This window comes from Aeromonas dhakensis (genome assembly GCF_000820305.1).
Taxonomy (GTDB): Bacteria; Pseudomonadota; Gammaproteobacteria; order Enterobacterales; family Aeromonadaceae; genus Aeromonas; species Aeromonas dhakensis.
On the sequence record NZ_CDBH01000049.1, the window covers coordinates 56,489 to 112,772 of the forward strand.

At 62.1% G+C, this 56,284-nt stretch carries 52 protein-coding genes and 1 tRNA gene (2 of these 53 cut by a window edge); 31 read left to right on the forward strand and 22 right to left on the reverse strand.

What is annotated here, in order from left to right:
- The 5 genes in view from agaE to kbaZ are tightly spaced (at most 15 nt apart) and all read right to left on the reverse strand, a layout consistent with a single transcriptional unit that may run on beyond the window.
- Positions 1–814: the 5' portion of a PTS N-acetylgalactosamine transporter subunit IID gene (gene agaE, locus BN1143_RS14700; RefSeq protein WP_082038568.1), read on the reverse strand. 65 nt of this gene lie to the left of the window's left edge; only the first 814 of its 879 coding nucleotides appear in the window; its start codon is at positions 812–814; its stop codon lies off the left edge, out of view.
- Positions 804–1,580: a PTS N-acetylgalactosamine transporter subunit IIC gene (agaW, locus tag BN1143_RS14705; RefSeq protein WP_042051145.1), complete on the reverse strand. Its 777-nt coding sequence runs from the start codon at positions 1,578–1,580 to the stop codon at positions 804–806. Before agaW ends, agaE begins: the two co-directional genes overlap by 11 nt.
- 15 nt (positions 1,581–1,595) lie before the next feature.
- Positions 1,596–2,069 carry a PTS N-acetylgalactosamine transporter subunit IIB gene (agaV, locus tag BN1143_RS14710; RefSeq protein ID WP_005309404.1) on the reverse strand — a complete coding sequence of 158 codons (474 nt, stop codon included), beginning with the start codon at positions 2,067–2,069 and terminating at the stop codon, positions 1,596–1,598.
- Positions 2,069–3,238, reverse strand: coding sequence for an SIS domain-containing protein (locus BN1143_RS14715; protein WP_039214650.1), 1,170 nt, complete (start codon positions 3,236–3,238; stop codon positions 2,069–2,071). The genes agaV and BN1143_RS14715 overlap by 1 nt, the downstream gene beginning before the upstream one ends.
- A gap of 12 nt (positions 3,239–3,250) precedes the next feature.
- Positions 3,251–4,564, reverse strand: a complete 1,314-nt coding sequence (gene kbaZ / locus BN1143_RS14720; RefSeq protein ID WP_042051146.1) for a tagatose-bisphosphate aldolase subunit KbaZ — start codon at positions 4,562–4,564, stop codon at positions 3,251–3,253.
- A 272-nt stretch (positions 4,565–4,836) separates the two neighbouring features.
- Between kbaZ and BN1143_RS14725 the strand changes: the two genes are divergently transcribed.
- Complete coding sequence (locus BN1143_RS14725) at positions 4,837–5,634, forward strand: DeoR family transcriptional regulator (RefSeq protein ID WP_005309410.1); 798 nt, start codon at positions 4,837–4,839, stop codon at positions 5,632–5,634.
- A gap of 68 nt (positions 5,635–5,702) precedes the next feature.
- On the opposite strand, the gene BN1143_RS14730 is transcribed toward BN1143_RS14725, so the two are convergent.
- From BN1143_RS14730 to barA, 3 genes are all read right to left on the reverse strand, one after another.
- Positions 5,703–6,602, reverse strand: a complete 900-nt coding sequence (locus BN1143_RS14730) for an N-acetylmuramoyl-L-alanine amidase (RefSeq protein WP_042051148.1) — start codon at positions 6,600–6,602, stop codon at positions 5,703–5,705.
- Positions 6,603–6,605: 3 nt separating this feature from the next.
- The gene (locus BN1143_RS14735) at positions 6,606–7,085 is read right to left on the reverse strand and encodes a YehS family protein (RefSeq protein WP_005309414.1); all 480 of its coding nucleotides are present in this window, start codon (positions 7,083–7,085) and stop codon (positions 6,606–6,608) included.
- 71 nt (positions 7,086–7,156) lie between these two features.
- Complete coding sequence (barA, locus tag BN1143_RS14740; protein ID WP_042051150.1) at positions 7,157–9,868, reverse strand: two-component sensor histidine kinase BarA; 2,712 nt, start codon at positions 9,866–9,868, stop codon at positions 7,157–7,159.
- 153 nt (positions 9,869–10,021) lie between these two features.
- Here barA and rlmD point away from each other — a divergent pair, with 153 nt between their 5' ends.
- The 14 genes from rlmD (at position 10,022) to rpoS (ending at position 24,646) form a co-directional block, all read left to right on the forward strand.
- Positions 10,022–11,344 (forward strand): 23S rRNA (uracil(1939)-C(5))-methyltransferase RlmD, encoded by a 1,323-nt coding sequence (gene rlmD / locus BN1143_RS14745; RefSeq protein ID WP_042051152.1) that lies wholly within the window; start codon positions 10,022–10,024, stop codon positions 11,342–11,344.
- A 264-nt stretch (positions 11,345–11,608) separates the two neighbouring features.
- On the forward strand, positions 11,609–13,822 hold the full coding sequence (relA, locus tag BN1143_RS14750; protein WP_005309420.1) for a GTP diphosphokinase: 2,214 nt from the start codon (positions 11,609–11,611) through the stop codon (positions 13,820–13,822).
- Between the two features lie 82 nt (positions 13,823–13,904).
- The gene (gene mazG / locus BN1143_RS14755; protein WP_042051154.1) at positions 13,905–14,702 is read left to right on the forward strand and encodes a nucleoside triphosphate pyrophosphohydrolase; all 798 of its coding nucleotides are present in this window, start codon (positions 13,905–13,907) and stop codon (positions 14,700–14,702) included.
- 141 nt (positions 14,703–14,843) lie between these two features.
- Entirely contained in the window at positions 14,844–16,481 is a 1,638-nt protein-coding gene (gene pyrG / locus BN1143_RS14760) for a glutamine hydrolyzing CTP synthase (protein WP_005309423.1), read from the forward strand.
- Between the two features lie 89 nt (positions 16,482–16,570).
- Positions 16,571–17,872 (forward strand): phosphopyruvate hydratase, encoded by a 1,302-nt coding sequence (gene eno, locus BN1143_RS14765; protein ID WP_005309426.1) that lies wholly within the window; start codon positions 16,571–16,573, stop codon positions 17,870–17,872.
- 178 nt (positions 17,873–18,050) lie between these two features.
- The gene (gene ftsB / locus BN1143_RS14770; protein ID WP_005309428.1) at positions 18,051–18,368 is read left to right on the forward strand and encodes a cell division protein FtsB; all 318 of its coding nucleotides are present in this window, start codon (positions 18,051–18,053) and stop codon (positions 18,366–18,368) included.
- The gene (gene ispD, locus BN1143_RS14775) at positions 18,361–19,092 is read left to right on the forward strand and encodes a 2-C-methyl-D-erythritol 4-phosphate cytidylyltransferase (protein WP_042051155.1); all 732 of its coding nucleotides are present in this window, start codon (positions 18,361–18,363) and stop codon (positions 19,090–19,092) included. Before ftsB ends, ispD begins: the two co-directional genes overlap by 8 nt.
- On the forward strand, positions 19,089–19,565 hold the full coding sequence (gene ispF, locus BN1143_RS14780) for a 2-C-methyl-D-erythritol 2,4-cyclodiphosphate synthase (protein WP_017783454.1): 477 nt from the start codon (positions 19,089–19,091) through the stop codon (positions 19,563–19,565). The genes ispD and ispF overlap by 4 nt, the downstream gene beginning before the upstream one ends.
- Positions 19,565–20,623: a tRNA pseudouridine(13) synthase TruD gene (gene truD / locus BN1143_RS14785; RefSeq protein ID WP_005309433.1), complete on the forward strand. Its 1,059-nt coding sequence runs from the start codon at positions 19,565–19,567 to the stop codon at positions 20,621–20,623. The genes ispF and truD overlap by 1 nt, the downstream gene beginning before the upstream one ends.
- Positions 20,604–21,350, forward strand: coding sequence for a 5'/3'-nucleotidase SurE (gene surE / locus BN1143_RS14790; RefSeq protein ID WP_005309435.1), 747 nt, complete (start codon positions 20,604–20,606; stop codon positions 21,348–21,350). Before truD ends, surE begins: the two co-directional genes overlap by 20 nt.
- A gap of 4 nt (positions 21,351–21,354) precedes the next feature.
- Positions 21,355–21,972 carry a protein-L-isoaspartate(D-aspartate) O-methyltransferase gene (locus tag BN1143_RS14795; RefSeq protein WP_005309437.1) on the forward strand — a complete coding sequence of 206 codons (618 nt, stop codon included), beginning with the start codon at positions 21,355–21,357 and terminating at the stop codon, positions 21,970–21,972.
- Positions 21,969–22,550, forward strand: coding sequence for a YqaA family protein (locus BN1143_RS14800; RefSeq protein WP_042051159.1), 582 nt, complete (start codon positions 21,969–21,971; stop codon positions 22,548–22,550). Before BN1143_RS14795 ends, BN1143_RS14800 begins: the two co-directional genes overlap by 4 nt.
- Positions 22,551–22,559: 9 nt before the next feature.
- Complete coding sequence (locus BN1143_RS14805; protein ID WP_025202185.1) at positions 22,560–23,615, forward strand: peptidoglycan DD-metalloendopeptidase family protein; 1,056 nt, start codon at positions 22,560–22,562, stop codon at positions 23,613–23,615.
- 47 nt (positions 23,616–23,662) lie between these two features.
- Positions 23,663–24,646, forward strand: coding sequence for an RNA polymerase sigma factor RpoS (gene rpoS, locus BN1143_RS14810; protein ID WP_005309444.1), 984 nt, complete (start codon positions 23,663–23,665; stop codon positions 24,644–24,646).
- Between the two features lie 84 nt (positions 24,647–24,730).
- Here rpoS and tsaD read toward each other — a convergent pair whose 3' ends face one another.
- Positions 24,731–25,744: a tRNA (adenosine(37)-N6)-threonylcarbamoyltransferase complex transferase subunit TsaD gene (gene tsaD, locus BN1143_RS14815; protein WP_042051161.1), complete on the reverse strand. Its 1,014-nt coding sequence runs from the start codon at positions 25,742–25,744 to the stop codon at positions 24,731–24,733.
- A gap of 179 nt (positions 25,745–25,923) precedes the next feature.
- Here tsaD and rpsU point away from each other — a divergent pair, with 179 nt between their 5' ends.
- The 5 genes from rpsU to BN1143_RS14835 all read left to right on the forward strand — a co-directional run bounded on the left by rpsU (position 25,924) and on the right by BN1143_RS14835 (position 30,823).
- Entirely contained in the window at positions 25,924–26,139 is a 216-nt protein-coding gene (gene rpsU, locus BN1143_RS22045; RefSeq protein ID WP_005309452.1) for a 30S ribosomal protein S21, read from the forward strand.
- A 15-nt stretch (positions 26,140–26,154) separates the two neighbouring features.
- Positions 26,155–26,598, forward strand: coding sequence for a GatB/YqeY domain-containing protein (locus BN1143_RS14820; RefSeq protein WP_017764737.1), 444 nt, complete (start codon positions 26,155–26,157; stop codon positions 26,596–26,598).
- An 88-nt stretch (positions 26,599–26,686) separates the two neighbouring features.
- The gene (gene dnaG / locus BN1143_RS14825; protein ID WP_042051163.1) at positions 26,687–28,474 is read left to right on the forward strand and encodes a DNA primase; all 1,788 of its coding nucleotides are present in this window, start codon (positions 26,687–26,689) and stop codon (positions 28,472–28,474) included.
- A 183-nt stretch (positions 28,475–28,657) separates the two neighbouring features.
- Positions 28,658–30,553, forward strand: a complete 1,896-nt coding sequence (gene rpoD, locus BN1143_RS14830; RefSeq protein WP_264082799.1) for an RNA polymerase sigma factor RpoD — start codon at positions 28,658–28,660, stop codon at positions 30,551–30,553.
- A gap of 193 nt (positions 30,554–30,746) precedes the next feature.
- A tRNA-Ile gene (locus tag BN1143_RS14835) sits at positions 30,747–30,823 on the forward strand.
- Positions 30,824–30,890: 67 nt separating this feature from the next.
- Here BN1143_RS14835 and BN1143_RS14840 read toward each other — a convergent pair.
- The 4 genes from BN1143_RS14840 to purH form a co-directional block, all read right to left on the reverse strand.
- Positions 30,891–31,454 (reverse strand): cytochrome b/b6 domain-containing protein, encoded by a 564-nt coding sequence (locus BN1143_RS14840; RefSeq protein ID WP_005309460.1) that lies wholly within the window; start codon positions 31,452–31,454, stop codon positions 30,891–30,893.
- Entirely contained in the window at positions 31,435–31,809 is a 375-nt protein-coding gene (locus BN1143_RS14845) for a cytochrome b562 (RefSeq protein WP_005309462.1), read from the reverse strand. The genes BN1143_RS14840 and BN1143_RS14845 overlap by 20 nt, the downstream gene beginning before the upstream one ends.
- Before the next feature lie 255 nt (positions 31,810–32,064).
- Entirely contained in the window at positions 32,065–33,354 is a 1,290-nt protein-coding gene (gene purD / locus BN1143_RS14850) for a phosphoribosylamine--glycine ligase (protein WP_024941404.1), read from the reverse strand.
- Positions 33,355–33,464: 110 nt separating this feature from the next.
- A complete protein-coding gene (gene purH / locus BN1143_RS14855) occupies positions 33,465–35,057 on the reverse strand; it encodes a bifunctional phosphoribosylaminoimidazolecarboxamide formyltransferase/IMP cyclohydrolase (protein ID WP_019839822.1) in 1,593 nt (530 codons plus the stop codon).
- A 408-nt stretch (positions 35,058–35,465) separates the two neighbouring features.
- On the opposite strand from purH, the gene zntR reads away from it, so the two are divergent.
- The 3 genes from zntR (at position 35,466) to BN1143_RS14870 (ending at position 36,775) form a co-directional block, all read left to right on the forward strand.
- A complete protein-coding gene (zntR, locus tag BN1143_RS14860) occupies positions 35,466–35,903 on the forward strand; it encodes a Zn(2+)-responsive transcriptional regulator (protein WP_005309469.1) in 438 nt (145 codons plus the stop codon).
- A complete protein-coding gene (locus BN1143_RS14865) occupies positions 35,893–36,429 on the forward strand; it encodes a dihydrofolate reductase family protein (protein ID WP_042051164.1) in 537 nt (178 codons plus the stop codon). The genes zntR and BN1143_RS14865 overlap by 11 nt, the downstream gene beginning before the upstream one ends.
- A gap of 127 nt (positions 36,430–36,556) precedes the next feature.
- A complete protein-coding gene (locus tag BN1143_RS14870) occupies positions 36,557–36,775 on the forward strand; it encodes an alternative ribosome-rescue factor A (protein WP_005309473.1) in 219 nt (72 codons plus the stop codon).
- A 237-nt stretch (positions 36,776–37,012) separates the two neighbouring features.
- Here the strand turns inward: BN1143_RS14870 and hemW are convergent, their stop codons facing one another.
- Together hemW and rdgB are read right to left on the reverse strand one after the other, a co-directional pair.
- Positions 37,013–38,158: a radical SAM family heme chaperone HemW gene (gene hemW, locus BN1143_RS14875; protein WP_042051165.1), complete on the reverse strand. Its 1,146-nt coding sequence runs from the start codon at positions 38,156–38,158 to the stop codon at positions 37,013–37,015.
- Positions 38,159–38,291: 133 nt separating this feature from the next.
- Complete coding sequence (gene rdgB / locus BN1143_RS14880; protein WP_005309479.1) at positions 38,292–38,888, reverse strand: RdgB/HAM1 family non-canonical purine NTP pyrophosphatase; 597 nt, start codon at positions 38,886–38,888, stop codon at positions 38,292–38,294.
- A gap of 222 nt (positions 38,889–39,110) precedes the next feature.
- Between rdgB and BN1143_RS14885 the strand changes: the two genes are divergently transcribed.
- The 3 genes from BN1143_RS14885 (at position 39,111) to BN1143_RS14895 (ending at position 41,987) form a co-directional block, all read left to right on the forward strand.
- Complete coding sequence (locus tag BN1143_RS14885) at positions 39,111–40,274, forward strand: multidrug effflux MFS transporter (protein ID WP_005309481.1); 1,164 nt, start codon at positions 39,111–39,113, stop codon at positions 40,272–40,274.
- 108 nt (positions 40,275–40,382) lie between these two features.
- Positions 40,383–41,432, forward strand: a complete 1,050-nt coding sequence (locus BN1143_RS14890) for an oxidoreductase (RefSeq protein ID WP_042051166.1) — start codon at positions 40,383–40,385, stop codon at positions 41,430–41,432.
- A gap of 309 nt (positions 41,433–41,741) precedes the next feature.
- Positions 41,742–41,987: a hypothetical protein gene (locus tag BN1143_RS14895; protein ID WP_005309486.1), complete on the forward strand. Its 246-nt coding sequence runs from the start codon at positions 41,742–41,744 to the stop codon at positions 41,985–41,987.
- A 99-nt stretch (positions 41,988–42,086) separates the two neighbouring features.
- Here the strand turns inward: BN1143_RS14895 and rimJ are convergent, their stop codons facing one another.
- The gene (rimJ, locus tag BN1143_RS14900; protein ID WP_042051167.1) at positions 42,087–42,638 is read right to left on the reverse strand and encodes a ribosomal protein S5-alanine N-acetyltransferase; all 552 of its coding nucleotides are present in this window, start codon (positions 42,636–42,638) and stop codon (positions 42,087–42,089) included.
- A complete protein-coding gene (locus tag BN1143_RS14905) occupies positions 42,638–43,192 on the reverse strand; it encodes a GNAT family N-acetyltransferase (protein ID WP_017764725.1) in 555 nt (184 codons plus the stop codon). Before BN1143_RS14905 ends, rimJ begins: the two co-directional genes overlap by 1 nt.
- Before the next feature lie 352 nt (positions 43,193–43,544).
- Between BN1143_RS14905 and BN1143_RS14910 the strand changes: the two genes are divergently transcribed.
- A complete protein-coding gene (locus tag BN1143_RS14910; protein ID WP_042051169.1) occupies positions 43,545–45,314 on the forward strand; it encodes a M4 family metallopeptidase in 1,770 nt (589 codons plus the stop codon).
- 46 nt (positions 45,315–45,360) lie between these two features.
- On the opposite strand, the gene BN1143_RS14915 is transcribed toward BN1143_RS14910, so the two are convergent.
- The gene (locus BN1143_RS14915) at positions 45,361–46,260 is read right to left on the reverse strand and encodes a LysR family transcriptional regulator (protein WP_042051170.1); all 900 of its coding nucleotides are present in this window, start codon (positions 46,258–46,260) and stop codon (positions 45,361–45,363) included.
- 209 nt (positions 46,261–46,469) lie between these two features.
- Here BN1143_RS14915 and mdtH point away from each other — a divergent pair, with 209 nt between their 5' ends.
- Positions 46,470–47,663 carry a multidrug efflux MFS transporter MdtH gene (gene mdtH, locus BN1143_RS14920; RefSeq protein ID WP_005309498.1) on the forward strand — a complete coding sequence of 398 codons (1,194 nt, stop codon included), beginning with the start codon at positions 46,470–46,472 and terminating at the stop codon, positions 47,661–47,663.
- 61 nt (positions 47,664–47,724) lie between these two features.
- Here the strand turns inward: mdtH and BN1143_RS14925 are convergent, their stop codons facing one another.
- From BN1143_RS14925 to aspA, 3 genes are all read right to left on the reverse strand, one after another.
- Entirely contained in the window at positions 47,725–48,816 is a 1,092-nt protein-coding gene (locus BN1143_RS14925; protein ID WP_042051172.1) for a porin, read from the reverse strand.
- A 200-nt stretch (positions 48,817–49,016) separates the two neighbouring features.
- The gene (locus tag BN1143_RS14930) at positions 49,017–50,336 is read right to left on the reverse strand and encodes an anaerobic C4-dicarboxylate transporter (protein WP_005309503.1); all 1,320 of its coding nucleotides are present in this window, start codon (positions 50,334–50,336) and stop codon (positions 49,017–49,019) included.
- 127 nt (positions 50,337–50,463) lie between these two features.
- Complete coding sequence (aspA, locus tag BN1143_RS14935) at positions 50,464–51,906, reverse strand: aspartate ammonia-lyase (protein ID WP_005309505.1); 1,443 nt, start codon at positions 51,904–51,906, stop codon at positions 50,464–50,466.
- A 449-nt stretch (positions 51,907–52,355) separates the two neighbouring features.
- Here aspA and BN1143_RS14940 point away from each other — a divergent pair, with 449 nt between their 5' ends.
- Positions 52,356–52,832 carry an FxsA family protein gene (locus BN1143_RS14940; protein WP_042051174.1) on the forward strand — a complete coding sequence of 159 codons (477 nt, stop codon included), beginning with the start codon at positions 52,356–52,358 and terminating at the stop codon, positions 52,830–52,832.
- Positions 52,833–52,855: 23 nt separating this feature from the next.
- On the opposite strand, the gene BN1143_RS14945 is transcribed toward BN1143_RS14940, so the two are convergent.
- Positions 52,856–54,256, reverse strand: a complete 1,401-nt coding sequence (locus tag BN1143_RS14945) for an MATE family efflux transporter (RefSeq protein ID WP_019839813.1) — start codon at positions 54,254–54,256, stop codon at positions 52,856–52,858.
- A 181-nt stretch (positions 54,257–54,437) separates the two neighbouring features.
- Between BN1143_RS14945 and BN1143_RS14950 the strand changes: the two genes are divergently transcribed.
- The gene (locus BN1143_RS14950; protein WP_005309514.1) at positions 54,438–54,731 is read left to right on the forward strand and encodes a co-chaperone GroES; all 294 of its coding nucleotides are present in this window, start codon (positions 54,438–54,440) and stop codon (positions 54,729–54,731) included.
- A 42-nt stretch (positions 54,732–54,773) separates the two neighbouring features.
- A protein-coding gene (gene groL / locus BN1143_RS14955) for a chaperonin GroEL (protein ID WP_042051175.1) crosses the window boundary here: on the forward strand, positions 54,774–56,284 show its 5' portion. It continues 124 nt past the right edge of the window; 1,511 of the gene's 1,635 nt are visible here — the first part of the coding sequence; it begins with the start codon at positions 54,774–54,776; its stop codon lies off the right edge, out of view.

Genomic DNA, 56,284 nt, shown 5'->3' on the forward strand with positions numbered 1-56,284 from the left:
GGCTCCAGCCGCGGCGGATCAGCCCATACATGGCCAGGGTGTAGAGCAGCGGCAGGAAGGCGGGCATCAGTTTGTCGAGCACGTCCGTCTGCAGCTTCACCACCGCATCGCCGGCGGTGATCTCCAGGGTGGTGCCGAGCCGCACATAGGTGGCGACCAGGGCGCCGATCACCGTCATGCCGACGATGGAGGCGGCATGGCCCACCTTGCGGGTGTTGGCCTTGATGAGCGGAATGGCGGCCACCCCCATGCGATAGGCGTAGTGCGCCAGCCCGAAGCGCAGGCCGAAGTGCACCAGGTTGAACAGCAGGAAGAAGACCACAGCCCCCATGATGGAACCCTGCAGGGCCAGGTCGGCGCCGATGCCGCCGCAGATGGGCAGCAGGGTGAGCCAGAACATGGCATCGCCGATCCCGCCGAGCGGGGCACCGACCGCGATCTTGGTGCTCTGGATGCTGTTGACGTTCTGCTTGGAGCGCTCCATCGCCAGCACTATCCCCATCACGAAGGTGACCAGGAAGGGGTGGGTGTTGAAGAAGCCCATGTGGCCCTTCATCGCCCGGGAGAGATCCTTGGGATTGGTGTGGATCTTTTGCAGGGCTGGCAGCAGTCCGTAGAGCCAGCCGGAGGCCTGCATCCGCTCGTAGTTGAAGGAGGCCTGCAGCAGCAGGGAGCGCCAGGCGAAGCGGTTGATGTCCTGGCGGGTCAGCTCGGCTCCCAGTTGCTGATCTTCGTAGACGTCGTCGGAGACGGTGCGGGTCGGTTGCGGCTCGGCCGCCTGGGTCAGCCGGGTGGCGGTGTTGTTAGATGCCATCTTCAGTTTCCTCCTGGATGGGGCGGGCTTGTGGCGCCGGGTCCTTGCGCATGAAATCGATCAGGGCCATGGCCAGGGCGGCCGCGGCGATGGCCAGCACCGGCAGCTTGAGCCAGGCGGCGGCAACGAAACCGAGGATGAAGTAGGGGATGTAGACGTTCTTCATCATGATCTTGAGCAGCACGGCGAAGCCGATGGCGGGCATGATGCCGCCGGCGACGCCGAGGCCGTCGATGAGACGGGCGGGCAGCACGTCGATGGCGCTCTTGGCGTGTTCGGCCCCGAAGTAGGTGGGCAGGAAGGCGCACAGGAAGTAGAAGGAGCCGAGCGCCAGCAGCGCCAGGTAGTTGACCCGCTCGATGCCGCGCACATCCCCCTGTTCCGCCATCCGGTCGCAGCGGGACATGACCCCTGACATCACCGAGAAGAGGAAGGTGATCCCCATCTGGACCGCCACCGCGAACGGTACCGCGACCCCGACCGCCACATCCGGCTTGACCCCGGTGGTGATGGCGAAGGTGGCACCGACTATGGTGCCGATGATGACGTTGGGCGGCTGCGCCCCCGCCAGCGGGGCCAGCCCCATCCAGACCAGCTCCAGGGTGCCGCCCACCAGAATGCCGGTGGGCAGGTCGCCGAGGATCAGGCCCACCAGCGGGCCCAGTACCACGGGCCGGTGGAAGTGGGTCAGGCCGTTGAACAGGTCAAGCCCGGCGAAGAACGCCAGCATGCCCAGCAAGAGCCCTTGCAACAAACTGATTTCCATCACAATTGTCCTTAATCAGATGAGGTTGAAAATGTCCTGTGCCGGTTCGGTCGGCACCCCCTGGACAAAGCAGGCGACGTGGGCGTCCTGCAGGGCGCGAAACGCCGCTATGTCCGACTCGTCCACCGATACCGTCTTGTGGATCTGACGCTTGCCGTCGGCGTAGTGCATGTTGCCGACGTTGATGCGGGGGATGGGCACCCCGCCCTCCACCAGGGTGCGAAAGTCCGCCGGACTCTTGCACACCAGCAGGATCTTCTGGCGATCGGCGGCCTTGCCGATGTTGTCGATCACCTTCTGCAGCGGCCAGAAGCGCACTGCGATGCCTTCCGCCAGCACCATCTCCATCAGGTTCTGCTGGATGGGGTCCTCTGCGACTTCGTCATTGGCCACCAGCACCAGATTGGCGCCGGCGAAGCCGACCCATTGCACGCCGACCTGACCGTGGATCAGGCGCTCGTCGATACGGCTCAGCACTATGTTCGGCATCAGACGCCTCCTTGCTGGTTGAACGGATAGATGTTGACCCCCTGCACGACCCGGTTGACCCGCCCGCTCGGGCAGGGGTTGTCCGGGGTGATGCCCAGCACCAGCGCGGTGTGGAAGGCGTAGTACTGGGCATAGAGCAGGTAGCAGAGCGCCAGCTCGGCGTCGTCACCGTTGAGGGGGGTGGGCAGATAGATGTGCTCGCCGGCGCTGATGAGCGGATCCGGCCGGTCGGCCAGGGCGACCACCCGGGCGGCATGGCCGTCCTGGCGCAGCTCGCCGAGCAGATCCAGATCGTACTGGCGGGTATAGGGATCGTTGGACACCATCAGCACGATCAGGGTCTGCCGATTGATGGCCGACTTGGGCCCGTGGCGAAAGCCGGTGGGGGAGTCGTGCATGGCCATCACCTGGCCGGCGGTGAGCTCCAGCAGCTTGAGGGCAGCCTCCTGGGCCACCCCCTGCAGGCTGCCGCTGCCAAGGTAGATGACCCGCTCCGGCAGCGGTTTATCCCACTCGGGCACCTTCAGCTCGGCCTGGGGCAGGATGGCGTCCCCCAGCGCGATGAGCGGCTGGCTGGCGATCGGGTTGAACTGGCGCGGCAGGAACACCGCCAGACAGCTCAGCATCATGCTGGTCAGGCTGCTGGTCATGGCAAAGCTGCGGTCGTGGGTCTGGGGCGGCATCAGCAGCGCCAGGGAACGGGCATCCTTCTGGCAGCGGCGATAGAGCTCCCCCTCGCCGTTGCAGGTCAGCACCAGGTGGTGGCACTCGCTCAGCAGCTGGCTGGCCAGTTCCACCGCTGCCACGCTCTCCGGGCTGTTGCCGGAGCGGGCGAAGGAGATGAGCAGGGTCGGGCAGTCCTGTGCCAGGTATTCGCCCGGATCGGTGACGATGTCGGTGGTGGCGATCGCCTCGAAACGGCCGTTGAGGCGGGCACTGAGATAGGGGGCGAGGGCGCGGCCGGCAAAGGCGGAGGTGCCGGCTCCGGTCAGGATCACCCGCAGGTTGCCCCGTGACAGCAGGGGCAGCAGGAAGCGCTCTATGGTGGCGCGGCACTCCTCCACCATGGTGAGGGTCTCCCGCCAGGTGGCGGGTTGTTGGCGAATTTCACGGGCGGTGGCCAGGCCGTTGGCCGACCGCAGCGTCTCTTCTGGATAACCAAGGATCATCTCTACAACTCCTTATACAACCGGGGTCAGCCGGGAGTGGCTGGCGGGGGCGGTGCTGCAGGCTGCCGCGTATTGGCGCAGCACCTCCTGCACCTGATCGAGAATGAGGTCGTGAACCCGGGGCGACAGCGTGCCCTGGCGCACCTTGCGGTATTGCAGCGGCAGGTGCTGGCTGAGCAGCGGCAGGGGAATGGGTTCGGCGGCCAGGTTGGCCAGCAACCGGGCGTAACAGTCGTCGACCCGGCTGTCGGGCCAGTAGTAGCGAATGCGATCGGAGTAGCTGTAGCCACGGGCCAGCCGGCACTCGTTGGGGCTGCCCTGATAGTGGCTGCGCCAGAAGTTAGGCCGATCCAGCATGGTCTCTTCCAGCACCTGGCGCAGGCCCGAGCAGGCCTTGGCCACCACCAGCTCTTCCTCGATGGCGGCGAGGGCAAACAGTGCCTCGCGCAGGGCAAAGGTGAGGGCCGGGCCGACCTTGAGGATGGCGAAGTGATCGCGCACCAGCTGGCGGTAGGCGTCCGGGGTCTGGTAATCGGTGGAGTGGGCCTCGAACACCAGATGGGGATAGGCCTCGATCATCCGGCTCAAGGGGGCGGCCCGCTCGGGACGGTAGTCGATGACGTGGGTGTGGTCGAACTCCACGCCGGGCTGCACCACCAGACCGATCACCCGCGGCCAGATCCGGGCCAGTCCGGCCTGCTCGAAGGCCTGCTGGTGGGCGGCCAGGGTGTGGCGCGCCGCCTCCGGCGTGGTGACCGCCAGCTCGGCCAGCTCTTCGTGGGCGCCGCCCGGTACCGGCACTTCGGTGCCAATCACATAGACCAGGTCGCTGTGGCCAAACTGCTCTGTGGCGGTCTGCTCGGCCACGTTTGCCAGCCGGGCGGCACGCGCCGCCACCAGCTCGTCGGTCAGCGGCACCGGATCCCCCTGGCAGGACATGCTGCAGTCGAGGTGGATCTTCTTGAAGCCGGCCGCGACATAGCTGGCGATGAGATCCTCGGCGTGGGCCATGGCCTGTGCGGCGGGCTCGCTCTGCCAGCGGTTGGGGCCGAGGTGATCCCCACCCAGTACCAGCCGCTGCACGGGAAAGCGGCACTCGGCGGCGAGCCGGTTCAGCAGGTCGCGAAAATCGGCCGGTGTCATGCCGGTGTAGCCGCCAAATTGATCCACCTGATTGGAGGTGGCCTCGACCAGCAGCAGTTGGTCTCCTTGCGCCGCCAGTCGCAGGGCCGCCTCCAGTACCAGCGGATGGGCGGAGCAGACGGCGTAGATCCCGACCTGCTCCCCCTGCTTGTGTTGTGCGACCAGATCCAGCATTGATTTCATTTCCCTCTTCCTCTTGGCCTGAACAAGATGCGTTTCTTTCGATTTCTTTCTTCACCCTAGGCGTATGGCGTTCGAAACGAAACAAAAGCGTGTTCGCATCTTGAGCAAGATCACAAAAAGAAATGAATCGAAAGCTTTCTGGCTGTTTTAGGGAGTCTGACGGCACTTCTCAATTCAATGAAAGCTTGATTTGCCATCGAGGCTGAGTGTTAATAGGGAAACGTAACGAAGTGAAAGCTCTACTTTCACCACAGGACTCCGGCAGAGAGACTATGCAAATCACCGAAAAGAGCGTGCTCGGCACCAGCGAGCGACGGGAGCGCATCATTCAGCAGCTGCGCAGCAATGGCAGCGTTCAGGTCAACGAGCTGGCTGGCCACTATCAGGTCTCCACCGTCACCATCCGCAACGATCTGGCATTTCTGGAGAAACAGGGGGTGGCGGTGCGCGCCTATGGCGGTGCCCTGTTGTGTGAATCCGGCCAGCCGGTGGCCGAGCGCACCATCGCCGACAAGAGCGTGCTCAACACCCCGGTCAAACAGCGCATCGGCGCCATGGCGGCGAGCCTGGTGCAGCCGGGTTGTCGCCTCATTCTGGACTCGGGCACCACCACCCTGGAGGTGGCGCGCCACCTGCGCGATCACCAGGAAATAGTGGTGATGACCAACGGCATGAACGTGGCGAACGCCCTGCTGGAGGCGGAAGGGGTAGAGCTGCTGATGACGGGGGGCCACTTGCGCCGCAAGTCGCTCTCCTTTTACGGCGCCCAAGCGGATCTCTCCTTGCAGAACTATCACTTCGATCTGCTGTTTCTCGGGGTGGATGGCATCGATCTGGAACGCGGCGTCAGCACCCATCACGAAGACGAGGCTAGGCTCAATCGCTGCATGTGCCACGTGGCCGAGCGGATCATCGTCGTGACCGACTCCAGCAAGTTTGGCCGGCTGAGCCTGCACAAGATCATCGATACCCGGCGCATCCACACCCTGATCACCGACGACGCCATTGCGGCGGAGACCTTGGCCGGTCTGCGTCAGGCCGGGATCGAGGTGCTGCTGGTGGAGGCCTGAGCCGGCACTCGACTGAGAATGCGAAAGAGGGACGCCGCGGCGTCCCTCTTTCGTGGTCGGGGCGAAGCTCAGCGTTGCGCGGGGAAATAGCGCTCGAGCAGGGCAGTGAGAATGGCCTGGCTCTCGGCATCCGGTTCACCGCTGATCAGGGCGGGCCGAAAGTGGAGCTGGAAGGCGCGCAGGGCGGCGCGGCTCTGCTCGTCCCAGTGGCCGCTCGGGGCGACGCCATAGCCGTAGCGAGCCAGTCGTTGCTGCCAGCCGAGGGCATCCCAGGCCGGTGCCGGCTGCTGGCGCAATTCGGCCAGCCGGCTTTCGTCGGGCCAGGCGCCCACCCCGTAGTGCAGGGCCAGCTCGCGCCAGGGGAAGTGGGGACCGGGATCCTGCTTGCGCTCGGGGGCGACGTCGCTGTGGGCCAGCACCTGGGTGGGGGGGATCTGGTAGCGCTCGACCAGCTCGCGGGTGAGGGCGCCGAGAGCGGCTATCTGTGCCCGGGTGTAGGGCTGCCAGCGTCGCTGGTGGGCGGGCAGCAGCTCATCCTGTGGCGGGTAGCCGAGGTTGACGATCTCGATGCCAAGAGAGCTGGCATTGAGCCCCGTATACTGGTGCCAGCGGCTGCGGCCGGCATGCCAGGCGCGCCGGTTGTCGGGCACCAGCTGGTAGACCGGCAGCGGCCGCTCATGGGTATCGCGCGGGATAAGGTAGTGGGCGCTCACCTGATGGGCCGGCTCGGTCAGCAGGCGCAGGGAACGCTCATCGTCTTCATCCGTGTAGTGCAGGATCAGAAAGGCGATGCGCTCGTTCTGGCTGGCGCTCTGATGGTCGTTGTTGAGCCGGTAGGGGGCGGGCTGGCAGGCGCTCAGCAGCAGGGTGAGGCAGAGGGCATACCAGTGCCGGCAGTCGCCCCATGGCCGACGGCGCCCACCCACCGCCAGCAGGCGGTATGATGGTGAGCGCAGACGCCGGCCCATGGTTCAGCCGCGATACTTGGCGGTGAGGCCGATGAGGAAGTTGCGCAGGATCTGATCCCCGCAATCCTGATAGTGCTTGTGGTCCCGTGAGCGGAACAGGGCGCTCAGCTCGGACTTGGAGAGGTTGAAGTTCGCCAGCTTGAGGGTGGCGAGCATCTCCTCTTCCTTGAAGTTGAGGCCGATGCGCAGTTTGCGCAGGATCATGTTGTTGTTGATCCGGTTCGGGATCACCTGGGGCGGTGCATCTTCCCGTGCGCCGCGGCGCACCAGGATCAGGCCGTCGAGGAACTGGCTCAGGGCCGAATCCGGGCAGGCGGCAAAGCCAGCCTCCTGCACCTCACCCTCTTCTGCCTCTTTCATCAGCCAGCCGTGCAGCTGGGCGTGGGTGACGGTCAGGTTGCCCTTGGCGAACATGTCGACCATCTGGTCGTTGCTGATGCTGAGGGCGTAGCGCAGGCGGCGCAAAATATCGTTGTTGGTCATGTCGACTCCTGTGGAAACGGCGCAACTTTACCATCTGGCGGGGCCCGCGTCAGAAAAAGCGGGCCGCCGGGTCAGGCGAGGTAGCGGGGAGCCTCCTGGCGCACCTGCTCCATCGCATCCTGCAGCTCCAGCAACTCGGGCTCGAGTTCGGCCACCGCCACCCCGTCCCGCAGCTGCTGCTCCAGCTGGGAGAGCAGCCGCTGCAGACGAGGCACCCCCGAGTAGGCGCAGCCGCCGTTGAGGCGGTGGAGCTGGGCCAGCACCTCGCTGTCCTCCACCTGGCCGGCGAGCGCCGCCTCCAGCACAGGATCCACCTCGTCGAAACTGGTCATCAGCATGGTCAGCATCTCCTTGGCGAGATCCAGCTTGCCCGCCGCCTGGCGCACCGCCAGCGACCAGTCGATCTGCTGGCTGGCGTGATTCTGGTGGCGACGATGGGCGAAGTCGGTGATGAGCTTGGCCAGCATGGCCTCGTCGATGGGCTTGGCCAGATAGTCGTCCATGCCCTGGCGGATCAGCCGCTCCCGCTTGCCGGGAATGGCGTGGGCGGTGACCGCGACTATGGGCGTCTCGGTGTTGAGGGACTGGCTGCGAATAGCTTGGGTGGCGCTGATGCCGTCCATGATCGGCATCTGGATATCCATGAAGATGATGTCGAACGGCTGGCTCTGGGCCAGTCTGACCGCCTCCTTGCCGTTCTTGCACACCACCACCTGACTCACCATCTCCTTGAGCATGGCGGCGATGAGCTTGAGGTTGGCGGCGTTGTCGTCCACCGCCAGCACCTTGATCTCCTGCACGCTGCGCGGGGAGGGCTCTGGCAGCGGGGCGCTGCGCGCCGCCTCGGGGGAGAGCAGGGCGTGCAGCAGCTTGCGATGGTTGATGGGTTTGGAGAGACAGTGCTGGGCGCCGTGGGCCAGCATGGCTTCGTAGAGCGAAGGCTCGTGGCTGCTGAGCAGCACTATGGTGTTCTGCTGGCCATCCAGCCCGTCGAGGCGCGCCACCACCTGCTGCGGGCTGTGCTGGGTGCCGCTGCCGATGATCACCATGTCCTGGCTGTTCATCTCGGGCCAGGGGTCGTCGCCGGTCAGGGAGTGCACCTGCAGTTGCCACTCCGCCAGCAGCGCGCAGATGGCGGAGTGGCTGAAGGGATCCGGTTCCAGCAGCCAGACCCGCTTGCCCTGGATGCGATCCAGCGGCAACCGGTCGGTCTGGGGCAGGGGGGAGACCTCCAGATCCAGGCTGAAGGAGAAGACAGAGCCCTTGCCGAGTTCCGATTCGAATCGGATCTGGCCCCCCATCTGCTGCACCAGCTTCTGGGTGATGACGAGGCCCAGGCCGGTGCCGCCATAACGGCGGGAGATGGAGGAGTCGGCCTGGTTGAAGGCCTGGAACAGCTGGCGCTGCTGCTCTTCCGAGATGCCGATGCCGGTGTCGCGGATCAGCACGTTGAGCCGCACCTTGTTGCCGCTGAGGCTGCCGGTCTGCTCGATGCGCACGTCCACGTTGCCGCGCTCGGTAAACTTGATGGCGTTGCCGGTGAGGTTGGTCAGCACCTGTTGCAGGCGCATGGGGTCGCCGGTGAGGTAGTCCGGCACCTCGGCATCCACCTGCAGGGAGAGCTCCAGCTGCTTGTCGTGGGCGCTGGGGCCGAGCAGGTGCATGGTCTCGTTGAGGGTGTCGCGCAGGCTGAAGGGGATGTGCTCCAGCTGCAGCTTGCCCGCCTCCAGCTTGGAAAAATCGAGGATGTCGTTGATGATGCCGAGCAGGTTGCGGGCCGACTTCTCGATGGTCTGCATGTAGTCGGTCTGGCTCGGGGTCAGGCTGGTCTTGAGCAGCTGGCGGGTAAAGCCGATGACCCCGTTGAGCGGGGTGCGCAGCTCGTGGGACATGTTGGCGAGGAACTCCGACTTGACCCGCGCCGCCTCCTGCGCCCGCTTCTTGGCCATGTCGAGCTCGACGTTCTGGATCTCTATCTGCTCCAGCGTCTCGCGCAAGTCGGAGGTGGCCTGATCGATGTTCTGCTGCATCTCCTCGTGGTATTCCGAGAGCGCCTTGGCCATGGCGTTGATGCCGTTTTTCAGCATGTCCAGCTCGCCGGTGAGCTGACCGCTGACCCGGGTGTCGAGCCGCCCCTCCCTGATCTTGTGCACCGCCTGCACCATGTCGGTGATGGGCTGGGTCACGCTCTTGACCAGCCGAAAGCCGAACAGGGTGCTGAAGGCGATGCCGATGAGCACCATGATCACCGCGAAGAAGGTGTCGCGGTACTGCAGGATCATGGCCCGATCGGTGGTCATCTGCATGGAGATGTAGCCGATCATCGGCGGCTCCACGTCGCTTGGCAGCGGGAAGCCGTCCATGCTGGTCTCGGCCTGGATCGGGGTGCGCAAGATGATGTCGTCGCCATAGAGGGTGACGCTGGTGAGCTCGGGGATCTGGCTGCCGTCCGGCAGCCGCAGCCGGGTGAAGTCCCTGTGGTAGTTGGACGTCACGAACAGCTGGTTGTCCTGGGTGAAGACGGCGATGGACTTGATGAGCGGCGAGTTCTTGCGGTGGGTGAGGCCGATCAGCCGCTTGAGCGATTCGCGGCTGTGCTGGGTCATCCCGTATTCACTGGCGATGGCCAGCGGCTCTATGATGTTGATGCCCTGATCGATCAGGTTGTTTTCCAGCTGCTGATAGCGGTGGAAGGTGAAATAGCCGGCCATCAGGCCGCCGATGATCAGGGTCGGCAAGATGGTAAAGGCCAGCACACGCGCCCGAAGGCCATATTTGGTCATGCGGATGATCCCCCGAAGAGCAGGGTTGGCAATGGCGTAAACGAGCGGGTGCGGGCCCACAGGCCGTATTTGGTCATACTATTATTCTTGTGGGACAATAGCCTGCTGCAGATTCCACAATCATGACATAGCCACCTATAGGCACCAAGTTTTATGGCCCAGTTTTTCAAGCCCCAAAAGAAATCCGCCCAGCCCCAACGTATTGAATTTACGGTAGACAGCCTGGATCACCACTGCGTCGGGATCGGCCGCCACCAGGGCAAGGCGATCTTCATCGAAGGGGCGCTGCCCGGTGAGCAGGTCAAGGCCCGCATCCTCGAAGACAAGAAGCAGTATGCCCACGCCGCCCTGCAACAGGTGGTGACCCCGGCGGCCAATCGCATCGCCCCCTTCTGCAGCCACTACCGCGAGTGCGGCGGCTGCAGCGCCCAGCATCTGGCTGAGGCGGATCAGCGCGCCGCCAAGGAGGCCGGCCTGGTCAGCCTGTTCGAGCGGCTCGGCAACATCCAGCCTCCGGCGCTCGAGCCCGTGCTGGGCGGGGAGTCCCGCGCCTATCGCCGGGTCTGCCGGCTGGCCATCAAGTTCGACAAGAACGGCCGCTGCACCCGGGTGGGCTTTCGTCGTCGCCAGTCGAACGATCTGGTGGAGATCAGTGGCTGTCCGGTGCTGGCTGAACAGCTCTCCGCACTGATCGCCCCGCTGCGCGAATGCCTCAACCGCCTCAGGAGCCAGCGTGAGCTGGGCCATGCGGAGCTGATCCAGGCCGAGCAGGGGATCCTGATGCTGCTGCGCCATACCGGCCGGCCGACCGAGGCGGATCGGGCGCAGTTGATCGAGTTCGCCGAGGCGCAGGGGATCGACCTCTATCTGCAGGCGGCCGACGAGCAGATTGAGCCGCTGCACCAGCAATTTGCGCCCTCCTACTCGCTTGATGGCCTGTCTCTTGCATTCGCTCCCGGTGACTTCATCCAGGTCAACGGCCCGGTCAACCAGCGCATGGTGGAGCAGGCACTTAACTGGCTCGAGGTGGGCAAGGATGACAAGGTGCTCGATCTCTTCTGCGGTATTGGCAACTTCACCCTGCCGCTGGCCCGTCAGGCCCGCGAAGTGGTGGGGGTGGAAGGGGCGCTGGCCATGGTGGCCCGTGCCGAAGAGAACGCCCGTCGCAACGGCATCGAGAACGCACGTTTCTACAAGGCGGACTTGAGCGGCGACATCGCCGGCATGTCCTGGGCGCGGGAAGGGTTCGATCTGGTGCTGCTGGATCCGGCCCGTCCCGGTGCGTTCGAGGTGATGGAGCACGTCGTGAAACTTTCACCCAGACGGGTGGTCTACGTTTCCTGTAATCCGGTCACCCTGGCGCGCGACAGCCAGGTGCTGGTGAAAGGGGGCTACCGGTTGGTGCGCCTCGGCATGCTCGACATGTTCCCGCACACCGGTCACCTGGAGTCCATGGCGCTGTTCGAGCGCAAATAGACGGACGGTGATGGGCAAAACGGACGTGGTGGCGGTGCCATGAAAGGGCAGCCGTCAGCTGACGATGGTAGCGTCCATAACGCTGTCTGGGCAGGCATGATTGGGGTAATCTAGACCCTTGTAAATCGGCAGGGCCTGGCGGAGAACTCTATTGTTTTTCTTGACAATATGCCTTGAAAAATTCTCCGCAGATCCCCATTTGAGGCAATCTCATGAGGGGAGAGGGCGACAGCCTTCGGCCCAATAATTTAAAGGATTGATACCATGGTTGCGGTTCGCGATATTCATTTGAAAGACAACTTCACCCTGGAGGAGTGGGTCAGCTCGCTCACCCTGAGTGACAGTGACAAGGATCAGCTGCGAACCGTCTACCAGTACTGTCTGACGCTCGGTGACGAAGCGCTCACCAACCGGCTGCTGGTGCGCGGGGTCGAGATGGTGGGCATCCTGCTGATGCTCAGCATGGATCTCGGCACCCTCAAGGCCGCCATCATCTACCCCTTCGTCGAAGCCGGTCTCATCAGCCAGGAGCGGATGGACGAGGACTTCGGTCCCAAGATCGCCAAGCTGGTGGAAGGGGTGCTGGAGATGGAGGCCATCCGCTCCCTGCAGACCCTCCACCGCAGTGAAACCTCGCCGGAGCAGGTCGACAACGTGCGGCGCATGCTGCTCGCCATGGTCGAGGATGTGCGCGCCGTGGTGATCAAGCTGGCGGAGCGGATCGCCTGTCTGCGGGAGGCGAAGAAGGCGGATGAAGAGACCCGGGTGCTGATGGCCCAGGAGATCACCAACATCTACGCCCCGCTGGCCAACCGGCTAGGCATCGGTCAGCTCAAGTGGGAGCTTGAGGATCTCGCCTTCCGCTATCTGCACCCGGATACCTACAAGCAGATCGCCAAACAGCTCGACGAGAAGCGCCTCGATCGGGAGCGCTACATTCGCGAGTTCGTGCAGTCCCTGCGTGATGCCCTGAAAGAGGCGGGGGTCGAGGCCGAGGTCTACGGCCGGCCGAAACACATCTACAGCATCTGGCGCAAGATGCAGAAGAAGCACCTCGAGTTCAACGAGCTATTCGACGTGCGTGCGGTGCGGGTGGTGACCAAGCGGCTGCAGGATTGCTATGCGGCGCTCGGCATCGTTCACACCCACTTCCACCACATTCCCCGCGAGTTTGACGACTATGTCGCCAACCCCAAACCCAACGGCTACCAGTCCATCCATACCGTGGTGGTGGGGCCCGAGGGCAAGACGGTGGAGATCCAGATCCGTACCGACCAGATGCACCAGGATGCCGAGCTCGGTGTGGCGGCTCACTGGCGCTACAAGGAAGGGGCTCAGGCCGGTGGCAAGGCCAACAATTTCGAAGACAAGATCGAGTGGCTGCGCAAGCTGCTCGCCTGGCAGGAGGATCTCTCCGAGAGTGGCTCCCTGCTCGAGGATCTGCGCAGTCAGGTGTTCGAGGACAGGGTCTACGTCTTCACTCCGAAAGGGGATGTCATCGACCTGCCGGCGGGGGCCACGCCCCTCGACTTTGCCTATCACGTCCACAGCATGATCGGCCACCGCTGCATCGGCGCCAAGATCGACGGCCGCATAGTGCCGTTCACCTATGCGCTGCAGACCGGCGATCAGGTGGAGGTGATCACCCAGAAGGAGCCGAACCCGAGCCGCGACTGGATGAACCCCAACTCCGGTTTCCTGCGCTCCAGCCGGGCGCGGGCCAAGGTGGCCACCTGGTTCAGAAAGCTGGATCGGGACAAGAACATCGTCGCCGGGCGCGAGTTGTTCGACAAGGAGCTGGATCGCCACAACCTCAGCATGGCCAAGATCGACAAGGGCAACATGCTGCGCCGCTTCAATCTGGAGAGCACCGACGATCTGCTGGCCGGCATCGGCAGCGGCGACATCCGCATCAACCAGGTGATCAACTACCTGGACACCTGCTACAACAAGCCGACGGCGGAGGAGGAAGATCGCCGCCTGCTGGAGAAGCTGGAGCAGAAGGCCAATGCGCCGTTCCGCCACAAGCCCAAGGATCACATCGTGGTGGAAGGGGTCGGCAACCTGATGACCCACATCGCCCGCTGCTGCCAGCCGATCCCCGGGGATGCCATCCAGGGCTTCATCACCATGGGCCGCGGTGTCTCCATCCACCGGGAGGATTGCGAGCAGCTCAAAGAGCTGTCGCGCCGCAACCCGGAGCGGTTGATCGACGCGGTATGGGGGGAGAACTACTCCGGCGGTTACGGTCTCACCATCCGCATCCTCTCCAACGACAGATCCGGCCTGCTGCGCGACATCACCACAGTGCTCGCCAACGAGAAGATCAACGTGATGGGGGTGCGCTCACGCTCCAACGTGCGCGAGCAGACCGCCGAGATCGACATGGAGCTGGAAATTTACAACATCAACGCCTTCAACCGGGCGTTGGCCAAGCTCAGCCAGCTCAATGACGTGATCAGCGCCAAGCGCCTCTGATCGTACGCAACACTGCACTCGTGACCGACCGCCAGGTCGGTCACTGTTTTCTCCCGGTAGCATCAAGAAAAGCGAATATCCCATGTCCCAACGTTACGACCTGCCCCAACTGCTCGCCATCATGGCCAAACTGCGCGACCCGAACGGGGGCTGCCCCTGGGATCTCAAGCAGAGCTTCCAGACCATAGTGCCGCACACCCTGGAGGAGGCCTACGAGGTAGCCGACGCCATCGAGACCGAAGATTGGCAGGGGCTGAAAGGGGAGCTGGGGGATCTGCTGTTCCAGGTGGTGTTCTATGCCCAGCTTGGCAAGGAGCAGGGGCTGTTCGACTTTGCCGACATCGTCGACACGGTGAGCGAGAAGCTCATTCGTCGCCACCCCCATGTCTTCTCCGATGCCGACCTCGGCGACGAGCAGGCGGTGAAGGTGAACTGGGAGGCGGAAAAGGCCAAGGAGCGGGCGGCGCTCGACAAAGAGAGCGTGCTTGACGACATCCCCCTCTCGCTGCCGGCCCTGACCCGCGCCGCCAAGATCCAGAAGCGCTGCGCCACCGTCGGTTTTGACTGGAAGACCCTGGGCCCGGTGGTGGACAAGATCCACGAGGAGATCGACGAGGTGATGGAAGAGGCACTGATGGCCGACGTGGATGAAGAGCGGGTGAGTGACGAACTCGGCGATCTGCTGTTTGCCACCGTCAATCTGGTGCGTCATCTGGGCAAGGATCCGGAGCAGGTGCTGCGGGGCGCCAACGCCAAGTTCGAACGCCGCTTTCGTCAGGTTGAACAGTTTATCGCCGCGGAAGGGCTGAAAATGACCGACTGCAGCCTCGAGAAGCTGGATGCCGCCTGGGTCAAGGCCAAGGAAACCGAACAAAGTTGATTTGGCGCAAGATGGGGGCGCCGGGAGCCTGATAGATTTTTGTTCATTGTTTGGGAGAGGGGGTTTTGGTATACTGTTTCCCCGTCCTGCTTCATCCCCGAAGCACCCCTTAAAATTCCCTAAACTTCTTTCAGGTTCAGCATGACGACAAAATATATTTTTGTAACTGGTGGCGTTGTTTCATCCCTCGGCAAAGGCATTGCCGCAGCTTCTCTGGCAGCCATTCTGGAAGCCCGTGGTCTGGATGTGACCATCATGAAACTGGACCCCTATATCAACGTGGATCCGGGCACCATGAGCCCGACCCAGCACGGTGAAGTGTTCGTAACCGAGGACGGGGCCGAGACCGATCTGGACTTGGGCCACTACGAGCGTTTCATCCGCACCAAGATGACCCGCCGCAACAACTTCACCACCGGTCGCATCTATGCCGACGTGCTGCGCAAAGAGCGCCGCGGCGACTATCTGGGCGCCACCATTCAGGTGATCCCGCACATCACCAACGCCATTAAAGAGCGGGTGATTGCCGGTGCCGAAGGCCATCAGGTTGCCATCGTCGAAGTGGGCGGTACCGTGGGCGATATCGAGTCCCTGCCGTTCCTCGAAGCCATTCGTCAGCTGGCTGCCGAAGTGGGTCGCAACAACGCCATGTTCATGCACCTGACCCTGGTGCCTTATCTGGCCGCCGCCGGCGAAGTGAAGACCAAGCCGACCCAGCACTCCGTGAAGGAGCTGCTCTCCATCGGTATCCAGCCGGACGTGCTGATCTGCCGTTCCGACCGCGCCATTCCGGCCAATGAACGTGCCAAGATCGCCCTGTTCTGCAACGTGCCGGAGCGTGCCGTCATCTCCATGAAGGACGTCGACTCCATCTACAAGATCCCGGCGCTGCTGAAATCCCAGAACCTGGACTCCTACATCACCGAGCGCTTCGGCATCGAGTGCAAGGAGGCCGATCTGGCCGAGTGGGAACAGGTCATCTATGAAGAGGCCAACCCGACTGCAGAAGTGACCATCGGCATGGTAGGCAAGTACGTCTCCCTACCGGATGCCTACAAGTCCGTCAACGAGGCGCTCAAGCACGGCGGTCTGAAGACCCGTCTCTCCGTCAACATCAAGTACATCGATTCCCAGGACATCGAGACCCGTGGCGCCGAGCTGCTGGAAGGTCTGGACGCGATCCTGGTACCGGGTGGCTTCGGCGAGCGCGGCGTGGAAGGCAAGATCCTGGCGGCCCAGTATGCCCGCGAGAACAAGATCCCGTATCTCGGCATCTGTCTCGGCATGCAGGTTGCCATGATCGAGTTTGCCCGCAACGTGGCCGGCATGGCCGGGGCTCACTCCTCCGAATTCAAGAAAGATTGCGCCTACCCGGTAGTGGGTCTCATTACCGAGTGGGTGGATGACGAAGGCAACGTCGAGACCCGGACCGAGAAGTCCGATCTGGGCGGCACCATGCGTCTGGGTTCCCAGCTCTGCCACCTGGTGGAAGATTCCAAGGTGCGTCAGATGTACGGCAGCCCGACCATCTACGAGCGCCACCGTCACCGTTATGAAGTGAACAACAAGCTGCTGCCGCAGATCGAAGCAGCGGGTCTGAAAGTGACCGGTCTCTCCGCCGACAAGAAGTTGGTGGAAATCATCGAGATCCCGGATCACCCCTGGTTCGTGGCCGCGCAGTTCCACCCGGAGTTCACCTCGACTCCTCGTGATGGCCACGCCCTGTTCGCCGGTTTTGTGAAGGCGGCGGGCGAGTATCAGAAGCGTAATCTGAAGTAATTGAAAATAAATGCGGTTGGGGCCCTGTGCCACAGCCGCTTTTTTTGGCATATTTTTGTTGTTTTTTTACGAAACCTGAGGAAATACACATGTCCAAGATCGTTAAAGTGATCGGTCGTGAAATCATCGACTCCCGTGGTAACCCGACCGTTGAGGCCGAAGTTCACCTGGAAGGTGGTTTTGTTGGTATGGCAGCCGCTCCGTCTGGCGCGTCCACCGGTTCCCGCGAAGCGCTGGAACTGCGTGACGGCGACAAGAGCCGTTTCCTGGGTAAAGGCGTGCTGAAAGCCCTCGAAGCCGTCAACGGCCCGATCGCTCAAGCGCTGCTGGGTAAAGATGCCAAGGACCAGGCCACTGTCGACCAGATCATGATCGACCTCGACGGTACCGAGAACAAATCCAAGTTCGGCGCCAACGCCATCCTGGCTGTTTCCCTGGCCAACGCCAAAGCTGCCGCTGCTGCCAAAGGCATGCCGCTGTACGCCCACATCGCCGAGCTGAACGGCACCCCGGGTGTCTACTCCATGCCGCTGCCGATGATGAACATCATCAACGGTGGTGAGCACGCCGACAACAACGTCGACATCCAGGAGTTCATGATCCAGCCGGTTGGCGCCAAGACCCTGAAAGAAGCCGTTCGCATGGGCGCCGAAGTGTTCCACAACCTGGCCAAAGTGCTGAAGTCCAAGGGCTACAACACTGCAGTTGGTGACGAAGGTGGTTTCGCTCCGAACCTGAAATCCAACGCCGAAGCGCTGGAAGTGATCGCCGAAGCCGTTGCTGCTGCCGGTTACAAGCTGGGCACCGACGTGACCCTGGCCATGGACTGCGCTGCTTCCGAGTTCTACGACGCAGAGAAGAAAGAGTACAACCTGAAAGGCGAAGGCCGTGTCTTCACCTCCAACGGTTTCTCCGACTTCCTGGAAGAGCTGACTGCCAAGTTCCCGATCGTCTCCATCGAAGACGGCCTGGACGAATCTGACTGGGAAGGCTTCGCCTACCAGACCCAGAAACTGGGCAAGAAAATCCAGATCGTGGGTGACGACCTGTTCGTAACCAACACCAAGATCCTGAAGCGCGGTATCGACAACGGCATCGCCAACTCCATCCTGATCAAGTTCAACCAGATCGGTTCCCTGACCGAAACTCTGGCTGCCATCAAGATGGCCAAAGACGCTGGCTACACTGCCGTCATCTCCCACCGCTCCGGTGAGACCGAAGACGCGACCATCGCCGACCTAGCTGTTGGTACCGCTGCTGGCCAGATCAAGACCGGTTCCATGAGCCGTTCTGACCGTGTTGCCAAGTACAACCAGCTGATCCGCATCGAAGAAGCCCTGGGTGCCAAGGCTCCGTTCCGCGGTCTGAAAGAAGTGAAAAACCAGGCTTAATCATCGCCTGTTCTCCTGCTTCACAAAGCCCCGCCATCCGGCGGGGCTTTTTCGTCTGTGTCACCCCCATCCCCGGATTCTGCATTTTTTGTTCCGACCGAACCCATCCGGGACACAGGCTTTCTTTTGTCTTGCCTGCGAATATGGGAAACTAGGCCGCTTGAAGGAGACTCAGTGCATGCGGCTACTCACTCTTATCCTGCTCTTCCTGTTGGGAGGGCTTCAATACGACCTCTGGCTGGGGAAGAATGGCCTGTCTGACTATCGTGAGCTGTCCGATGCCATCACCCGGCAGCAGCAGGACAATCTGGTACTCAAGGATCGCAACAACCTGATTTATCGCGAGATTGATGACCTGACCTCGGGCCTGGAGGCTATCGAGGAGTTGTCGCGCAACGATCTTGGCTACATCAAGCAGGGCGAGACCTTCTACCGCATCATTCCCAAGGACAAAGACAAGGGCTCCAGCTCCGGAGACGCAGCCTACGATGACTGATCATCACAGCGGACTGACCGCCATCGTGCCGGCCGCCGGCATCGGCAGCCGGATGGGGGCAGAGCGCCCGAAACAGTATCTGCAGCTGGCGGGCATGGCCATTCTGGAGCACACCCTGACCCGGCTGCTCTCCCACCCGGCTATCAGTCAGGTCATAGTGGCGCTGGCTCCCCATGATCGCTGGTTTGACACCCTCCCGGTGGCGCAGGATGAGCGGATCCTGCGGGTCGAGGGGGGCGCCGAGCGCGCCTTCTCCGTGCTCAATGCGCTGCACGTGGCGCAAGGGGAGTGGGTGCTGGTGCATGACGCCGCCCGCCCCTGCCTGACCCACGGCGATCTCGATCGGCTCATCGCCACCGCCATGGCCTGTGGCGGAGCCATCCTCGGCAGCCGGGTGCGCGACACCATGAAGCGCTCCGACGCCGCCGGCAACATCCTCGCCACCGTCGAGCGCGAGGAGCTCTGGCACGCCCTGACCCCGCAGATGTTCCCCACCGGCCCCCTCAAGCGGGCACTGGAGGAGGGGCTGGCACTGGGTGCCACCATTACGGATGAGGCCTCCGCCATGGAGCGGGCCGGTTTCCCGGTGCGAATGGTGGAAGGGCGGGCCGACAACATCAAGGTGACCCGGCCGGAGGATCTCTCCCTGGCGGGGCTCTATTTGCAGCAACAGGACGCGCGCCGGCCGGCGCGACCCGATTCACCCACAGAGGAGCTGGCATGATCCGGATTGGACATGGTTTTGATGTACACAAGTTTGGCGGGGTTGGCCCCTGCATGCTGGGCGGGGTGGCGGTGCCGTATGAACAGGGCCTGCTGGCTCACTCCGATGGTGATGTGGTGCTGCATGCGGTGAGCGATGCCCTGCTGGGGGCCATCGGCGCCGGCGACATCGGCCGCCATTTCCCCGATACCGCGGCCGCATTCAAGGGCATCGACAGCCGCATCCTGCTGCGGGACGTGTTTGCCCGGGTGCAGAAGGCGGGTTATGCCATTGGCAATCTGGATGTGACCATCATCGCCCAGGCGCCCAAGATGGCGCCCCACATCGACGCCATGTGCGCCGTGCTGGCCGCCGACCTGCAATGTGATTTGAACCGGGTGAACGTCAAGGCGACGACCACCGAACAGCTTGGATTCACGGGGCGCAAGGAAGGGATCGCCACCGAAGCCGTCGTCTTACTGGTGAAACAATAATGCTCGAACAACTGGCCTACCTGCACGGGGCGCCCACTGCCCGCGGCATCCTCAAGGCGCAAGCCGCCGACTTCGTGGTCAATGAAGATCTCGGGTTTGAACCCTGCGGCGAGGGTGAGCACATCTTCGTCCAGGTGCGCAAAACCGGCGAGAACACCGCCTGGGTGGCGGGCCTGCTGGCCGATGCGGCCGGGGTTGCCCGCAATGCGGTGACCTGGGCCGGGCTGAAAGATCGCCACGCGGTGACCGAACAGTGGTTCGGTATCCACCTGCCGGGCAAGGCAGAACCGGACCTCTCGGTCATCGAGAGCGACAGCATCCGGATCCTGCAAGTGAAACGCCACAACAAGAAGCTGCGGGTCGGCTATCTCAAGGGCAACCACTTCACCCTGCGCCTCACCGCGCTGGAGCAGGCCGACGGGCTGGAGTCCCGCCTGCAGGCCATCGCCGATCAGGGCGTGCCCAACTACTACGGCGAGCAGCGTTTCGGCCGCGGTGGCAACAATCTGGAGGCCGCCAAGGCGATGTTCGCCGGCAAGCGGATCAAGGATCGCAACAAGCGCTCCCTCTACCTCTCCGCCGCCCGCAGCATGCTGTTCAACGCTATCGTCAGCGCCCGCATCGAGCAGGGGCTGGCCCATCAGCTGCTGGCTGGCGACTGCGTGATGCTCAAAGGCAGCCACTCCATCTTCAGCGAAGAGAGCGTGACGCCCGAGCTGGAGGCGCGTCTCGCCTCCGGCGACGTGCAGCTCACCGCGCCCCAGTGGGGGCGTGGTCGCTCTGCCAGCCAGGGCGCCGCCGCCGAGTTCGAGCAGGCAGTGCTGGCGCCTTATCACGAGTGGTGCGAGGGGCTGGAGAAGGCGGGGCTGGATCAGGATCGCCGCCCCTTGCTGCTCAAGCCGCAGGCCATGAGCTGGCAGCTGGAGGGGGCTGTGCTGACCCTGTCGTTCTTCCTGCCGGCCGGGGCGTTTGCCACCAGCGTGGTGCGCGAGTTAATGCAGGCCGAAGAGGCCGATCATGGTTTCAGGAATCAGTCCGATGAGAATTCTGGTCAGTAATGACGACGGTGTGCATGCCGAGGGTATCCGTGCCCTCAGCGAGGCGCTGGCCGCCTGCGGCGAGGTCATCGTGGTGGCGCCGGATCGCAATCGCAGCGGGGCGAGTCACTCCCTGACGCTGGAAGTGCCGCTGCGGGTCACCCGCATCGCCGAAACCGGATATCATGCGGTGAAGGGAACGCCGACCGATTGCGTGCACCTGGCCGTCAACGAGCTGGTGCGCCCGGAACCCGACATGGTGGTGGCCGGCATCAACCACGGTGCCAACCTGGGGGATGACGTCATCTACTCGGGCACGGTGGCGGCCGCGACCGAGGGGCGCCACCTCGGCTTTCCCTCGCTGGCCATCTCGCTGGTAGGCAAGACCCATTTCGCCACGGCGGCCCACTACGCGGCCCTGCTGGTGAAAGGCATGATGGTGCACCCGCTGCCTGCCGATCAGATCCTCAACGTCAATGTGCCCGACCTGCCCCTCGATCAGATCAAGGGGATCAGGGTGACGCGCCTTGGCAACCGCCACCGGGCGGAGTCGGTGATCTGCACCGAGGATCCCCGCGGCCAGCCCATCTACTGGATCGGCCCCCCCGGCAGCCAGCAAGATGCGGGAGAAGGCACGGATTTCGCCGCCATCGAGCAGGGTTACGTCTCGATCACCCCCCTGACCATCGATATGACTGCCTACAGCAGTCTGGCGGGGCTGGGGGCTTGGTTGGACCTGCAGGGATGAAGGTGTGATAGTACAGCGCCTGTTAAACCAGCTGATCGCGCAGGACATTCGCGATTTCCGCGTACTCGCGGCGATTGCCAAGGTGCCGCGCCAGCTGTTCGTGGATGAAGCCATGGCCCACAAGGCCTGGGACAATACGGCCCTGCCCATCGGTCACGGCCAGACCATCTCGCAGCCCTACATGGTGGCGCGCATGACCGAACTGCTGATCCAGAACAATCCGGCCCACGTGCTGGAGATTGGCACAGGATCGGGTTATCAGACGGCGGTGCTGGCTCATCTGGTGGAGCACGTCTACACGGTGGAGCGGATCAAGTCGCTGCAGTTTCAGGCCCGGCGCCGGCTGCGCCAGCTCGACCTGCACAATGTCTCCGCCAAGCACGGCAATGGCTGGCTGGGCTGGCCCAATAAAGGACCGTTTGACGCCATTCTGGTCACGGCAGCCGCCAGCGAGGTGCCGACGGCCCTCACCGATCAGCTGGCCGACGGTGGCCGGCTGGTGTTGCCGGTGGGGGATAGCCAGCAGACCCTGCAACTGATCGAGCGGTCGGGCTCCCAGCTCACCAGCCGGATCCTGGAGCCGGTCCGTTTTGTTCCCCTGATTGACGGAGATGTCGAGTGAAGTTGTTTTCCCGCCTCTATGTGCTGGTTATGCAGTGGGCGCGCCACAAGTATGCCCCCTGGTATCTGGCGATCACCGCCTTCATCGAGTCGGTGTTCTGGCCCATCCCGGTGGATGTGATGCTGGCCCCCATGGCGCTCGGCAAACCCCGGCGGGCCTGGCACTATGCCGCGCTGGCCACCCTGTTTTCGGTACTGGGTGCCCTGGTGGGTTACCTGCTCGGCTATGCCCTGTGGGAGCCGGTAGTCCAGCCGCTGGTTGCGTCGGTCGGCTATGAGGACAAGATTGCCGTGGCCGAACAGTGGTTCCAGCAGTGGGGTATCTGGGTGATTTTTATTGCCAGCTTCACGCCGATCCCCTACAAGGTGTTTACCGTGACGGCCGGTCTGCTGCAAATGGCACTGCTGCCATTCATCGTGACCTCGCTGATCGGGCGTGGCATGCGCTTTTTCCTGGTGGCGGGTCTGATGCGCTGGGGTGGCGAAAAGATGGAGCGCAAGCTGATGCACTATGTGGATGTGCTGGGTGGGCTCTGTATTGGTTTGGCCGTTGTGGCCTATTTCTGGTTTAGTCGTTGAGGATCCACTATGCGTTCGCGTATTTGGCAAGGAAGCAGTGTCGTCGTGTTGTCATGGCTGTTGCTTGCTTGCGCTTCCAGCAAGACCGCCGCCCCCGTCCAGGGACTGGGCAATGACGGTCTCGTTTCCACCATTCCGGCGCGCCAGATGGCGGCCCAGCCCACCATTCAGGGCAACAGCTACACGGTGAAGAAAGGGGATACGCTCTACTCCATCGCCTTCAACTCGGGCAATGACGTGCCCTCGCTGGCCAGCCTCAATGGCATCAGCCCTCCCTACAACATCTATCCGGGTCAGCAGATCCGGCTCGACGCCTCCGGCAGTACCATGGCGGTGGCACGCAGCGCGGGCACCTATCAGGTTCGACCCGGTGATACCCTGAGCAGCATTGGCCGCCAGTTCGGCATGTCGAATCAGACCCTGGCCCAGAACAACAATCTGAGAGCCCCCTTTGCCCTTCAGGTGGGGCAGGTGCTGAACGTGCAGTCCTCCGGGGCGAGCAGTGGCCAGATGGTGGCGGCGACCTCGCCGGTGACCGCTCCGGTGGTCAGCCAGAGCAGTGGTCCCAAACCCCTGGCGCCGGCAACGTCAGGTACGACCACTCCGTTCATCAAACAAAAAACCGTTGCTCAGCCATCTTCAAAAGAATACGCTCAGGCAAAAGAACAAAAAAACGACAATAAGCCTCAGTCGAGACTTTCTTGGCACTGGCCGACCAAAGGCCGGATCGTCGAGGGTTTCTCTGTTGCAGAACAGGGGAACAAGGGCATAGATATCGCTGGCCAGAAGGGGCAACCCATCTACGCGGCGAGCGGCGGCAAGGTCGTCTATGCGGGTAGCGCACTAAGGGGTTATGGCAAGCTGATCATCCTCAAGCACGATGATGACTACCTTTCAGCCTACGCTCACAACGATGAGCTGCGGGTCAAGGAAGGGGATTCGGTGCAGGGCGGATCTGTCATTGCCAACATGGGTAGCACGGACGCGCCGGATGTGCGATTGCACTTTGAAATCCGGTACAGAGGCAAGTCGATCAACCCGATGAGCCATTTGCCAAAGCGTTAGACCCAGAGAGTTAAGTCTTACTCTGGTGCAGGTCAGGGAGACACGCCATGAGCCAAGAACAACTGGTAATGCAGGATGCAGAGTTAGAGTTCGACGAAGAGCTGGAGAGTCAGGAAGAAGAAGAGATACAGGAAGTTGCGGCCGAGGCCGAAGAGACGATTTCCGATGAGCTGATGGCACCTGAACTGAACAAGGTGATGGATGCCACCCAGCTCTATCTCGGGGAGATTGGTTTCTCCCCCCTGCTCACGGCCGAAGAGGAAGTCTATTATGCTCGCCGTGCCTTGCGGGGCGACAAAGCCGCCCGCAAGCGCATGATCGAGTCCAACCTGCGACTGGTGGTCAAGATCGCCCGTCGTTACAACAACCGCGGCCTGGTGCTGCTGGATCTCATCGAAGAGGGCAACCTCGGTCTCATCCGCGCGGTCGAAAAATTCGATCCGGAGCGCGGCTTCCGCTTCTCCACCTATGCCACCTGGTGGATCCGCCAGACCATAGAGCGGGCCATCATGAACCAGACCCGTACCATTCGTCTGCCCATTCATGTGGTCAAGGAGTTAAACGTTTACCTGCGCACCGCGCGCGAACTCTCTCATCGTCTCGATCATGAACCGACCGCCGAGGACATTGCCCAGGCGCTCGATCGCTCGGTGGACGATGTGAACCGCATGCTCAAGCTCAACGAGAAGATCACCTCGGTCGATACCCCGATTGGTGGCGATCGCGACAAGGCGCTGCTGGATGTGCTCTCTGATGAGCGCGGCATGGGCCCGGAGCTGGAGTCCCAGGATGACGACATGCGCGCCAGCATAGTGCACTGGCTGGAAGAGCTGAATCCCAAGCAGCGTGAGGTGCTGGCCCGTCGCTTCGGTCTGCTCGGCTATGAGCCGGCGACCCTGGAGGACGTGGGGGCCGAGATTGGCCTGACCCGGGAGCGGGTGCGCCAGATCCAGGTGGAGGGGCTGCGCCGTCTACGGGAGATCCTGCTGGGGCAGGGGCTCTCCATCGAGGCGCTGTTTCGTACCAACTAATTGCAGCGAGTGAGCGAAGATGCTTACCAGGCAAAACAAAAAGGGGCCCAAGGCCCCTTTTTCATGTCGGCGGGATCCTCAGGATCAAACCGGATCCAGAGTATCCAGCGGCCAGCGCGGCACGGCTTTCACGGCCAGCGGCTCGAACACGCCCGCTTTCAGGCGCTGCATGCCGGCATAGGCGATCATGGCGCCATTGTCGGTGCAATATTCGGTACGCGGATAGAAGACTTCCCCCTTGAGGCTCTCCATCAGCTCGGCCAGCTGGGCGCGCAGGTGACGGTTGGCGCTGACGCCGCCGGCGACCACCAGGCGATTGAGGCCGGTCTCCTTCAGGGCGCGGCGACACTTGATGGCCAGCGTATCGACCACCGCATCCTCAAACGCCCGGGCGATGTCGGCACGGGTCTGCTCGTCGTCGCCATTGGCGGAGATGGTGTTGGCGGCAAAGGTCTTGAGGCCGGAGAAGCTCATGTCGAGCCCAGGGCGGTCGGTCATGGGACGCGGGAAGGTGAAGCGGCCCTTGAGGCCTTTCTCAGCCAAGCGGGAGAGCAGCGGACCACCAGGATAGTCCAGACCCATCAACTTGGCGGTCTTGTCGAACGCCTCGCCGGCGGCATCGTCGATGGATTCCCCGAGCAGCTGATAGCTGCCGATGCCATCGACCCTGACCAGCATGGAGTGGCCGCCGGAGACCAAGAGCGCCACAAAGGGGAACTCGGGGGCCTTCTCTTCCAGCATGGGCGCCAGCAGGTGGCCTTCCATGTGGTGCACGGCGATGGCCGGCTTGTTCCATGCCATGGCCAGTGAGCGGCCAATGGTGGCCCCCACCAGAATGGCGCCAACCAGACCCGGGCCCGCGGTATAGGCGATGCCGTCGATGTCATCCTTGCCCAGTCCGGCCTCTTGCAACGCCGCCTGGATCAAGGGGATCGTTTTGCGCACATGGTCCCGGCTGGCCAGCTCGGGAACGACGCCGCCGTAGTCCGCATGCAGCTTGACCTGGCTGTATAACTGATGGGAAAGGATCCCTTTTTGATCGTCGAAGATCGCGATCCCGGTTTCGTCACAGGATGTCTCTATGCCCAATACACGCATTGCTAAAAAATTTCACTGCTAAAATGAGACGGCTATGGTAACCTTCGCGGGTTTTTTAAACCAGAGCGATCTCTGCGGGTTTACTTTCATTCCCTGTCCAGAGTATAATTTCGCACCATTTTAAGACATGCTGATCGATTGAAGGTCAGCTAACAATTTATCACTGAGGTGAAAGGCACATGCCAGTAATCAAAGTCCGTGAAAATGAGCCGTTTGACGTTGCTCTGCGTCGCTTCAAGCGTTCTTGCGAAAAAGCCGGTATCCTGTCCGAAGTTCGTAGCCGTGAGTTCTACGAGAAGCCGACTACCATTCGCAAGCGTGCCAAAGCGTCCGCCGTCAAGCGTCACGCCAAGAAGCTGTCCCGCGAAAACGCACGTCGTATCCGCCTGTACTAATCAAGGGATCATGCCGTGTCTCTGAAGGATCAACTCAAGGATCAGCAAAAGCTCGCCATGCTTGCCAAAGACAAGCAGCGGTTGGGCGCGATCCGTCTGTTGATGGCTGAAATCAAGCAGCGTGAAGTTGACACCCGTGTCGAGCTCGATGATCAGGATATCCTCGCTGTGGTGACCAAGATGGTCAAACAGCGCCGTGATTCCATCAGTCAATTCGAGGCCGCCGGTCGCCAGGATCTCGCCGACAAAGAGTCTGCCGAGATCGTTGTGCTGCAGGAATTCCTGCCGCAACAGCTGACCGCAGCCGAGATTGCCGCACTGATTGAGCAAGCCATCGCTGAAAGTGGTGCTGCCGTCATGGCTGACATGGGCAAAGTCATGGCTGTCTTGAAGCCGAAAATTCAGGGGCGTGCCGATGTTGGCGCCGTCAGTGCGCAGGTGAAAACCCGCTTGGCGTAACAGGCAACTCTCTTGTTTGGTCAAAGAAGCCGTGCTTCCCTGGGAATGCGCGGCTTTTTTATTTTCTACGCAATGAAACAGGACGGTTATGGCAGGCAGGATCCCACAATCCTTTATCGATGATCTGCTGGTACGCACAGACATTGTCGAGTTGATCGACTCCCGTGTGCGACTGAAGAAAGCCGGTAAGAACTACCAGGCTTGCTGCCCTTTTCATAACGAAAAAAGCCCCTCGTTTACCGTCAGTCAGGAGAAGCAGTTCTATCACTGCTTTGGTTGCGGCGCTCACGGCAATGCCATCGGCTTTGTCATGGAGTATGACGGGCTCGAATTTCCCGATGCCATTGAAGAACTTGCCAGCCTGCACGGCATGCAGGTCCCCCGTGAGCAAACAACAGGTGGGGCTAGCAGCAGCCAACCAGCGGTCAGCAAGGATCTGTTCGAGCTGATGAACCAGATTGCCCGTTTCTACGAGAGCAATCTCAAGAACGCGCCGCAGGCGGTGGAATACCTGAAGGGGCGCGGTCTGACCGGTGAAGTGGTCAAGCGATTCAACATTGGGTATGCCCCTGCCGATTGGGATCAGGTGCGTCGGCGCTTTGGCGCCAGCCGGGAGCACGAGCAGTTGCTCATCTCGGGCGGCATGCTGATCACTCGTGACAGCGGGCCCGGCAGCTATGATCGCTTTCGAGATCGCATCATGTTCCCGATCCGTGACAAGCGTGGCCGGGTCATCGGTTTCGGTGGCCGGGTGCTGGGGGAGGGGACGCCCAAGTATCTGAACTCGCCGGAAACACCCATCTTCCACAAAGGGCGGGAGTTGTTCGGCCTTTATGAGGTCAAACAGGCACACAAGGATCCGCGCCGGATCCTGGTGGTGGAAGGCTATATGGATGTGGTGGCGCTTGGCCAGTACGACATCGATTATGCGGTGGCTGCGCTGGGAACCGCGACCACCAGCGACCATATCCATACCCTGTTTCGCACCACGGCCGAGGTGGTCTGCTGCTACGACGGCGATAACGCCGGCCGTGAGGCGGCCTGGCGGGCATTGGATAACGCGCTGTCCCATCTGCAGGATGGCCGTGAACTCAAGTTCGTGTTTCTGCCGGATGGGGAGGATCCCGATTCCCTGGTGCGCCAGATCGGCAAGGAGGGGTTCGAAGCGCTGCTCGACCAGGCTCAGCCGTTTGCCGATTTCATGTTCGAACGTCTCGGGCGCGATGCGGCTCTTTCCGGTGAGGCCGGCAAGTTCGAAGTGGCCAACAAGGCCGCGGATCTGATCCGCCGGGTGCCGGAAGGTTTTACCCGCGAGGGGTTGATCACCCGGCTCTCCAGCATGATGCGCTGGGGCGAAAACAAGCAGCGGATCGCCGAACTTTTTGCCCGCAACAGTCAGCCGAAGGCCGAGGTGAGCAAGCCCAAGGCGGCCAAGCTGACACCACTGCGCCGGGCATTGGCATTGATGGTGCAATATCCGGCGATCACCGCCGAGCTGCCGGCCATGCCTGAGCTGGCTGGCCTGCGTCTGCAGGGGATCCAGTTCCTGCTGCAACTGCATCAGCAGATCCTGACTCAGCCCGGGGTGACAACGGGTATCCTGCTGGAACACTGGCGCGGTACCAAAGAGGGAGAGATCCTGGCCCAGCTGGCGATGCACGATCTGTTTGAAGAGGTAAAGCTCGACCAGGAACCCGATATTCTGGGAGAATTGCAGGATACTTTCGTCGGTTTCATCAACCTGTTCCTGAAGCAGCGCATCGAGGAATTGCAGGCCAAGGTGGCGCAGGAAGGGCTAAGCTCTGAGGAAACTCAGGAGCTGATGATGCTGATCAGAGAGGTGCAGATTGAGAAAAGAAATGAGAGTGGGGCTTGATATTTGAGTGATTAACCCCAATATGAATACCGTTGCCCGAATGGACGGGATTAAAAGCAAACATTTTATAACCGCCTGGCCCCGACAATACTGCGGGCAGGGGTTTCTCATGACCGACGCCGCAACCAGACATAGCATGTCTGGCGGTTTTCTATTAGAATTGGCTATTTGCGCAGCAGCGCACTGTACGCGCAACCTAGCAACACCAACCGGATGAGTTCTATGGAGCAAACCCCGCAGTCTCAGCTTAAACTCCTCGTTGCCAAAGGTAAAGAACAGGGCTACCTGACCTATGCCGAGGTGAACGATCACCTCCCGCAAGACATTGTCGACTCTGACCAGATCGAAGACATCATCCAGATGATCAACGACATGGGTATCCAGGTGGTGGAGAACGCCCCGGATGCCGATGATCTTATCATGGCTGAAGGTGGTACCGCCGATGAGGACGCTGCCGAAGCAGCGGCCCAGGCTCTGGCATCTGTTGAATCCGAGATTGGTCGCACGACCGATCCCGTCCGCATGTACATGCGGGAAATGGGTACCGTCGAACTGCTGACCCGCGAAGGCGAAATCGATATCGCCAAGCGGATCGAAGACGGTATCAACCAGGTACAAAGCTCCGTCGCCGAGTACCCGGAAGCGATTACCTATCTGCTTGAACAATATGACAAGTATGAAGCCGAACAGCTGCGCCTGTCCGACATCATCTCCGGCTTCATCGATCCCAACGAGACCGACGACGTCGCACCGACCGCCACTCACATCGGCTCCGAGCTCAGCGAGGAAGATCTGGCTGACGAGGATGAAGACGAAGACGAAGACGAAGATGGTGATGGTGATGACTCCGACGATGATGGCGATGGTGGTCCGGATCCGGAAGTTGCTCGCGAGAAGTTCGGTGAGCTGCGCGCCCAGTACGAGGTAACCCGCCTCTCCATTCAGCAGAATGGCCGCGCGCACGAAGATACCCAGAATGCCATCGCCCAGCTGGCAGACGTGTTCCGTCAATTCCGCCTGATGCCCAAGCAGTTCGATCGCCTGGTCAACAACATGCGCGAGATGATGGAGCGGGTCCGCGTGCAGGAACGCATCATCATGAAACTCTGCGTTGAGCAGGCCAAGATGCCGAAGAAGACCTTCGTCGCGGCCTTCACCAACAACGAGTGCGAAACTGCCTGGTTCGAATACCAGAAGCAGGCCGGCAAGGCTTGGTCTCCCCGTCTGGTGGAGATGGACGAAGACGTGCTGCGCGCCATCGGCAAGCTGCAGCAGATCGAGGAAGAGACCGGTCTGTCCATCGCCCAGATCAAGGACATCAACCGTCGCATGAGCATCGGTGAGGCCAAGGCCCGCCGCGCCAAGAAAGAGATGGTCGAGGCCAACCTGCGTCTGGTTATCTCCATCGCCAAGAAGTACACCAACCGCGGTCTGCAGTTCCTGGATCTGATCCAGGAAGGCAACATCGGTCTGATGAAGGCGGTCGACAAGTTCGAATATCGTCGTGGCTACAAGTTCTCGACCTACGCCACCTGGTGGATCCGTCAGGCCATTACCCGCTCCATCGCGGATCAGGCCCGTACCATCCGTATCCCGGTGCACATGATCGAGACCATCAACAAGCTCAACCGTATCTCCCGTCAGATGCTGCAGGAGATGGGTCGCGAACCGAACCCGGAAGAGCTGGCCATGCGCATGGGCATGCCGGAAGACAAGATCCGCAAGGTACTGAAAATCGCCAAAGAGCCTATCTCCATGGAGACGCCCATCGGTGATGATGAAGACTCCCACTTGGGCGACTTCATCGAAGATACCACCCTGGCTCTGCCGGCCGATGCGGCCACCAGCGAGAGCCTGCGCAACGCCACCCGCGAAGTGCTGGCCGGCCTGACCGCCCGCGAGGCTAAGGTGCTGCGGATGCGCTTCGGTATCGACATGAACACTGACCACACCCTCGAGGAAGTGGGCAAGCAGTTCGACGTGACCCGTGAGCGTATCCGTCAGATCGAAGCCAAGGCGCTGCGCAAGCTGCGCCATCCGAGCCGCTCTGAAGTGCTGCGCAGCTTCCTGGACGAATAATCCCGGACGTTCCAACCCGGAACAGCAGCCCAAAAGCCCCGCCATGCGGGGCTTTGTTTTATTCGTGGCGATGGGGCGCTGACGATGAACCACGGAACCGCTTGAATATGGATGAAATCTCGCCAAGTGGTTGATATGCCTATGGACTGGCTAACGGACATCCCCTATAATCCACGCCGCAAAAGCACATTTCGGCCCCTTAGCTCAGTTGGTTAGAGCAGTCGACTCATAATCGATTGGTCGCCCGTTCAAGTCGGGCAGGGGCCACCAAATTCCATAAAAAGGCCGCTCATCATGAGCGGCCTTTTTGCTTTCTGGCATTTCGCCTCAAACAGGGTCAGGAGCCCTGATCCTGCTGGATGGGGGCCTGCTTGGGGGCGCCCGGGCGTCGGGCGGGCAACATGCGCCTCACCAGATTGCTGCGCTGGCGCCAGGAGGTGAACAGGATGGCCAGCAGGTGCAGCGCTATCATCCCCTGCAGGGCCCAGGTGCACCAGACATGCCAGTCGTCAGCTCCCAGTTCGAACCCCATCTCGGTATTCTGGAACCAGCCGGTGCCGGCGGTGGCCAGGATCAGCAGCCAGAGCGTCCATATCGCCAGCTTGCCGCTGCCGTGGTGGCCGGGAGCCGGTGGCGTGCGCTCGCGCAGCTCCACCGCTTGCTGGCGAAAATCTTCCCGGCTTGGGATGAGGGCTCGCAACCGGGCATGACCCCTGGCAAACGAGAGCCCCCACGCCAGGCGCAGGCTGATCAGGGCGATGGCCAGGTAACCCAGCCGCTCGTGCCACTCCTCGCCCGCCTCGTTGAGCCAGAGGTTGCCGATACAGATGGCCGCCACACCCCAGTGGGTGAGGCGGACCAGACTATCCCAATGGAAGGGATCAGCCTTTTTGTTTGGCATATTTGTGGTACTCCTTCTTCAGGTCGTTGACCTTGGCCAGGTGCTCGCGCGCCTTGGCTTCGTCACCCGCCTTGAGAGCCGCCAGGCTGGCGTCCAGTTCGGTCTGCACTTCGTTCATGCCTTCCAGGAACTTCTCTTTCTTGGCGGCCGGCATGTTCTTCTGCTTGGCGATGTCGAACTGCGCCTTCATCTCGTTGATGTACTTCTCCATGGTGGCGGCATCCTCGGCCTTGACCGCCTGCTTGTAGTTGAAGCCGATCTTCTTCATCGGCTGCTCCAGCTCACCGGCCATGGCGGGCAGGGTCATCAGGCCAAACATCAGGGGCAGCAACAGGGGGCGTACAGTTTTCAACATGGGATTTCCTTATTTAAACGACATGCTTATCGATTCTATGTGGCTTCTTATGAACCCTTATCTGGATTCATTACAGGCATGATGCCATGACAGTACGTGAACTGTTTGTGAATATTGCTGTTTTTTGTCACAAAGGGTAACAGGGAGGGGGGAGATGCAAGGAGGATGTTGAGCCAATCGAACCATGCCATATGGACCATGCTGCCAGGCTGGCCGAGGGCAAGCTAAAGAGAGGGCCCTTGCGGGCCCTGTTCATTACTGCTGCTGTTCACGCTCGATGGCGCGCCAGCCGATGTCGTTGCGGTAGAAGACGCCGTCCCACTTGATGCGCCCTGCTAGCTGATAGGCCCGCTGCTGCGCCTCGGCGACCGTGTGGCCGAGGGCCGTGGCACACAGTACGCGCCCCCCGGCGGTGACCACGGTATCGCCTTCCATGCGGGAGCCGGCGTGGAATACCTTCTCGCCGCTTGCCTCTTCCACCGGCAGGCCGCTGATGGGCTTGCCCTGCTGGTAGTCGCCGGGATAACCGCCGGCGGCCAGCACCACGCCAATGGCGACGCGGGTGTCATAGATGGCCTCGACCTGATCCAGCTTGCCGGCACAGGCCGCCAGGCAGAGCTCCACCAGATCGGAGCGCATGCGCAGCATGATGGGCTGGGTTTCGGGATCGCCGAAGCGGCAGTTGAACTCGATCACCTTGGGGTTACCCTGGCCATCGATCATCAGACCGGCGTAGAGGAAACCGGTGTAGACGTTGCCTTCGGCTGCCATGCCACGCACCGTCGGCATGATCACCCGCTCCATCACCTTGCGATGCACCTCGTCGGTGACCACGGGGGCGGGGGAGTAAGCCCCCATGCCGCCGGTGTTGAGGCCGGTATCGCCATCGCCCACCCGCTTGTGGTCCTGACTGGTGGCCATCGGCAGCACGTGCTCTCCGTCCACCATGACGATGAAGCTCGCCTCTTCCCCCTCGAGGAACTCCTCGATCACCACCCGGGCCCCGGCGTCACCAAAGGCGTTGCCGGAGAGCATGTCGCGCACCGCCTCTTCGGCCTCGCTCAGGGTCATGGCAACGATGACCCCCTTGCCGGCGGCCAGGCCGTCAGCCTTGATGACGATGGGCGCGCCCTTCTCGCGCAGGTAGGCCAGGGCCGGCTCCACCTCGGTGAAGTTCTGGTACTCGGCGGTCGGGATGGCGTGACGGGCCAGAAAATCCTTGGCAAAGGCCTTGGAGCCCTCCAGCTGGGCGGCGGCGGCGGTCGGGCCGAAGATGGCCAGCCCCTCGGCGCGGAACGCATCGACCACCCCTTTCACCAGCGGTGCTTCCGGCCCGACGATGGTCAGACCGATGCGCTGCTCCTTGGCAAACGCCAGCAGGGCCGGGATGTCGGTAGCCGAGATGGCCACGTTCTCGATGCTCCCTTCGTGGGCGGTGCCGGCATTGCCGGGGGCGACGAAGACCCGGGTCACCAGGGGAGATTGCTTGGCCTTCCAGGCCAGGGCGTGTTCACGGCCGCCGTTGCCAATGATCAGTACTTTCATCGTATCGCTCGCTTCTATTCGTGGTCACGGGCGGGCCTGGGGCCTGCGCCGGTGAAAATAGCCAGGTGAAAAGAGACAACAAAAGGGCCGCCGGCGGCGGCCCTGATCCATCAGTGACGGAAGTGGCGCATGTTGGTGAACAGCATGCACATGCCGTGTTCGTCGGCGGCGTCGATCACCTCCTGATCGCGCATCGAGCCACCGGGCTGGATGACGCAGGAGATGCCGGCGGCGGCCGCGGCGTCGATGCCATCGCGGAACGGGAAGAAGGCGTCGGAGGCCATGACGGAGCCCGCCACGGTCAGCCCTTCATCCTCGGCCTTGATGCCGGCAATCTTGGCCGAGTAGACGCGGCTCATCTGGCCGGCGCCGACGCCGATGGTCTGGCCGTCTTTGGCATAGACGATGGCGTTGGATTTGACGAACTTGGCCACTTTCCAGCAGAACAGCAGGTCGTTCAGTTCGGCCTCGGTGGGCTGGCGCTTGCTGACCACGGTCAGATCCCCCAGGGTCACCATGCCAAGGTCGCGCTCCTGCACCAGCAGGCCGCCGTTGACGCGCTTGAAGTCAAAGCCTTGTGCCGGCGCGGTCCATTGGCCGCACTCGAGCAGCCGCACGTTCTGCTTGGCGGCGACCGCGTCGCGAGCCTCCTGGCTCACGGTGGGGGCGATGATCACCTCGACGAACTGACGCTCGACGATGGCCTTGGCGGTGGCGCCATCCAGTTCACGGTTGAAGGCGATGATGCCGCCAAAGGCGGAGGTGGGGTCGGTTTGCCAGGCGCGCTCGTAGGCGCTCAGCAGGTCGCTGCCGATGGCCACGCCGCACGGGTTGGCGTGCTTGACGATGACGCAGGCCGGCTGGTCGAACTCCTTGACGCACTCCAGCGCCGCGTCTGTGTCGGCGATGTTGTTGTAGGAGAGGGCCTTGCCCTGCAGCTGGATGGCGCTTGCCACCGAGCCCGGTGCGGCCTGCTCTTCGGCATAGAAGGCGGCGGCCTGGTGGCTGTTCTCGCCGTAGCGCATGTCCTGCTTCTTGATGAACTGGCTGTTGAAGGTGCGCGGGAAGCAGGACTCCTCGTCACCTTCCTTGTTGTCACCGTAAGAGGGAACCATAGTGCCGAAGTAGTTGGCGATCATGCCGTCGTAGGCTGCGGTGTGTTCGAAGGCGGCGATGGCCAGATCGAAGCGGGTGGCCAGTTTCAGGCTGTTGCCGTTGCCATCCATCTCGCGGATGACGCGGTCATAGTCGGCAGCCTTGACCACGATGGCCACATCTTTGTGGTTCTTGGCGGCGGAGCGAACCATGGTCGGCCCGCCGATGTCGATGTTCTCGACCGCATCGGCCAGGGTGCAATCGGGCTTGGCCACGGTGGCAGCGAAGGGATAGAGGTTGACCACGACCATGTCGATGGGGGAGATGTGGTGCTGAGCCATGATGGCGTCGTCTTGCTCGCGACGGCCGAGAATGCCGCCGTGGACCTTGGGATGCAGGGTCTTGACCCGGCCGTCCATCATCTCGGGGAATCCGGTGTAGTCGGAGACCTCGGTCACCGGCAGACCCGCCTCGGCCAGCAGCTTGGCGGTACCACCGGTGGAGAGCAGGGCCACGCCGCGCTCGTTGAGTGCCTTGGCAAATTCCACGATGCCAGTCTTGTCAGACACACTCAGCAGTGCACGGCGAATGGGTCGAGCTTGTTCCATCACACTATCGTCCTCAGCATAACGGGGACCGTTCCATGGGAGGCGAGGCTCAACACAGAGAGTCCCCAAATAAATGGAAGTGGGGGATTTCGCAAACCGCTCTCGCCTGAAACCTGCCGCCAGGCAAAAGCGTTTTAGGAAATACCCGCTTGACGCGTCGCTCTCTTGTGGGCGCGTATTCTACACAAAAAATGTGACCCGTGGTGGATTTTTTAAAGTGACAAAGCCTTGTCTGGTGCGGTGTTAAACGTTTTCTGGTGGTTTTTTGTGAAACGTTTGTCTTTTCAGTGTCTTGATGGCAAAAGGGTGGCCGCATCCTCTTTCCCGCTGCCGACTGGCAATCGTCCGGCAAAGGGGCGATAGTGGGTGCCGGTTGTGGTTCTTGACTCATTTGGGAGGGAGAAAGGCATGTATCGGATCGGGGAGCTGGCCAAGGCGTGCGGGGTGAAGGCGGATACTCTGCGCTTTTACGAGAAAAACGGTCTCATCTCGCCGGGCATTCGCAACGAGTCCGGCTATCGCCTCTATGGCGAGCAGGACAAGCGGCGACTGGAGTTCATCATCCGCGCCAAGTCGGTAGGGTTCTCGCTGGCCGACATCGGTGAGCTGTTGGATCTCGACACCAACAAGGCCAAGGTCACCTGCCAGGAGGTGAAGGCGGTGGCTGACACCAAGCTCGAACAGGTGGAGCAGAAGATCGTCGAACTGACCCGTTTTCGCGACAACCTGCGGGAGCTCTCCAACATCTGCTGCGGTGGCCCGCGCTCGGCGGAGCACTGCGCCATCCTCGAGACGCTGGAATCCGGCGCTCCCTCCCGCCACGAGCACCACGATCATGAGCACTGAGCTGCGCCGGCCCCGGGTATCCGCCTTTCTCGCCCTCTCCCTCGATGGCTTCATTGCCGGGGAGGGGGGCGATCTGGCCTGGCTTGAACCCTACAACGGCGACTCCCAGGAAGAGACCGGCTACAGCGCGCTGATGGCGAGCGCTGATACCCTGCTGATGGGGCGCAACACCTATGACACTGTGAGCGCCTTTCCCGAATGGTTCTATGGTGACAAGCCGGTGGTGGTATTGACCCACAGACCCGCCGCTCCCCGTGAGCACGTCTCCTTTCGGCAGGGGGCGCTGGCGCAGGTGCTGGACGAGCTGTGGCAGGCGGGCAGCCGCCACCTCTACCTGGATGGCGGCGAGCTGGTGAGGCAGGGTCTGCAGGGGGCCCTGGTGGACGAGCTGATCCTGTTCTGGGTGCCGGTCACCCTGGGACGCGGGGTGCCGCTCTTTGCTGGCTCCCTGCCCGACGCGCTGAGGCCTGTTTCCAGTACCGTGCTGCCGAGCGGGCTGGTGCGGGTCGTCTATCAACCGGCCTGAGGATCCCGCCGACCCCCTTGCAGGCGGGCCGGGAGAGGCGCACAATCGGCGCGTTTTTCGCCGCCAGCCCCGGTTCTGTGGGGGCAGGGGCGCTGGGCAAACACGACAATCCCATCAAGGAGCCGATATGGCCAAGAAGAAGGTGACTTCCGTCACCGCCGAACCCGCCTGCGAACATCAGCGCGGCATCATTCAGGACAACCACCTCAAGGCACTGGTGACCTCCCCCCTGTTCCAGGCCCGGGTCGAACCGAGCAAGAAGGGCAAGGGCAGTTATCAGCGCAAGGCCAAGCACGGCAAGCGGTGGGAGCCCGGCCAACAGCAGATGGTAAGCGTCTGCTGCTGAGCGGGTTTCTGCTTTGGCACCTGTCCACGATCTTGCTGCGAGGCCGTGATCAAGGCTCATGTGCTGCTCGCAATCCTCATGTGTACTTACACACTCCGGTTCCTGCGCTGCTCTTCACCTTGCTGAAAGCCTCTCGTGACAGACCGTGAACAGGTTCTTGGAACCAAAACAAGCGGGGCGCTCATGGCGCCCCGCTTGTTTTCCATCTGGTTTTCCATCTGGTTAAAGGCGGTTACCTCATTCGTCCATAAAGAGCTCGAGCAGCACGTTGAGATAGCGATGGCCGAGGGACGTGAGCTGCCAGCTGTCGCCGAGATCCTCGATAAGCTCCTTGCTCTGGGCGATGGTCAGCATGGTCTCTACCCGTTCCAGCGGCAGCCCGGTGTAGGCCTCGAACTCCGCCTTGGGGGCCGGTTCAAACAACCTGAACCGGTTCATGAAGTACTCGAGCGGCAGATCGTCCGCACTCACTTGCCACTGCTCGTCCAGATAGGGACGGCTCGGATCCAGATAGCCTTTCGGGTGCTTCACCTTGGCGGTGCGCAGGATCTGCTGGTTGGCGAGATCCGTCACCTTGCCGTGGGCGCCGCATCCGATCCCCAGATAGTCGCCGAAGCGCCAGTAGTTGAGGTTGTGGCGGCACTGGTAGCCTGCCTTGGCATAGGCCGAGATCTCGTACTGCTGATAGCCCTGGGCGGTGAGCATGGCGTGGCCCTGCTCGTAGATGTCCCACAGAGTGTCATCTTCCGGCAGTTTGGGCGGCTTGGAGGCGAACGCCGTGTTCGGCTCTATGGTGAGCTGATACCAGGAGAGGTGCGGCGGCGCGCAGTCGATGGCCTGCTGCAGGTCATAGAGGGCATCGTCCAGGCTCTGATCCGGCAGGCCGTGCATCAGATCCAGGTTGAAGGTGGGCAGTTTGATGGCGTGGGCCAGTTCGGCGGCCTTGCGCGCCTCCTCGGGGCCGTGGATGCGGCCGAGGCGGGTCAGCTTCTCCTGCTGGAAACTCTGTACCCCGATGGAGATGCGGTTGATGCCGGCCCGCTGGAAGCCGGCGAACTTGTCCGCCTCCACCGTGCCCGGGTTGGCCTCCATGGTGATCTCGCAGTCCGCCGTCAGGGGAATGCGTTCGCGCACCCCGTCCAGCAGCGCCTGCATGGCCTCCACGGAGAGCAGGCTCGGCGTGCCGCCGCCGATAAAGATGGAGGAGAGCGGGCGCCCCTGGGCCCAGTGCAGGTCTTGCTCCAGATCCTCCAGCAGGGCCGCCACATACTCGAGGTGGGGCAGCTCCCCCTTCTGGGCGTGGGAGTTGAAGTCGCAGTAGGGGCACTTCTGGACACACCAGGGCACGTGGATATAGAGGGAGAGGGGCGGCAGTTGCAGCATGGGGTTTCCAGTATTCAACAATCAAAAGGGGTCGGGTTGCCCTTGTCGTCGATGACAACGGGCCGGGGCGCCGCGAACGAAATGGGGGCCGACGGCCCCCATTGTAGATGACAACGCGGCGGGAGACAGCGCTTTAGTTGACCGCCGCCAGGGCCGCTTTGAGCTTGGCCAGGGCCTGACCGCGGTGGCTGAGCTGGTTCTTGAGCTCGGCCGGCATCTGGGCCGAGGTGCAGTCATGGTCGGGGACGAAGAACACAGGGTCATAACCAAAGCCGTGCTGACCGCGCGGTTCGTCGATGATCATCCCCTCCCAGCTCGCCTGGCAGATGATGGGGGTGGGATCGTCGGCGTGGCGCATGTAGACCAGCACGCACCAGAAGCGGGCGCTCTTGAGATACTCGGGGGCCCCTTTCAGCTCGCCCAGCAGCTTGTCGATGTTCTCCTTGTCGCTGGCACCGGCGCCGGCAAAACGGGCTGAGTAGACGCCGGGGCGGCCGTGCAGCAGATCCACTTCCAGGCCGGAGTCGTCGGCAACCGCCGGCAGGCCGGTGACGCGGGCGGCGTGGCGGGCCTTGATGATGGCATTCTCGACGAAGGTGGTGCCGGTCTCGTCGGCATCGGAGACCGCAAACTCGCTCTGTGGGATCACCTGGATCTTCATATCGGCCAGCATGGCGGCCAATTCTTTCACCTTTTTCTGGTTCCCTGTTGCCAGGACAAGCTTGTTCATCGAGCACCTCCGCAAAAATAATCTGCGCATTCTATGCGGGGCTGGCGCCCAGGAAAAGCGCCAATTGTCCTGGATCACCCTCGCCGGAGTCATGGCAAGATGTGGATAAAATGAATGTTTCCTGAATGGAATAACAGAAGTGATTAAATACCATTTCAATTCATTACTGTGAGTCAGTAGACTCGCGCCCCAATCCATTTCCCCCATGCCACGAGGTGACTGATGCCATTGATTCTTCTGCTTGTACTCCTGGTGCTGTTCAGTCCGCTGGCCATCGACATCTACCTGCCCGCCATTCCGCAGATGGCCGAGCAGCTGGGCGCCGAGGTGACCCTGATGCAGGGCACCATTACCTGGTTCCTGTTCAGCATGGGACTGGGGCAGCTGTTGGTGGGGCCGCTGGCCGACCGCTACGGCCGCAAGCCCATCGCCCTCGGCGGCGTGCTGCTCTACGGTCTGAGCGCCCTGGGTGCCGGCTTTGCCGCGAGCCTCGGCGAGCTGATGCTGGCGCGGGTGCTGCAGGGCCTCGGCGCCTGTGCCACCTCGGTGGCCGCCTTCTCGGTGGTACGTGACAGCTACGGCCCCAAGAAGAGCGGTCAGATGATCTCCTACCTGAACGGTGCCATCTGTTTCATTCCGGCGCTGGCCCCCCTGCTCGGTGGCTGGCTTACCGCCAAGGCGGGTTGGTCGGCCAACTTCTGGTTTATGGCCGGATACGCCGTCGTAGTCGGCAGCTGGCTGCTGTGGCGGATGCCGGAAACCCGCCCGGAAGAGACCCGCAGCGGCGGCCCGCTCATCAGCTGGTCGCGCTATAGCCCGGTGCTGCGCTCCCCGAGCTTCCTGTTCAACGCGACGCTGTGCATGCTGGCGATGGCGGTGATCCTGGCCTATGTCACCGCGGCGCCGGTGCAACTGATGGTGAGGCTGGGGCTGGACATGAGCGGCTTCAGCTACTGGTTTGCGGCCAACGCGGCGCTCAACATCCTGGCCTGCTTCCTGGCGCCCCGTTTCATCGCCAAGGTGGGGCCAAGACGCACCCTGCGCATCGGCCTGCTGGTGCTGCTGCTCTCCGCCATCTCCCTGAGCCTGTCGATGCACATTGCGCATCCGCTGGCCATGATGGGCCCGGTGTTCCTCTCCAGCATCGGCTTTGCCATGATCCTGGGCTCTGCCGCCGGCATGGCGCTGGCACCATTCGGTCACTGCGCCGGTACCGCCGCCGCCCTGCTCGGCCTGTTCCAGATGAGCGGCTCCGGTGCGCTGGTGGGCTTTATTGGCGCGCTGATGCACGACCCGCTGAACCAGCTGGCGCTGCACATGTGGCTGTTGCTGCCCCCGCTGGTGGTGCTGATGACCCGCCAGGGTCGGCGCTTGTGTTTGCAATAAATCCTGTGCTCTGATGGGCACACTCAGGGGGCCTTGGGCCCCCTTCTCTTTTGGCAGGCCAAAGGTTCGCCTGCATCTCATGACACAGCTACCCGTGGAGAAAACCGGATGAGCCACACAATCAATGCCGCCCTGGTGGGCTACGGCTTTGCAGGCCAAACCTTTCACGCCCCGTTTCTGACCAGCACGCCCGGGCTCTCCCTCGGCTGGGTGGTGAGCCGGGATGCCGCCAAGGTGCAGAGCGATCTGCCCGGCTGCCGGGTCGGTTCGCTGGCCGAGGTGCTGGCGGACCCCTTGGTCGATCTGGTGGTGATCGCCACCCCCAACGACACCCATGCCCCTATCGCCCGCGAGGCGCTGCTGGCCGGCAAGCATGTGGTGATCGACAAGCCGTTCGCCCTGGATCTGGCCGAGGCGAAGGCGCTGGTCGAGCTGGCGCAGAAGCAGCAGCGACTGCTCAGCATCTTCCACAACCGGCGTTGGGACGGGGACTTTCTCACCGTACGCCGCCTGCTGGCAGAGGGGGGGCTCGGTCAGGTAGCCCAGTTCGAATCCCACTTCGATCGCTATCGTCCCGAGGTGCGTCAGCGCTGGCGCGAGGCGGGTGGCCCGGGCTCCGGCCTCTGGTTTGATCTCGGCCCCCATATCCTCGATCAGTCGCTGCAGCTGTTCGGTCAGCCGGACTGGCTGCAGGCGGATCTGGCCCAGCAGCGCCCCGGCGCGCTGGCGGATGACTACTTCCACGTGGTGCTCGGCTATGGCGAGATGCGGGTCGTGCTGCACGGCAGTTGCCTGGTGTCGGCCACCATGCCGCGTTTCGTCATCCACGGCAGCGAGGGCTCCTTCATCAAGTTCGGCATGGATGTGCAGGAGGAGCAGCTCAAGCTCGGCAAGCGGCCACCGGCGGCAGACTGGGGCGTGGACAACGAACCCGGCCAGCTCAGCCGGATCCGCGATGGTCAGCTGCAGCAGCAGAGCGTGGCCGGCGAGGCGGGGGACTACGGCGCCTACTATCGCGGCGTCTGCGCCGCCATCCGGGGGGAAGGGGAGAACCCGGTGCCGGCCGGCGAGGCGCTGGCGGTGATGGCGCTGCTGGACCTGGCCCGCGACAGCGCCCGCGAGGGTAAGCGGCTGGCTTGTCAGATCCTGTCTGATTGAGGCGCAGTCCGCGCGTGATGGCCGGCACAATGCAATAGCCGTTTATTGCCAGCCATTACGGGGCCTGCGGCGTTTTATTGTACTAAACTGCGCCGTTTACAGTGTTTTGTATTAATGTTTGTCGCTGTAGTAGTTCTTTTCATCCAGCCAACGAGAAAATATCATTGTGATACTCGTTTTCATTGGGCGCGTATGGGGATATATTTCGCGCGCCTCTTGGCTCCCGGACTATGGGTTTTTCACCGGGTGAAAGGACGCACTGTGATGGTTGTTCCGACCATCTCTCCATATTTTTCTGAGGGTATGCACATGAACAAAGTACTGGTAGCCGGTATCCTGGGTCTGATGTTGACCGCTTGTGGTCAGAAAGAAGAAGCCGCCGCACCGGCCGCTACTCCGGCCGCCGACGTTGCTGCAACTGTTGAGAAAGCCGCTAGCGAAGCCACCTCTACCGTAGAGAAGGCTGCTTCCGAAGCGACTGCAACCGTTGAGAAGGCTGCCGCTGACGTAGCCACCAAGGCAGAAGCCGCAGTGAGCGATGCCAAGGCCAACTAAGCCTGCACCTCATCTGAAGAACGGGCCCGAAGGCAACTTCGGGCCCGTTTTTTATGTCCGCTCTGGTCAGCTTCCCGCCTTGGGCTGGACACTCGCCGGCTAGCACGCCGGATTGAGGCGGGAGGTGAGGATGTGATCCTCCCAGCGGCCGTTGATCATCAGGTACTCTTTGGCGTACCCCTCCCGCTCGAAGCCGAGCCGCTCGAGCAGGGCGCCGCTGCGCTGATTGGCCGGCATGTAGCTGGCCATGATGCGGTGCAGACCGTGCTCCCGGAACAGATAGTCGATGCCGGCCCCGACGATTTCCTGCATCAGCCCCTGTCCCTGGTGGGCCTGATCGATGGCGTAGCCCAGGTGGCAGGCCTTGAAGGCACCCATCAGGATGTTGGTGAAGTTGCAGGTGGCGATCACCTGCTCGCCATCCGGCTCGAGCGCTACCAGGTGCACCCCGCTGCCGTTGAAGAACTGGCCGTAGCTGTCGCGCAGCCGGCCGTGCCAGTGGCTCAGGGTATAGAAGCTCTCGTCCCGGCTGGGCTCCCAGGGGGTGAGGTGAGCGCGGTTGCGCAGATAGAAATCCAGCATCAGATCGGCCCGCTCGGGGGGCAGTACGGTGAGCCGGCTGCGGGGCGTGCACAGGTGTGGCAGTGCCATCAGTGATCCCTCTGCCCAAGCCACTCGTCGCGCAGCAGACTGTAGTGAACGTGATCCACGACTCTGTCGGCCAGCCGCTCGGCACGGCGGGTGATCCCCTCCTGCTGCATGCCGAGGCGCTCGCAGACGGCCCGGCTGGGCTCGTTGTCGATGGCGGCGCTGATCTCCACCTTCTCCATCCCCATCTCCTCGAAGGCGTGATGGATCAGGGCCTGGCAGGCGCGGGTGATGATGCCGTTGCCCTGCCAGCGCTCGGCCAGCCAGTAGCCGATGCTGACCTTGGCCAGCGCCTTGTCGATCTGGTTGTAACCGATGACACCGACCACCTCCCCCTGATACTCGATGGCGGTGGTCAACCCCTCGCCGCGGGCGAATTTCTCGATGGCGTGGCGGATGAAGGTGGCGCTGTCGGCGGGTTGCTGAATGTAGGGGGGCCAGGGCAGCCACTGGGTCAGGTAGTCGCGATTCTCCCGACACAGGGCAAAGAGTTCGCTGGCCATGTCGGGCTGCAGGAACAGCAGCGCCAGCTCGTCATCCAGTTGCCATGAAAACATCCGCACCTCCCGTTGCCGCAGGGGCCCGCAATGGGCCGTCGAACCGCCAATGTAGCCAATCAACCCCTTGTTAGCCAAGGACTTTCAGCCGTTATCAAGGCTGCGCTATCCCCATATGGAGGGGCGGCTCCGACCGTCATTGGGGCGCCTTGTCATTGTTCGGCCTTTCCTGGTGTTATTCGCCATTTTTTCGGCTCTTTACGCTACCAAAAACAGGCAACAGCAGATTCTGCTATGGATTCATGCTGGGCTGTCACATATGACAGGCAGCAATTCCGATCGCGCCAACTAGTGTAGGAGCGCTGGGCAACGGACCCGGCGTGTAATCTTCATCGACTTAAGGAAAAGACGGATGAACAAAGTCTATTTGGCCGTGGTATTGGCCTGCTGGGGAAGCGCAGCCTTGGCTGCAGAACAGGTTGACGTACATCAGGTTGCCGGCATTCAGGGAGCACCGAGCGGTGCCGCCGGCGTCAGCGCGCTGGCCGGGGATGGCGAGTTCCGCCAGGTGCGGGCAGTCAAGCTGCCCAACGGCCAGCAGCGGGTACGCTATGAGCAGACCTGGCACGGTATCCCGGTCTGGGGTCAGGTGCTGGTGGCCGAACAGTCCCTCGGTGGCCAGATTAGCCAGGTCTCCGGCCAGATCCTGCGCCAGATCGATGCCGATCTGGCCAGCCCGACCGCGGCCCTGTCGCCTGCCGATGCCGCCAGCAAGGCGCGGGCCGGGGCCAAGGGCAGCAACGAGCGGGTCAAGCTGTTCGTGATGCAGGATGACGCGGGTCAGGCCAAGCTGGTCTATCTGGTCTCTTGGCTCGCGGCGAGCGAAGAGCCGAGCCGTCCCTTCGTGATGATCGATGCCCAGACCGGCAACGAGCTCAAGCGCTGGGAAGGGATCAACCACAAGGATGCCACCGGCCCGGGCGGCAACATCAAGACCGGCAAATATTTCTACGGCTCCGACTTCGGCCCGCTGCAGGTGGATGACAACTGCCGCATGACCAGTGCCAACGTTGACACCCTCAACATGAATCACGCCACCACGGGCGGCACCATCCACCAGTTCACCTGCCCGGAGAACACGGTCAAGGAGATCAACGGTGCCTACTCGCCCCTCAACGATGCCCACTACTTCGGCAACGTGGTGTTCGACATGTACCGCAACTGGTACAACACGGCGCCGCTGACCTTCAAACTGAAGATGCGGGTGCACTACAGCCGCAACTACGAGAACGCCTTCTGGGACGGCAGCCAGATGACCTTCGGTGACGGCGCCACCACTTTCTATCCGCTGGTGAGCCTGGATGTGGCAGCCCACGAGGTGAGCCACGGTTTCACCGAGCAGAACTCGGGGCTGGTCTACTCCGGCCAGTCGGGCGGCATCAACGAGGCCTTCTCCGACATGGCGGGGGAAGCGGCCGAGAACTACATGAAGGGCAGCAACGACTGGCTGGTGGGCGCCCAGATCTTCAAGGGCAACGGCTCCCTGCGCTATTTCGAGGATCCGACCCGGGATGGCAGCTCCATCGGCCACGCCAGCGACTACTATGACGGCATCGACGTGCACCACAGCTCGGGTGTCTACAACCGCGCCTTCTACCTGCTGGCCAACACCAGCGGCTGGAATACCCGCAAGGCCTTCGAAGTGTTCGTGCTGGCCAACCGTCTCTACTGGGGCGCCAACACCACCTTCGATCAGGGCGCCTGTGGCGTGACCAAGGCGGCGACCGATCTCGGTTACAGCGTGACCGACGTGGCGGCCGCCTTTACCACGGTCGGGGTCAATGCCACCTGTGGCGGCACCACTCCGCCCACTGGCAGCGTGCTGCAAAACGGGGTACCGGTGACCGGTCTCTCCGCCGCCAAGGGTGGCAAGCTGAACTTCACCATCGACGTGCCGGCCGGCAAGAGCCAGCTGGTGATCGCCAGCAGCGGCGGTACCGGCGATGCGGACCTCTATGTGAAGTTCGGCAGCGTGCCGACCAGCAGCAGCTATGACTGCCGCCCCTACAAGAGCGGCAACGCCGAGACCTGCACCCTGAACTCGCCCAAGGCGGGGACCTGGAACGTGCAGCTGAGCGCCTACAGCGCCTTCTCGGGGGTGACCCTCAAGGCCAGCTACTGAACCACTGTAAATAGATAGGGAGCGCCGGACTTGTCCGGCGCTTTTTTTATGCGGGTTTTCCCGCCCAGCGGGCGGCCAGGGTACGGGCGGCCTCCAGCACTCGCTCCTTGGCGGGGTTGGGGCGCTTGCCGCTGCGCCAGGCCATCATCACGTCCCAGTGATCTGGCGGCAGATCCACCACGTCCAGCTGCACCAGCCGGCCAAATTCCAGATCCCGGGCGATGGCGAGCGCCGGCATCAGGGTGATGAAGCCGTGTTCCAGCGCCAGCTCCCGCGCCGCGCTGGCGGGCTGGATGGCGTGCAGCGGGCTCGCCACCTGGCGCAGCAGGCGCAGCTGCAGGATCAGTTCGTCGCAGCCGGTGCCCCACTGCTGGGGCGCCAGCCGTTCGTTGGCGATGTCCTGCAGGGTCAGGCCTTGCCGCCCGGCCAGCGGATGGGTGGCGCAGACCACCGCTATGATGGGGGAGCGGTAGAGCAGCTCTAGCTGGATGCCGGCGATGGCGGGACACTTGAGGATGAAGCCGACGTCGGTCTCGCCGGTCAGCAGCTCCTGCATGATGATGCCGGAGTGATCCGTGTTGCAGCGGATCTCGAAGGTTTCGTCGACCAGTGCCAGCAGCAGGGGGCCGAACACCACTGTCGTCAGGGAGGGCAGGCAGGCGAGCCGGATGCGCGGCAGGGCCGGTGCCCCCTGCATGGCCAGCCGGCCCCCTTCCAATGCGCTGAGGGCCGCGCTCGCCGCGGGCAGAAACTGCTCGCAGGCCGGGGTGGGGGTGGCGCCGCGCCGATGGCGGCGAAACAGGGGCTGGCCCAGATCCTGCTCCAGTACGGCGATCCGCTGGCTCACCATGGGTTGCGACCAGCCGCGCACGGCCGCCGCCTTGCTGAAACTGCCGCGATTGACCACATCCAGCAGCAACTGCAGATCGTCGAGGGTCATAGCCATAAGATAATCCAATATGAAATATAGCCAGTTGTCGGCTACCACTATATCTGGCGTCCTTCCAGAATAGCAGTATCAATCGTTGTGCTTTGGCATATTGCCACACCGGCTCAGGGGCTTGCAGCACCTTGAGTCCGTTTGGTGACGGCGTCATTCGGGCGACGAGCAGTAATCGATATGAATGTCATCAGAGCAGCAGGGGACGGGTAGTCATGGTGGATCGGGCGAGGCGGTTGGGGCGGTGGTTTTTGGCGTTGGATTCCCTCTTGGTGATCCTGGGGTTCTTCGTGGTGATGCCCATGATCAGCCTGCGCTTCGTGGATCAGCTCGGCTGGGCGGCCGGGGTGGTCGGCCTGGCGCTGGGGTTGCGTCAGCTGACCCAGCAGGGGCTGGGCATTCTGGGGGGCTCGCTGGCGGACAAGTTCGGGGCGCGCCCGCTCATCGTGGGCGGCATGCTGCTGCGGGCGGCGGGGTTTGCCAGCCTGGCCTATGCCCAGAGCGGCCTTGAGCTGATCCTCTCCTGCATCATCTCGGGGCTCGGCGGCTGCCTGTTCGACCCGCCCCGGGCGGCGCTGGTGATCAAGTTCACCCGGCCGCGGGAGCGGGGTCGCTACATCTCCTTGTTGATGATGCTGGAGAGCGCCGGCGCCGTGGTGGGGGCCCTGCTCGGCAGCTGGCTGCTCAACTTCGATTTCGAATACGTCTGTCTGCTGGGGGCCGGCCTGTTTGTCTGCGCCGCCCTGTGCAACCTGCTGATCCTGCCCCCCTACAAGCTCTCGGTGCGGCCGACCCCGATCCGCGCCGGTCTCGGCCAGGTGCTGGCCGACAAGGCATTCTGCCGACTGGTGCTGATCCTGAGCGGCTACTATGCGCTCTGGGTGCAGGTGATGCTGATCTTCCCCATCCTGGTCAAGCAGATGGCGGGCAGTACCACGGCGGTTGGCTGGATGTATACCCTGGAGACCGCCATCTCGCTGGCGCTGCTCTATCCGCTGGCGCGCTATGGCGAGCGGCGCTTCAAGCTGGAGAGCCGGCTGATGGCCGGGGTACTGCTGATGACCACCGGCATCGGGCTGGTGGCCTTTGCCAACACCCTGCCAGCCGTGTTTATGCTGCTGGCCTGCTTCTATCTGGGGATCGTCATCGCCGAGCCGGCGCGGGAGACCCTGATGACCAAGCTGGCGCAGCCGGGGGCGCGCGGCAGCTACATGGGCTTCAGCCGGCTGGGGCTGGCGCTGGGAGGTATGACGGGGTATGTGGGGGGCGGCGCCCTGCATGACTACGCCATGGCTCAGGGGCAGCCCTGGTTGCCCTGGCTGGTGCTGGGCACAGTGGGCGTGACCACCTTGCTGCTGCTGGCCAACTGCTTTCATCGCGAGTCGAGTCTGGCGCGGGTCAACGTCTGAATGGGCATAAAAAAACCGGCCGCAGGCGGCCGGTAAAAAATACAGTAGGCTACAGGAAGACTTAGAAGTTGTACTGCAGGGCCACGGCGACCACGTCGTCGGTGTTCTTGCCCAGCGAGTTGGTGTGGGTGCCGTTGACGTTGTCCAGCAGGTTGATCTTGTAGTCAACGTAGGCGTTGAAGTTGTCGGTGAAGTTGTACCAGGCACCGATGGAGACGTATTCGGTGGCGGTGTCATCGATGCCGCGAGCGTTGTCCTTCACGTCGGTGCGCAGGTAGGCCACGGACGGCTTGAACTTGCCGAAGGCATACTGGGCCACGGCTTCGTAGCCATCCATCTTCTCGGCGTAACCGTTGAAGGTGCTGACGTACATGTGGTCTTCACCGTGGGAGTAGGTGGCAGCCAGGTAGAGGTCGCCGACGGCGTACTTGGCGCCCACGCCGTACAGTTTGGCGTCGCTGTCGCCACCGAAGGAGGCGTTGGCAGCCTGCTCGTCGGTCTTGCCGGCCTGGTTGTAGGCGGCACCCAGGCTCAGGCCCATGTCGAAGTCATAGTTGGCAGACACGGCGAAGCCTTCGGCGGAACCCTTCGGATTCCAGGTGCTGTTGGTGCCAGTCAGGTTGGAGCGATCGGCGTTCTGCGGATCGTTGTTGCCGGTGAACTGGGCACCCAGGGTCAGGCCCTGATAGGTATAGATGTATTGAGCCAGGCCATTGGTACGACCGGTGCCGAACACTTCGGTGTCCTTGCCCAGGCCGTCACCGCCCCACTCGGGCAGCACGTCGGTGTAGTTGTTCACGGCTTTGGTGAACAGGCCGTCCTGGCGACCGTAGCTGAAGGCACCGAAGCGATCGTGCTTGATGCCGGCGTAGGCATAACGCAGCTCGTCATTGTCGGAACCTGAGGTCGGCAGGTTGTACTCGGCAAAGCCGAAGGCCTGCATTTCCGGAGCAATCTTGGTTTCGCCGGCGATGTGCAGACGCAGGTAGCTGGCGTCGCCTTCAGAATCGTTGTCATCAGTGCCGTAGTACATGCCCTGGGCGCGACCACCGATGTCGAGCTTGGTGTCGTTCTGGTTGTAAACGGTCGCGGCTTGCGCACCACCGGCCAGCAGCAGGCTGGAGATGGCCATGGTCAATGCTGTTTTTTTCATTGTTCGTTCCTCTGGTGTAAACACTGTCGGACCTGTGCTCGGCCCTGTTGATCGGTTTCTGTTCCGATAGCCCAGAGTAGCCCTGTGAACCTTGATAGAAACTGAAGCGGACAAGGATTAATTAATGGTTTGACCAGAAAGGCAGGCATAAAAAACGGCCCAGAGAGGGCCGTTTGAACATTTGTGGAATTAAATGCTGTTTAGAGCATCATGCCACCGAAGAAGAAGCCGAGCGCTACGGCGATGGCGATGGTGGCCACACCCGGTACGAAGAAGGGGTGGTTGAACACGGCCTTGCCGATGCGGGTGGAGCCGGTGTCGTCCATCTCGACTGCGGCCAGCAGGGTCGGGTAGGTGGGCAGCACGAACAGGGCGCTCACGGCGGCGAAGGAGGCGATGGCGGTCAGCGGGCTGACACCCAGTGCCAGGGCGGCCGGCATCAGGGCCTTGGTGGTGGCGCCTTGTGAGTAGAGCAGCATGGCGGCGAAGAACAGCACCACGGCCAGCAGCCAGGAGTACTGGTTCAGCAGGTCGCCGGCGATGAGCTGGATGGTATCCATGTTGCCCTTCACGAAGACGTTGCCGAGCCAGGCCACACCCAGTACGCAGATACAGGCGGACATGCCGGACTTGAAGGTGGGCATGTTGGTGACCTGGGTCACGTCCAGCTTGCACACCAGAGTCATGATGGTGGCCGCGGCCAGCATGATGCCCATGATGGCGCCGTCACGGGGGATCGGCGGGTTGGTGATGAGGCCCACTTTACCGGAGATGGCAGTGGCATAGGCCATCACGGCCACGATGGCGGCGATGAAGATCCAGACCGACAGCTTGGCGTAGGGTTTGATCTCGAGCTGGGTGGTACCACGCAGCTTGATCTGCCCCTTGGCCTTGCGCTCCAGGTAGACTTCATCCTGGTCCAGCGGCTTGCCCAGCATGTTGGCGACGAAGGCGCCGAGGATGCAGGCGATGAAGGTGGAGGGGATGCAGATGGCCAGCAGGGTCAAGTAGTCAACACCGAACGGCTCCAGCATGCCGGAGAAGGCGACCACGGCTGCGGAGATGGGCGAGGCAGTGATGGCGATCTGGGAGGCGACGACCGCGATGGAGAGCGGACGGGACGGGCGGATGCCCTGCTCCTTGGCCACTTCGGCGATCACCGGCAGGGTGGAGAAGGCGGTGTGACCGGTACCGGCCAGCATGGTCATCAGGTAGGTGACCACAGGGGCGGCGAAGGTGATGTATTTGGGGTTCTTGCGCAGGGCTTTTTCGGCCAGGTGCACCAGGTAGTCCATCCCGCCGGCCAGCTGCATGCAGGCGATGGCGCAGATGACGGACGCGATGATCATGATCACGTCCCAGGGGATGTAGGTGACCAGCTGATCGCTCGGGATCTGCACCCCGAGGCCCCAGGTCAGTACCAGTACCCCCAAACCACCGGCAAAGCCGATGCCGATGCTGCCTATCCGGGCCCCCAGATAGATAGCGGCGAGCACGACGAGCAACTCGATTCCAATCATAGTGAACACTCCATTTTCCAGTTTTTTTAGGTTTTATTTGGCAGAAAAGCCAATTCCCGATGGGGCTGGGCAAGACCTATCGGGAACTGACTCTATGGGCCGGGATGATCCCGGCCCATTTGCTCGCTTATACGGTGGCTTCGCGGGTGTAACGCTTGGCTTTGTATTGCGGGTTCATCAGGTTCTCGATGGAGAGGATTTCGTCCAGCTGTTCGGCGGTCAGCAGGCCGCGTTCCAGCACGACTTCACGGACGTTCTTGCCGGTCTGTGCACAGATCTTGCCGACGATGTCGCCCTCGTGGTGGCCGATGAAGGGGTTCAGGTAGGTCACGATACCGATGGAGTTCAGCACGTGGTTCATGCAGATTTCCGGGTTGGCGGTGATGCCTTCCACGCACTTCTCGCGCAGGGAGATGCAGGCCTTTTCCATCAGGCTCAGGGATTCGAACATCGCCTGACCGATCACCGGCTCCATGACGTTCAGCTGCAGCTGACCGGCTTCGGCGGCGAAGGTGATGGTGACGTCGTTGCCAAATACCTTGAAGCAGGACTGGTTGACCACTTCCGGAATGACCGGGTTGACCTTGGCCGGCATGATGGAGGAGCCAGCCTGCATTTCCGGCAGGTTGATCTCTTTGAGTGCGGTGCGCGGGCCGGAGGAGAGCAGACGCAGGTCGTTACAGATCTTGGAGAGCTTCATCGCCATGCGCTTGATGGCGCCGTGCAGCATCACGTAGGCGCCGCAGTCGGAGGTCGCTTCGATCAGATCTTCAGCAGGCACATAGGCGCGACCGGTGATCTCGGCCAGGCGTTTGATGGCCAGGGCGGAGTACTCGGGCGGGGTGTTCAGACCGGTACCGATGGCGGTGGCGCCCAGGTTCACTTCCAGCAGCAGCTCCTGGCAACGCTTGATGGACTTGATCTCTTCACGCAGGGTGACGGCGAAGGCGTGGAACTCCTGACCCAGGGTCATGGGTACCGCGTCCTGCAGCTGGGTACGACCCATCTTCAGGATGTTCTTGAACTCGGCAGCCTTGGCATCGAAGGCGGCGATCAGCGCTTCCAGGGCAAACAGGGTGGTGTCGGTGCTGTTCACCACGGCGACGCGGAAACCGGTGGGGTAGGCGTCGTTGGTGGACTGGCACTTGTTGACATGGTCATTGGGGTTGATGACGTCGTAGCGGCCTTTTTCCAGACCCATCAGCTCGAGGGCGATGTTGGCCAGTACTTCGTTGGTGTTCATGTTGACGGAGGTGCCGGCGCCGCCCTGGTAAACGTCGACCGGGAACTGGTCGAAGCATTTGCCGGTGTTCAGCATCAGGTCGCAGGCTTCCACGATCTTGTCTGCAATTTCAGGACGGATGGTGCCCAGCTCGCCGTTTGCCAGCGCGGCGGCTTTTTTGGTCAGCACCATGCCGCGGACGAATTCCGGAACGTCAGAAATCTTCTGAGAGCTGATCTTGAAGTTCTCGACGGCGCGCAGGGTGTGTACGCCGTAGTACATGTCGTTGGAAACTTCTTTGGTGCCCAGCAGGTCTTCTTCAATGCGGACGTTCTTGATGTCGCTCATTGTAATGCCTCAGAAATCAGATAAATGGAAACGATCCTCACCGAGTGGTCGCGAGTTCCTTACGCACGGTTCATCCTGAAGCACCACACATCGAGTGGGGCGGTTGGAGGCCTTTTTTGCCTCCTTCATTACTGGCGTCGATATTACCCCAATTGAGGTATCTGATATTAGACCTGGATCACTAAATTTGAGACAACCTCAAATAACTTGTGGTCATTAAACAGATATTGCAATCGACCGATTAACTTTGACAGAACAATGACTTCAATCACAGTCCGGCAAGCCGGTTTTTCTGCGGATCCGGCGCTGCGTCACCCTCCGCACTTGAAAAGTGCGCGCTGACCCCCATTTTAATCAACAGGAACCGATATCATGGTGGGTTGGCAGCGGCATCGACGGCTGTCTGGTCTGCCGGCGGTTCATTCACATTCACCCGCACTGAGGTTGTTATGGGCAAGTTGTTTCTATTGTTGGTCGGTCTGGTGGTGCTCGAGCTCACCGTGATGATCGAGGTGGGCTCCGTGATCGGCGCCTTGCCGACCGTCGGCCTGCTCATTCTGACGGCGGTGCTGGGCTCCTCTCTGGTGCGCAGCGAAGGGATCAAGACCCTGTTCAACGCGCAGCAGAAGATGCAGCAGGGGGAGATGCCTGGACGTGAGGTGATGGGGGGCATGATGCTGGCGCTGGCCGGTCTGCTGCTGATCATTCCGGGCTTCGTGACCGACTTCTTCGGCATCCTGTTGCTGCAACCCTGGCTGCGCAACAAGCTGGCCGACAAGCTGATCGGCAGCAACCAGTTCAGAATGCAGATGGGCGGTTTTCAAAGCCGTCAGCAGCCGTTCGACGAGGTGCCTGGCAGTGACCAGCCGGGTCAATCCCCGCGCGCCGGTACCACCATCGAAGGGGAGTTCGAGCGCAAGGAGTAAGTGCTGCGCTCAATCCCGGGCCATCAGGGCTTGCCCTGATGGCACAACTGCTCGAAGCGGTGGCGGGCATACCACCAGGCCAGAGTGCCCGCCGCCAGGTTCGCCAGCAGGATCCCCAGATAGATCCCCTGTTCTCCCCCCAGTTTTGCCCCCAGCCAGGCTCCTGGCAGCAAGAAGACAAACAATCGCAAGCCGTTGAACAGAAAAGAGATGCTGGATGCCCTCACGCCATTCAAGGCGGATGCCAGCAGCATCACCATGCCCTGAAAGCCATAACCGATGGGCACCAGGTGCAGATAGAGCACGATGAGGCGCACCACCTGCGGGTGATCGCTGAACAGATCGGCGATGAAGGGGGCCAGCAGCCAGGTCAGCGCATAGACCGCCAGCTGGAACAGCAGGGCGAAGCGCATGCAGAGCTGCAGCGCCGCCTTGGCGCGGGCCGGGTTGCCGGCGCCGCAGTTTTGCGAGATGAAGGGAGCCAGCACCGAGGAGAGCGCCATCATCACGATGAGCAGCAGGGCCTCGACTCTCGAGGCGGCGCCGTAGGCGGCCACCACTTCGGTGCCCAGTCCGGCGAAGATGGTCATCAGCACCGCATTGGCCAGCGGGTTGAGCATGTTGGTGAAGGAGGCAGGCACGGCCACGTGCAGTAGGGCGCGCCAGTGGGCCAGCAGCTGCGGGCGCGGGGAGAGGCGCCAGCGCAGCAGGCCCTCGCGGTGGCGCAATATATAGAGGCTGACCAGCATGGCCATCAGCCAGGAGAGGGAGGTGGCGATGGCGGCGCCGCGGATCCCCCACTCGGGAAAGGGGCCTATGCCGAAGATGAGCAGGGGATCCAGCACGCCGTTGACCAGCCCGGCCACCGTCATCACCAGGCTCGGGGTCTTGGTATCGCCGGTGGCCCGGATGGCGGCATTGCCCACCATGGGCAGCACCAGCATGGGGACGGTCAGATACCAGATCAGCATGTAGTCGTAGATGAGGGCGATCAGCGCATCGCTGGCGCCGAGCAGCCTGAACAGCGGGTGTATGGTGAGCGCCCCCGCCACGGCGATGAGGGTGACCAGCAGCACCGCCAGGAACAGGTTGTCGGTGGTGATGCGGGCGGCCTCTTCATGCTTGCCCTGGCCGAGGGCATGCCCCATCACGGCGGAGAGGCCGGCCCCCAGCCCCATGGCCAGCGAGGTGACCACGAAGGTGACCGGAAAGGTGAAGCTGATGGCGGCCAACGCCTGGGTGCCCAGCATGCCGATGAAGAAGGTATCGACCAGGTTGAAGGCGAGGATGGCGACGATGCCGAGGATCATGGGACCCGTCATGCGCAGCAGTACGGACGTCATGGGGGCTGTCAGCAGGGGATTGGGTCGGGTCACGGGCTGGTCTCTGTACATCTGGCGGAGTTCTGGCTGCTGGCAGCACAAACCGGTTTCCTGACCGGGACTCGGGCGATCCATCAAAGACCTTCATAGTACGTGAAAATATTTTTTTTGTATTTGCCCTTGAAGGGTTAACAAACGTACCCCACATCGGAGACATATCTAATTTGGCCAGGAATGGCCATTCCTCAAAGCAACACAGAGACTCATTTTGGGAGAGTTATCGATGAAAATTCGTCCACTGCACGACCGCGTCATCATCAAGCGCATCGAAGCTGAAGCCAAATCCGCTGGCGGCATTGTCTTGACTGGTACGGCGGCCCAGAAGTCCACCCGTGGTGAAGTTCTTGCCGTGGGGACTGGCCGAATTCTGGATAATGGCGACGTCAAAGCCCTCGCCGTCAAGGTTGGTGACAAGGTGATCTTCAACGAAGGCTACGGTGTGAAGACCGAGAAGCTGGATGGTCAGGACGTGCTGATCCTGTCTGAAACCGACATCCTGGCGATTGTCGAAGAGTAATCCACCCCTTTCCCCCAAGAATTGATTGAAGGACTGAACAAAATGGCAGCTAAAGAAGTCAAGTTTGGCAACGAAGCCCGCATCAAGATGCTGGAAGGCGTCAACATCCTGGCCGATGCAGTCAAGGTGACCCTGGGCCCGAAAGGCCGCAACGTGGTGCTGGACAAATCTTTCGGCGCTCCGACCATCACCAAGGATGGCGTCTCCGTCGCTCGCGAAATCGAACTGGAAGACAAGTTCCAGAACATGGGCGCCCAGATGGTCAAGGAAGTCGCTTCCAAGGCCAACGACGCCGCCGGTGATGGTACCACCACCGCGACCGTACTGGCCCAGGCCATTGTCAACGAAGGCCTGAAGGCCGTTGCCGCCGGTATGAACCCGATGGATCTGAAGCGCGGTATCGACAAGGCCGTGGTAGCCGCCGTTGCCGAGCTGCAAGCGCTGTCTCAGCCCTGCGCAGACAACAACGCCATCGCTCAGGTAGGCACCATCTCCGCCAACTCCGACGAGAAAGTCGGCAAGCTGATTGCCGAAGCCATGGACAAAGTGGGCCGTGACGGCGTCATCACTGTAGAAGACGGTCAGGGTCTGGAAGACGAGCTGGCTGTGGTTGAAGGTATGCAGTTCGACCGTGGCTACCTCTCCCCGTACTTCGTCAACAAGCCGGAAACCGGTGCCGTCGAGCTGGACGACCCCTTCATCCTGCTGGTCGACAAGAAAATCTCCAACATCCGCGAAATGCTGCCGGTGCTGGAAGGCGTGGCCAAGGCTGGCAAGCCGCTGATCATCGTCGCCGAAGACGTTGAAGGTGAAGCGCTGGCGACTCTGGTGGTCAACACCATGCGTGGCATCGTGAAAGTGGCTGCGGTCAAGGCGCCGGGCTTCGGTGACCGTCGCAAGGCCATGCTGCAGGATATCGCCATCCTGACTGGCGGTACCGTGATCTCCGAAGAAGTGGGCATGGAGCTGGAAAAAGCGACCCTGGAAGACCTGGGCCGTGCCAAGCGTATCGTCATCACCAAAGAGAACACCACCATCATCGATGGCGTGGGTGATGCAGGCCTGATCGAGAGCCGTGTGGCCCAGATCCGTCAGCAGATCGAAGAGACCTCTTCCGATTACGACCGTGAGAAGCTGCAAGAGCGCGTAGCTAAACTGGCTGGCGGCGTTGCAGTGATCAAGGTGGGTGCTGCCACTGAAGTCGAGATGAAAGAGAAGAAAGCACGTGTCGACGATGCCCTGCACGCGACTCGCGCTGCGGTGGAAGAAGGCGTGGTTGCCGGTGGTGGTGTGGCGCTGGTGCGCGTTGCTGCCAAACTGAGCGGTCTGCGTGGCGACAACGAAGACCAGAACGTGGGTATCAAGGTTGCTCTGCGCGCCATGGAAGCTCCGCTGCGTCAAATCGTCATCAACGCCGGTGAAGAAGCCTCTGTCATCGCCAACGCGGTGAAGAACGGCGAAGGCAACTATGGCTACAACGCCTACACCGAACAGTACGGCGACATGCTGGCCATGGGCATCCTGGATCCGACCAAGGTGACTCGTTCTGCCCT

Excerpts from the sequence above, each read along its gene's own strand:
- agaW (WP_042051145.1), bottom strand. The coding sequence starts at position 1,580 with ATGGAAATCAGTTTGTTGCAAGGGCTCTTGCTGGGCATGCTGGCGTTC.
- agaV (WP_005309404.1), bottom strand. The coding sequence starts at position 2,069 with ATGCCGAACATAGTGCTGAGCCGTATCGACGAGCGCCTGATCCACGGT.
- BN1143_RS14715 (WP_039214650.1), bottom strand. The coding sequence starts at position 3,238 with ATGATCCTTGGTTATCCAGAAGAGACGCTGCGGTCGGCCAACGGCCTG.
- kbaZ (WP_042051146.1), bottom strand. The coding sequence starts at position 4,564 with ATGAAATCAATGCTGGATCTGGTCGCACAACACAAGCAGGGGGAGCAG.
- BN1143_RS14725 (WP_005309410.1), top strand. The coding sequence starts at position 4,837 with ATGCAAATCACCGAAAAGAGCGTGCTCGGCACCAGCGAGCGACGGGAG.
- BN1143_RS14730 (WP_042051148.1), bottom strand. The coding sequence starts at position 6,602 with ATGGGCCGGCGTCTGCGCTCACCATCATACCGCCTGCTGGCGGTGGGT.
- BN1143_RS14735 (WP_005309414.1), bottom strand. The coding sequence starts at position 7,085 with ATGACCAACAACGATATTTTGCGCCGCCTGCGCTACGCCCTCAGCATC.
- barA (WP_042051150.1), bottom strand. The coding sequence starts at position 9,868 with ATGACCAAATATGGCCTTCGGGCGCGTGTGCTGGCCTTTACCATCTTG.
- rlmD (WP_042051152.1), top strand. The coding sequence starts at position 10,022 with ATGGCCCAGTTTTTCAAGCCCCAAAAGAAATCCGCCCAGCCCCAACGT.
- relA (WP_005309420.1), top strand. The coding sequence starts at position 11,609 with ATGGTTGCGGTTCGCGATATTCATTTGAAAGACAACTTCACCCTGGAG.
- mazG (WP_042051154.1), top strand. The coding sequence starts at position 13,905 with ATGTCCCAACGTTACGACCTGCCCCAACTGCTCGCCATCATGGCCAAA.
- pyrG (WP_005309423.1), top strand. The coding sequence starts at position 14,844 with ATGACGACAAAATATATTTTTGTAACTGGTGGCGTTGTTTCATCCCTC.
- eno (WP_005309426.1), top strand. The coding sequence starts at position 16,571 with ATGTCCAAGATCGTTAAAGTGATCGGTCGTGAAATCATCGACTCCCGT.
- ftsB (WP_005309428.1), top strand. The coding sequence starts at position 18,051 with ATGCGGCTACTCACTCTTATCCTGCTCTTCCTGTTGGGAGGGCTTCAA.
- ispD (WP_042051155.1), top strand. The coding sequence starts at position 18,361 with ATGACTGATCATCACAGCGGACTGACCGCCATCGTGCCGGCCGCCGGC.
- ispF (WP_017783454.1), top strand. The coding sequence starts at position 19,089 with ATGATCCGGATTGGACATGGTTTTGATGTACACAAGTTTGGCGGGGTT.
- truD (WP_005309433.1), top strand. The coding sequence starts at position 19,565 with ATGCTCGAACAACTGGCCTACCTGCACGGGGCGCCCACTGCCCGCGGC.
- surE (WP_005309435.1), top strand. The coding sequence starts at position 20,604 with ATGAGAATTCTGGTCAGTAATGACGACGGTGTGCATGCCGAGGGTATC.
- BN1143_RS14805 (WP_025202185.1), top strand. The coding sequence starts at position 22,560 with ATGCGTTCGCGTATTTGGCAAGGAAGCAGTGTCGTCGTGTTGTCATGG.
- rpoS (WP_005309444.1), top strand. The coding sequence starts at position 23,663 with ATGAGCCAAGAACAACTGGTAATGCAGGATGCAGAGTTAGAGTTCGAC.
- tsaD (WP_042051161.1), bottom strand. The coding sequence starts at position 25,744 with ATGCGTGTATTGGGCATAGAGACATCCTGTGACGAAACCGGGATCGCG.
- rpsU (WP_005309452.1), top strand. The coding sequence starts at position 25,924 with ATGCCAGTAATCAAAGTCCGTGAAAATGAGCCGTTTGACGTTGCTCTG.
- dnaG (WP_042051163.1), top strand. The coding sequence starts at position 26,687 with ATGGCAGGCAGGATCCCACAATCCTTTATCGATGATCTGCTGGTACGC.
- BN1143_RS14840 (WP_005309460.1), bottom strand. The coding sequence starts at position 31,454 with ATGCCAAACAAAAAGGCTGATCCCTTCCATTGGGATAGTCTGGTCCGC.
- BN1143_RS14845 (WP_005309462.1), bottom strand. The coding sequence starts at position 31,809 with ATGTTGAAAACTGTACGCCCCCTGTTGCTGCCCCTGATGTTTGGCCTG.
- purD (WP_024941404.1), bottom strand. The coding sequence starts at position 33,354 with ATGAAAGTACTGATCATTGGCAACGGCGGCCGTGAACACGCCCTGGCC.
- purH (WP_019839822.1), bottom strand. The coding sequence starts at position 35,057 with ATGGAACAAGCTCGACCCATTCGCCGTGCACTGCTGAGTGTGTCTGAC.
- zntR (WP_005309469.1), top strand. The coding sequence starts at position 35,466 with ATGTATCGGATCGGGGAGCTGGCCAAGGCGTGCGGGGTGAAGGCGGAT.
- BN1143_RS14865 (WP_042051164.1), top strand. The coding sequence starts at position 35,893 with ATGAGCACTGAGCTGCGCCGGCCCCGGGTATCCGCCTTTCTCGCCCTC.
- BN1143_RS14870 (WP_005309473.1), top strand. The coding sequence starts at position 36,557 with ATGGCCAAGAAGAAGGTGACTTCCGTCACCGCCGAACCCGCCTGCGAA.
- hemW (WP_042051165.1), bottom strand. The coding sequence starts at position 38,158 with ATGCTGCAACTGCCGCCCCTCTCCCTCTATATCCACGTGCCCTGGTGT.
- rdgB (WP_005309479.1), bottom strand. The coding sequence starts at position 38,888 with ATGAACAAGCTTGTCCTGGCAACAGGGAACCAGAAAAAGGTGAAAGAA.
- BN1143_RS14885 (WP_005309481.1), top strand. The coding sequence starts at position 39,111 with ATGCCATTGATTCTTCTGCTTGTACTCCTGGTGCTGTTCAGTCCGCTG.
- BN1143_RS14890 (WP_042051166.1), top strand. The coding sequence starts at position 40,383 with ATGAGCCACACAATCAATGCCGCCCTGGTGGGCTACGGCTTTGCAGGC.
- BN1143_RS14895 (WP_005309486.1), top strand. The coding sequence starts at position 41,742 with ATGAACAAAGTACTGGTAGCCGGTATCCTGGGTCTGATGTTGACCGCT.
- rimJ (WP_042051167.1), bottom strand. The coding sequence starts at position 42,638 with ATGGCACTGCCACACCTGTGCACGCCCCGCAGCCGGCTCACCGTACTG.
- BN1143_RS14905 (WP_017764725.1), bottom strand. The coding sequence starts at position 43,192 with ATGTTTTCATGGCAACTGGATGACGAGCTGGCGCTGCTGTTCCTGCAG.
- BN1143_RS14910 (WP_042051169.1), top strand. The coding sequence starts at position 43,545 with ATGAACAAAGTCTATTTGGCCGTGGTATTGGCCTGCTGGGGAAGCGCA.
- BN1143_RS14915 (WP_042051170.1), bottom strand. The coding sequence starts at position 46,260 with ATGGCTATGACCCTCGACGATCTGCAGTTGCTGCTGGATGTGGTCAAT.
- mdtH (WP_005309498.1), top strand. The coding sequence starts at position 46,470 with ATGGTGGATCGGGCGAGGCGGTTGGGGCGGTGGTTTTTGGCGTTGGAT.
- BN1143_RS14925 (WP_042051172.1), bottom strand. The coding sequence starts at position 48,816 with ATGAAAAAAACAGCATTGACCATGGCCATCTCCAGCCTGCTGCTGGCC.
- BN1143_RS14930 (WP_005309503.1), bottom strand. The coding sequence starts at position 50,336 with ATGATTGGAATCGAGTTGCTCGTCGTGCTCGCCGCTATCTATCTGGGG.
- aspA (WP_005309505.1), bottom strand. The coding sequence starts at position 51,906 with ATGAGCGACATCAAGAACGTCCGCATTGAAGAAGACCTGCTGGGCACC.
- BN1143_RS14940 (WP_042051174.1), top strand. The coding sequence starts at position 52,356 with ATGGGCAAGTTGTTTCTATTGTTGGTCGGTCTGGTGGTGCTCGAGCTC.
- BN1143_RS14950 (WP_005309514.1), top strand. The coding sequence starts at position 54,438 with ATGAAAATTCGTCCACTGCACGACCGCGTCATCATCAAGCGCATCGAA.